The 57671-nt window shown below is 35.5% G+C and carries 53 protein-coding genes, 1 pseudogene and 1 riboswitch (2 of these 55 running past the window's edge); of the genes and pseudogenes, 12 read left to right on the forward strand and 42 right to left on the reverse strand.

From position 1 onward, the window contains the following. Both AN959_RS13280 and AN959_RS13285 read right to left on the reverse strand, forming a co-directional pair. A protein-coding gene (locus tag AN959_RS13280; RefSeq protein ID WP_056831379.1) for a nucleotidyltransferase domain-containing protein crosses the window boundary here: on the reverse strand, positions 1-642 show its 5' portion. It extends 141 nt beyond the left edge of the window; only the first 642 of its 783 coding nucleotides appear in the window; it begins with the start codon at positions 640-642; the stop codon falls past the left edge of the window. A 375-nt stretch (positions 643-1017) separates the two neighbouring features. Beyond that, positions 1018-2010, reverse strand: a complete 993-nt coding sequence (locus AN959_RS13285) for a VanW family protein (protein ID WP_056831381.1) — start codon at positions 2008-2010, stop codon at positions 1018-1020. Positions 2011-2253: 243 nt separating this feature from the next. Between AN959_RS13285 and AN959_RS13290 the strand changes: the two genes are divergently transcribed. Then, entirely contained in the window at positions 2254-2787 is a 534-nt protein-coding gene (locus AN959_RS13290; protein WP_056831383.1) for an ECF transporter S component, read from the forward strand. 147 nt (positions 2788-2934) lie between these two features. Here the strand turns inward: AN959_RS13290 and AN959_RS13295 are convergent, their stop codons facing one another. Further along, a complete protein-coding gene (locus tag AN959_RS13295) occupies positions 2935-4452 on the reverse strand; it encodes a malate:quinone oxidoreductase (protein ID WP_256363927.1) in 1518 nt (505 codons plus the stop codon). 233 nt (positions 4453-4685) lie between these two features. Between AN959_RS13295 and AN959_RS13300 the strand changes: the two genes are divergently transcribed. The 3 genes from AN959_RS13300 to AN959_RS13310 all read left to right on the forward strand — a co-directional run bounded on the left by AN959_RS13300 (position 4686) and on the right by AN959_RS13310 (position 6402). Then, positions 4686-5243 carry a PadR family transcriptional regulator gene (locus tag AN959_RS13300; protein ID WP_056831387.1) on the forward strand — a complete coding sequence of 186 codons (558 nt, stop codon included), beginning with the start codon at positions 4686-4688 and terminating at the stop codon, positions 5241-5243. Continuing rightward, positions 5240-5734 (forward strand): DUF4188 domain-containing protein, encoded by a 495-nt coding sequence (locus tag AN959_RS13305; protein WP_056831389.1) that lies wholly within the window; start codon positions 5240-5242, stop codon positions 5732-5734. The genes AN959_RS13300 and AN959_RS13305 overlap by 4 nt, the downstream gene beginning before the upstream one ends. 176 nt (positions 5735-5910) lie before the next feature. Then, entirely contained in the window at positions 5911-6402 is a 492-nt protein-coding gene (locus AN959_RS13310) for a hypothetical protein (protein ID WP_056831391.1), read from the forward strand. Positions 6403-6583: 181 nt separating this feature from the next. Here the strand turns inward: AN959_RS13310 and AN959_RS13315 are convergent, their stop codons facing one another. From AN959_RS13315 to AN959_RS13335, 5 genes are all read right to left on the reverse strand, one after another. Next, positions 6584-7888, reverse strand: coding sequence for a GHKL domain-containing protein (locus AN959_RS13315; protein WP_056831393.1), 1305 nt, complete (start codon positions 7886-7888; stop codon positions 6584-6586). Between the two features lie 667 nt (positions 7889-8555). After that, on the reverse strand, positions 8556-9044 hold the full coding sequence (locus tag AN959_RS13320) for a methylated-DNA--[protein]-cysteine S-methyltransferase (RefSeq protein ID WP_056831395.1): 489 nt from the start codon (positions 9042-9044) through the stop codon (positions 8556-8558). Positions 9045-9198: 154 nt separating this feature from the next. Next, positions 9199-9762 carry a bifunctional transcriptional activator/DNA repair enzyme AdaA gene (locus AN959_RS13325; RefSeq protein ID WP_056831396.1) on the reverse strand — a complete coding sequence of 188 codons (564 nt, stop codon included), beginning with the start codon at positions 9760-9762 and terminating at the stop codon, positions 9199-9201. A 28-nt stretch (positions 9763-9790) separates the two neighbouring features. Continuing rightward, positions 9791-10561, reverse strand: a complete 771-nt coding sequence (locus tag AN959_RS13330) for an isocitrate lyase/phosphoenolpyruvate mutase family protein (protein WP_056831398.1) — start codon at positions 10559-10561, stop codon at positions 9791-9793. 446 nt (positions 10562-11007) lie between these two features. Next, positions 11008-11505: an LURP-one-related/scramblase family protein gene (locus tag AN959_RS13335; RefSeq protein WP_056831399.1), complete on the reverse strand. Its 498-nt coding sequence runs from the start codon at positions 11503-11505 to the stop codon at positions 11008-11010. A gap of 440 nt (positions 11506-11945) precedes the next feature. On the opposite strand from AN959_RS13335, the gene AN959_RS13340 reads away from it, so the two are divergent. Next, positions 11946-13136, forward strand: coding sequence for an MFS transporter (locus AN959_RS13340; RefSeq protein ID WP_056831400.1), 1191 nt, complete (start codon positions 11946-11948; stop codon positions 13134-13136). A gap of 335 nt (positions 13137-13471) precedes the next feature. Here AN959_RS13340 and AN959_RS13345 read toward each other — a convergent pair whose 3' ends face one another. After that, the gene (locus AN959_RS13345; RefSeq protein ID WP_082461006.1) at positions 13472-18346 is read right to left on the reverse strand and encodes an OmpL47-type beta-barrel domain-containing protein; all 4875 of its coding nucleotides are present in this window, start codon (positions 18344-18346) and stop codon (positions 13472-13474) included. Positions 18347-18439: 93 nt separating this feature from the next. After that, positions 18440-18532: riboswitch (cyclic di-GMP riboswitch) on the reverse strand. 239 nt (positions 18533-18771) lie between these two features. Here AN959_RS13345 and AN959_RS21745 point away from each other — a divergent pair. Further along, positions 18772-19304, forward strand: a pseudogene (locus AN959_RS21745) (IS3 family transposase); the annotation flags it as partial. A 344-nt stretch (positions 19305-19648) separates the two neighbouring features. On the opposite strand, the gene AN959_RS13355 reads toward AN959_RS21745, so the two are convergent. Beyond that, the gene (locus AN959_RS13355; RefSeq protein ID WP_056831402.1) at positions 19649-20611 is read right to left on the reverse strand and encodes a YafY family protein; all 963 of its coding nucleotides are present in this window, start codon (positions 20609-20611) and stop codon (positions 19649-19651) included. Positions 20612-20722: 111 nt separating this feature from the next. On the opposite strand from AN959_RS13355, the gene AN959_RS13360 reads away from it, so the two are divergent. The 3 genes from AN959_RS13360 (at position 20723) to AN959_RS13370 (ending at position 22246) form a co-directional block, all read left to right on the forward strand. Further along, positions 20723-21202, forward strand: a complete 480-nt coding sequence (locus AN959_RS13360; RefSeq protein WP_056831403.1) for a GyrI-like domain-containing protein — start codon at positions 20723-20725, stop codon at positions 21200-21202. Between the two features lie 88 nt (positions 21203-21290). Beyond that, complete coding sequence (locus tag AN959_RS13365) at positions 21291-21713, forward strand: DoxX family protein (protein ID WP_056831404.1); 423 nt, start codon at positions 21291-21293, stop codon at positions 21711-21713. A gap of 68 nt (positions 21714-21781) precedes the next feature. After that, complete coding sequence (locus tag AN959_RS13370) at positions 21782-22246, forward strand: hypothetical protein (protein WP_056831405.1); 465 nt, start codon at positions 21782-21784, stop codon at positions 22244-22246. Between the two features lie 478 nt (positions 22247-22724). Here AN959_RS13370 and gltS read toward each other — a convergent pair whose 3' ends face one another. After that, a complete protein-coding gene (gene gltS / locus AN959_RS13375) occupies positions 22725-23909 on the reverse strand; it encodes a sodium/glutamate symporter (RefSeq protein ID WP_056831406.1) in 1185 nt (394 codons plus the stop codon). A gap of 1074 nt (positions 23910-24983) precedes the next feature. On the opposite strand from gltS, the gene AN959_RS21370 reads away from it, so the two are divergent. After that, positions 24984-26363 (forward strand): flagellin, encoded by a 1380-nt coding sequence (locus tag AN959_RS21370; protein WP_056831407.1) that lies wholly within the window; start codon positions 24984-24986, stop codon positions 26361-26363. A gap of 3 nt (positions 26364-26366) precedes the next feature. Here AN959_RS21370 and AN959_RS21890 read toward each other — a convergent pair whose 3' ends face one another. The 19 genes from AN959_RS21890 to rpsF form a co-directional block, all read right to left on the reverse strand. Next, positions 26367-26495, reverse strand: a complete 129-nt coding sequence (locus AN959_RS21890) for a hypothetical protein (RefSeq protein ID WP_256363926.1) — start codon at positions 26493-26495, stop codon at positions 26367-26369. A 167-nt stretch (positions 26496-26662) separates the two neighbouring features. Further along, on the reverse strand, positions 26663-26950 hold the full coding sequence (locus AN959_RS13385) for a hypothetical protein (RefSeq protein ID WP_056831408.1): 288 nt from the start codon (positions 26948-26950) through the stop codon (positions 26663-26665). Between the two features lie 427 nt (positions 26951-27377). Further along, positions 27378-27857, reverse strand: coding sequence for a 23S rRNA (pseudouridine(1915)-N(3))-methyltransferase RlmH (rlmH, locus tag AN959_RS13390; protein WP_056831409.1), 480 nt, complete (start codon positions 27855-27857; stop codon positions 27378-27380). An 87-nt stretch (positions 27858-27944) separates the two neighbouring features. Beyond that, a complete protein-coding gene (locus AN959_RS13395; RefSeq protein ID WP_156316813.1) occupies positions 27945-28112 on the reverse strand; it encodes a CxxH/CxxC protein in 168 nt (55 codons plus the stop codon). 167 nt (positions 28113-28279) lie between these two features. Beyond that, positions 28280-29509: a S1C family serine protease gene (locus tag AN959_RS13400; protein WP_082460998.1), complete on the reverse strand. Its 1230-nt coding sequence runs from the start codon at positions 29507-29509 to the stop codon at positions 28280-28282. Between the two features lie 147 nt (positions 29510-29656). Beyond that, positions 29657-30445: an MBL fold metallo-hydrolase gene (locus AN959_RS13405; protein WP_053591159.1), complete on the reverse strand. Its 789-nt coding sequence runs from the start codon at positions 30443-30445 to the stop codon at positions 29657-29659. 12 nt (positions 30446-30457) lie between these two features. Further along, a complete protein-coding gene (locus AN959_RS13410; RefSeq protein WP_056831411.1) occupies positions 30458-31258 on the reverse strand; it encodes a two-component system regulatory protein YycI in 801 nt (266 codons plus the stop codon). Then, on the reverse strand, positions 31245-32573 hold the full coding sequence (locus tag AN959_RS13415) for a YycH family regulatory protein (RefSeq protein ID WP_056831412.1): 1329 nt from the start codon (positions 32571-32573) through the stop codon (positions 31245-31247). Before AN959_RS13415 ends, AN959_RS13410 begins: the two co-directional genes overlap by 14 nt. Beyond that, positions 32564-34390 (reverse strand): cell wall metabolism sensor histidine kinase WalK, encoded by a 1827-nt coding sequence (gene walK / locus AN959_RS13420; protein ID WP_056831413.1) that lies wholly within the window; start codon positions 34388-34390, stop codon positions 32564-32566. Before walK ends, AN959_RS13415 begins: the two co-directional genes overlap by 10 nt. 5 nt (positions 34391-34395) lie before the next feature. Next, complete coding sequence (gene yycF, locus AN959_RS13425; protein WP_056831414.1) at positions 34396-35100, reverse strand: response regulator YycF; 705 nt, start codon at positions 35098-35100, stop codon at positions 34396-34398. Positions 35101-35334: 234 nt separating this feature from the next. Then, positions 35335-36816: a M23 family metallopeptidase gene (locus AN959_RS13430; protein ID WP_056831415.1), complete on the reverse strand. Its 1482-nt coding sequence runs from the start codon at positions 36814-36816 to the stop codon at positions 35335-35337. A 371-nt stretch (positions 36817-37187) separates the two neighbouring features. After that, positions 37188-38474, reverse strand: a complete 1287-nt coding sequence (locus AN959_RS13435) for an adenylosuccinate synthase (RefSeq protein ID WP_053591153.1) — start codon at positions 38472-38474, stop codon at positions 37188-37190. Positions 38475-38621: 147 nt separating this feature from the next. Beyond that, positions 38622-39977: a replicative DNA helicase gene (gene dnaB / locus AN959_RS13440; RefSeq protein WP_053591152.1), complete on the reverse strand. Its 1356-nt coding sequence runs from the start codon at positions 39975-39977 to the stop codon at positions 38622-38624. Positions 39978-39989: 12 nt separating this feature from the next. Further along, positions 39990-40439, reverse strand: a complete 450-nt coding sequence (rplI, locus tag AN959_RS13445) for a 50S ribosomal protein L9 (protein ID WP_053591151.1) — start codon at positions 40437-40439, stop codon at positions 39990-39992. Then, positions 40436-42361, reverse strand: coding sequence for a DHH family phosphoesterase (locus AN959_RS13450; protein WP_056831449.1), 1926 nt, complete (start codon positions 42359-42361; stop codon positions 40436-40438). Before AN959_RS13450 ends, rplI begins: the two co-directional genes overlap by 4 nt. Before the next feature lie 63 nt (positions 42362-42424). Beyond that, positions 42425-43366, reverse strand: coding sequence for a YybS family protein (locus AN959_RS13455; protein WP_056831416.1), 942 nt, complete (start codon positions 43364-43366; stop codon positions 42425-42427). 142 nt (positions 43367-43508) lie between these two features. Further along, positions 43509-43745: a 30S ribosomal protein S18 gene (rpsR, locus tag AN959_RS13460; RefSeq protein ID WP_053591149.1), complete on the reverse strand. Its 237-nt coding sequence runs from the start codon at positions 43743-43745 to the stop codon at positions 43509-43511. 47 nt (positions 43746-43792) lie between these two features. Next, on the reverse strand, positions 43793-44296 hold the full coding sequence (gene ssb, locus AN959_RS13465) for a single-stranded DNA-binding protein (RefSeq protein ID WP_053591148.1): 504 nt from the start codon (positions 44294-44296) through the stop codon (positions 43793-43795). A gap of 43 nt (positions 44297-44339) precedes the next feature. Continuing rightward, on the reverse strand, positions 44340-44630 hold the full coding sequence (rpsF, locus tag AN959_RS13470) for a 30S ribosomal protein S6 (protein ID WP_053591147.1): 291 nt from the start codon (positions 44628-44630) through the stop codon (positions 44340-44342). 209 nt (positions 44631-44839) lie between these two features. On the opposite strand from rpsF, the gene AN959_RS13475 reads away from it, so the two are divergent. Beyond that, positions 44840-45403, forward strand: a complete 564-nt coding sequence (locus AN959_RS13475; RefSeq protein ID WP_172794373.1) for a DUF3267 domain-containing protein — start codon at positions 44840-44842, stop codon at positions 45401-45403. 252 nt (positions 45404-45655) lie between these two features. Here the strand turns inward: AN959_RS13475 and ychF are convergent, their stop codons facing one another. The 3 genes from ychF to AN959_RS13490 form a co-directional block, all read right to left on the reverse strand. Then, positions 45656-46756: a redox-regulated ATPase YchF gene (gene ychF / locus AN959_RS13480; RefSeq protein ID WP_056831420.1), complete on the reverse strand. Its 1101-nt coding sequence runs from the start codon at positions 46754-46756 to the stop codon at positions 45656-45658. An 88-nt stretch (positions 46757-46844) separates the two neighbouring features. Beyond that, on the reverse strand, positions 46845-47045 hold the full coding sequence (locus tag AN959_RS13485) for a DUF951 domain-containing protein (RefSeq protein WP_053591144.1): 201 nt from the start codon (positions 47043-47045) through the stop codon (positions 46845-46847). 8 nt (positions 47046-47053) lie between these two features. Then, positions 47054-47914, reverse strand: a complete 861-nt coding sequence (locus tag AN959_RS13490) for a mechanosensitive ion channel family protein (protein WP_056831423.1) — start codon at positions 47912-47914, stop codon at positions 47054-47056. 78 nt (positions 47915-47992) lie between these two features. On the opposite strand from AN959_RS13490, the gene yyaC reads away from it, so the two are divergent. Then, positions 47993-48592: a spore protease YyaC gene (yyaC, locus tag AN959_RS13495; protein ID WP_056831425.1), complete on the forward strand. Its 600-nt coding sequence runs from the start codon at positions 47993-47995 to the stop codon at positions 48590-48592. Here yyaC and AN959_RS13500 read toward each other — a convergent pair. The 9 genes from AN959_RS13500 to yidC form a co-directional block, all read right to left on the reverse strand. Then, the gene (locus tag AN959_RS13500; RefSeq protein WP_056831428.1) at positions 48548-49255 is read right to left on the reverse strand and encodes a DUF554 domain-containing protein; all 708 of its coding nucleotides are present in this window, start codon (positions 49253-49255) and stop codon (positions 48548-48550) included. The genes yyaC and AN959_RS13500 overlap by 45 nt on opposite strands. A 238-nt stretch (positions 49256-49493) precedes the next feature. After that, entirely contained in the window at positions 49494-50330 is an 837-nt protein-coding gene (locus AN959_RS13505; RefSeq protein WP_056831430.1) for a ParB/RepB/Spo0J family partition protein, read from the reverse strand. Beyond that, the gene (locus tag AN959_RS13510; RefSeq protein ID WP_053591139.1) at positions 50323-51084 is read right to left on the reverse strand and encodes a ParA family protein; all 762 of its coding nucleotides are present in this window, start codon (positions 51082-51084) and stop codon (positions 50323-50325) included. The genes AN959_RS13505 and AN959_RS13510 overlap by 8 nt, the downstream gene beginning before the upstream one ends. Positions 51085-51221: 137 nt before the next feature. Next, complete coding sequence (gene noc / locus AN959_RS13515; protein WP_056831432.1) at positions 51222-52094, reverse strand: nucleoid occlusion protein; 873 nt, start codon at positions 52092-52094, stop codon at positions 51222-51224. 202 nt (positions 52095-52296) lie between these two features. Continuing rightward, positions 52297-53013 (reverse strand): 16S rRNA (guanine(527)-N(7))-methyltransferase RsmG, encoded by a 717-nt coding sequence (gene rsmG / locus AN959_RS13520; RefSeq protein WP_053591137.1) that lies wholly within the window; start codon positions 53011-53013, stop codon positions 52297-52299. A gap of 23 nt (positions 53014-53036) precedes the next feature. Continuing rightward, positions 53037-54926, reverse strand: coding sequence for a tRNA uridine-5-carboxymethylaminomethyl(34) synthesis enzyme MnmG (gene mnmG / locus AN959_RS13525; RefSeq protein ID WP_056831435.1), 1890 nt, complete (start codon positions 54924-54926; stop codon positions 53037-53039). 22 nt (positions 54927-54948) lie between these two features. Further along, on the reverse strand, positions 54949-56334 hold the full coding sequence (mnmE, locus tag AN959_RS13530) for a tRNA uridine-5-carboxymethylaminomethyl(34) synthesis GTPase MnmE (protein WP_053591135.1): 1386 nt from the start codon (positions 56332-56334) through the stop codon (positions 54949-54951). 269 nt (positions 56335-56603) lie between these two features. Further along, a complete protein-coding gene (gene jag / locus AN959_RS13535) occupies positions 56604-57344 on the reverse strand; it encodes an RNA-binding cell elongation regulator Jag/EloR (protein WP_056831436.1) in 741 nt (246 codons plus the stop codon). Continuing rightward, positions 57341-57671 carry the 3' end of a membrane protein insertase YidC gene (yidC, locus tag AN959_RS13540; RefSeq protein WP_053591133.1) on the reverse strand. 440 nt of this gene lie beyond the right edge of the window, so 331 of the gene's 771 nt are visible here — the last part of the coding sequence; its start codon lies beyond the right edge, outside the window; the stop codon is at positions 57341-57343. The genes jag and yidC overlap by 4 nt, the downstream gene beginning before the upstream one ends.

The raw sequence follows: 57671 nt of genomic DNA on the forward strand, positions 1-57671 counted from the left end.
TGGCTCTATATCTAATTCATCACCTATTATCTTTCTTTGTAAAAGATGTTCAATTTCATTTTTTAATTCACCAGCTGGAATCATACTTTGCAATAATTCATGAAAATCAATTGGGGGAACATTTTTGTATTCTTCAATCCACTTACAAGCTAATACAGGTCGAAGTACATAAAAATATTTTTTAATCTTTACTTCTGTTCCTTGTAAGTACTCTCGATAATTATTCTTTGCCATGTTTAAGTAGTGATGCAAACTAGCATTCGGATAGAACACTTCAGATTCTAACTTTCGCAACTTATCAATAAAGGAGTACTTTTGATAATAAATTATATTACTTCTCATCCATTCCAATAATGGGGGATTACTTTTTCTAAAAAGACGCAATGCTTTTGTTATTTCCCAACCACTTATATCTAGTAAATCGTTAATTGGGACCTCTATTACGTCTCTCTTAGCACCAATTCCTTGTGGATCAATAGACAAATACCACTGTGGTTGATGAATATAAATAAAACGAACATCATAATCACTATCTTTGGAAGGAAAGCCCCAAGCTCTGCTACCGGATTCGACAGCATATAGAACCTTTACTTGAAACTTCTCTTCGATTTCTCTTAATTTATTTTGAATTATTTTATCCATTTATTCTCCACTCTCATATTTAGTATTAAGGTTAATGAACCCTTGTGTTGAACCAAGTACCGTTGCTAAATGAGTGACGATTTCCCAAATGGAATTTACCGTTTCATTGCTTTTCCATGATGCATGAAGCAGAAAGTCCATTTATTAAACTGTTTAGCGATACAAACCAATTATTTTGATTATAACAGGCGCTTAATTGACTTAATATAATATTTTTAGCATCCATTTTTCCTCCTATATTCAGGATCTATTTTTCTGGTCTAATAAATACAAAATACCCTCCTAGGATTTATCAATAAACTTACAAATAAATCAGCAGACCAATAAAAGCACATCAACTAAAGTTGATGTGCTTTTATCTTTTTCTTTATAGACTTATTCTAGCATTTCTCTATATTCCTCCGAAGTTCTTACTTCTATTGTAAGGAAGTTACTTCCAAAGATTGCTTTTATTAAAAAAGGTGCTCCACTTGTATTTTGAAATCTGAAATCTAATGTTCCATATGAAACAGTTGCATCTCTTCCTTTTGGGACGTATCCCACATCTAAAGAATGATGGTTTCTTTCCACATATGTTACCGCCAATTGATCAACTACGTTAAAAAGAGTGGAGGACGTCTGGCAAACTCCTCCCCCTATTCCCATTACAAGTTTCTTATTAATAATTTCAGGTGCTGGTTGGTATCCATTTGCTTTGTCTCTCGGTCCTGTCAACTCATTAAACGAGAAATAATCTCCACTTCCAACAATCACATCATTAATGGCTCTTGCTGAAATTTCAATATTTTTGTTCCTGTTTACATCCGAGGCATCAAAATAAGTTGTATAAGAAGCAATTAATACATCCTCTAAATGAGGAATATCTTTCACATCATAACTACTTTCTGTCACATACAAGGGGATATCGACATCCTCGCCTGTACTAGATGCTTCTATAATCCTATCTACCAATTCATCTTCTTTTAAAATAATTCTTGGGCTTCCTTTAATGACCTGACCGTTTTCATCAATTTTATCAAGAACCATTCTCTTGTCATAACCAGCTTCCGTTTCTGTACCTCTTGCCAACTCATAAGCTAATTTTTCAATTTCCTTTTTATAAGTTTCAAGATCATCTTCATAACCTAAATCTTTCGGTGACACAGTTTTAATTATTCTTGAAGTATTTGGATCCATGATATTTACAACTAATGGCTTTGTTTCCTGTTCCTCTACTTCGTTATTATTGTTAGGCTCTTTTTGTTCTTCTTCCAGTTGTTGTTTCTGTTCATGGTTATTTGATTCTACTTCTTCGTTTACTGATTTATCTAGACAACCCGCCAGTCCTATTGAACATAAAATTATAAGCAACGCAATCCATCTATTCACATTATCGTACTCCTAGCTATAAGGTATTTCCCTTAGACATCTTATTCAAATAGGAACGATAATGTGTATAATCTGACCCCTATGTTTTTCACTAAATTGATACTTTTAAAAATATCAATCCTTTGCTAATGTTATCAGTAAATTAAAAACTGATTTTTATCAGTAAGGAAATAAAGGAAAAAGGAAACCTTGCGTAACTTTTTCCTGATACCTATAAAGAAAAGATAAGGAAGGTTTATTACTATGCAAAAAACAACAAGTTATTCAAACGCACGCACTTTCGATTTAATCGTAACATCCATGTTAATAGCACTCGTTTTCGTTGCAACCCTCTTGTTAAATATTAAACTACCGATCGCGGCAAATGGCGGGCTAGTGCATCTTGGAACAGCTATGCTCTTTATAGCATCTATCTTATTTGGCCCTAAAAAAGCAGCACTTGCCGGAGCTATTGGCATGGGGTTATTTGACTGGGTATCTGGTTGGACGTTGTGGGCACCATTCACGATTGTAGCACGTGGCTTGCAAGGTTATATAGTTGGAAAAATAGCGTGGTCGTTCGGTCGCGATGGAAACAGTATTGCTTTCAATCTACTAGCTACTATCGTTTCAATTCCAGTTATGCTAGGTGTTTATTACATCTGTGAAGCCGTTCTTTATGGTAGTTGGGTTATACCAGTGGCTTCAATTCCTGGAAACATCGTTCAAAATGTAGTGGGGATTATCATCGCCATTCCAGTTTGTGTTGTATTGAAAAGAATTCCACTTTTTAAATAGGTATTAAAAAGATTACAACAACTATGTAGTTTTTTTAACATCATTTTATATGCATGAAAAAGGGAGGATGCTTTGTAAAACAAGCATTCTCCCTCTTTTTTTTATTAATCTATTTTCATTCGATACCTTTTTTACTACACCCTAGAATTAACTATTGACTAGCTCCGTGTCACTTAGACGAAGCGTCTCTGCTGTTGAAGTATGAATTTCTTGAAGAAGCTCTGGGTTTTCCGCTAGTGACATACCATAAGAAGGAATCATTTCTTTTATTTTTTCTTCCCATTCTTTGATGTGTTGTGGGAAGCATTTATTAATGATTTCAAGCATTACGTGTACAGCAGTAGAAGCACCCGGAGAAGCACCTAGCAATGCAGCTACCGAGCCATCAGCAGCAGTAACAACTTCTGTACCAAATTGAAGTGTTCCTTTACCTCCAGCCTCCGTATCTTTGATCACTTGCACACGTTGACCCGCTACTACTACGTCCCAATCTTCGCTCTTTGCGTTCGGAATAAACTCTCGTAATTCTTCCATGCGCTGTTCATTTGATAACATAACTTGCTGGATTAGGTATTTCGTCAACGACATCTCTTTTGCACCTGCTGCCAACATAGTAAAGACATTATTTGGTTTTACAGAACCGATTAAATCAAAATTTGACCCTGTTTTTAAGAACTTTGGTGAGAAGCCCGCAAACGGTCCAAACAGCAATGATTTTTTGTTGTCGATATATCTTGTATCAAGATGCGGAACAGACATTGGCGGAGCACCAACTTTAGCTTTTCCGTATACTTTTGCATGATGTTGTGCCACAACTTCTGGATTGTTACATACTAAGAATAGTCCGCTTACTGGGAATCCACCAATATGTTTTGATTCTGGAATACCAGTTTTTTGTAGTAAAGGCAGGCTTCCGCCTCCACCACCGATAAAGACGAATTTCGCCGTATGATATTCAATCTTATTGCTATCTAAATCATGCACTTTTACTTCCCACAAGCCGTCACTAGTGCGTTTAATATCCTTGACTGTATGTTTGTAGTTTAACTCTACGTTATGATTTGTTAAATGGTCAAACAACATATGTGTTAGTGCGCCAAAATTAACATCCGTTCCTGAGTCGATTTTTGTTGCCGCAATCGGCTCATTTGATGTACGACCTTCCATAATAAGGGGAATCCATTCTTTCAGCTTCTCTGGGTTATCGGAAAATTCCATTCCTTGAAACAGGGGATTGTTTGTTAGCGCTTCAAAACGTTTTTTCAAAAACGATACATTTTTCTCCCCTTCTACTAAACTCATATGAGGTATTGGCATGATAAAGTCCTGCGGATTACTGATTAGTTTGCTTTTTACAAGAAAAGACCAGAACTGTCTTGAAAGCTGAAACTGTTCATTAATAGTAATAGCTTTGCTAATATCTACAGATCCGTCCGCTCTTTCGGCTGTATAGTTAAGCTCGCACAGTGCAGAATGCCCAGTTCCCGCATTATTCCATTCGTTAGAACTTTCTTCTCCAGCGTTTGCAAGTTTCTCAAACACTTTAATTTTCCATTCTGGTGCTAACTCCTTCAGTATTGATCCCAAAGTTGCACTCATGATTCCGGCACCAATTAAAATAACGTCTGTATTAGTTTGTTTGTTAGTCATTTTTACCATCCTTATACTATTAGATTTGCAGAAAGAATGTAAGCGTTCCCTACAACAAGCAAATGCGAGACTTCGGAACACACCATTTCTGTATCCATTTTAAACTTAACGTATTCTATTTAATCGTTCGACGAAAATTAAAATATTTACCACTATATAATATAAAATTAATTAAAAGCTAGTTAAACCTCTNAAAATAAAGTATTATATATCTAAAAGATACATATCATTTAGATAGGGTGAAATGAATGAAAAAATATAATCACACAACATATGCGATTCTTGGAATTTTAACAACAGAATGTAGGTCTGGATATGCAATTAAACAACTAATAGATCAAAGCTTAAATCATTTTTGGAAAATTAGTTACGGTCAGATTTATCCTACCTTAAAGTTAATTGTTGACGAAGGTTTGGCAACGGTCGATATTTCTGCTCAAGATGGGAAGCCAGACCGCAAAGAATACTCCCTCACTTCTAAAGGTATTGAAACGTTAAAAGTTTGGCTGGAACAACCAATTGAACAAATACCAATAGAGAGAAATGAAGTTTTACTTAAATTATTCTTTGGAAGAAATCAAAGTATAGAGCATTCAATATTACTTCTTAACGACTATAAGGAGAAATTAGAAATACGTTACCAAACATATGAAAACATTGAACAAGTTATTTCCACTCATAATACTGGAGAAGATTTAAAGTATTGGTTATTTACATTGGATTATGGTAAACGAATAACAAAAGCTGCAATTGAATGGTGTATCGATACTCTCAAACAATTAGAAAACAAGGGGGAATTGAAATGAAGAAACAGATTTATACAGGGCGTTATACAACCGAAAACAGTGATCCGGTTGTCGTTTTTCTAATAGGAATGAGGATTAACAAACCATTTGCTCTGAACAAATGGCTACCTGTATTTAATGCAATGCCTGGGATGATTAGAGAGCTCTATACACACAAAGAAGACTTAGGTTTTTTATCTATGGAAAGCTATTTTGGACTAAAAACGACTGTTATGATTCAATATTGGCGTTCAACAGAGGACTTATTGAAATATGCTAAAAATGAGAAGCATTTGACTGCTTGGAAAAACTTTAATAAAAAAATCGGAAATAATGATGCTGTTGGAATCTATCACGAAACCTACGAAGTAAAACCAGGAAATTATGAATCCGTTTATGGAAATATGCCTATATACGGTTTAGCAAAGGCCATGGAGCATATCCAAATTAATGGAAATAGCAACTCCGCTCGGAAACGTTTGAATAATCCCGAAATTAGGGTAACTTCTTGAATTAATTAAAAGATTACAAGAGCGAAATATAATACGCTATAGTAAAAACTCTTTTGAACAACTCAACAATTTTCCCTATTTCACTACTTCCTATCTATATTTTTTTCGAATGGCACAAAGTCTTGGGTATGCATAGCATATATAGGTATACGTATAAAAGTGATGGAGGTTTGTGTATGGTAAATTTTCAAGCTTTTCGTGGTACCGTTACCATGATTAGTGATTTTATGATAGGGCTTAATGGAGAAGGGGAAGGTTGTTATACATTAATGGCAGTAGATAACGGAAATGGGTCTTTAGTAAATTTCGTGGTGTCACCGGCTACTTATTTTGTCGACCAAGTAATGGTAGCTGTAGGAGATACCGTAACTGGATACTATGATGGAAATGCCCCTGTTCCTCTTATTTACCCACCGCAATATCGGGCCCTTATTGTAGTAAAAGATAATCCTAATCAAAATGTAAAAGTAGATTACTTTAATGGGCAATTCGAGAGTAGTGATGGGCAATTAAAATTAAATATTTCACCATATACTCAAATATTATTAACAAATGGGCAAGCTTTTACAAGAAGCCCTGCAAACCGAAATTTAATAGTTATCTATGGTCCTACCACAAGGAGTATTCCCGCACAAACTACCCCTTATAAAATAATCGTTTGGTGTTAGTTGTTATTTAAAGAACATCGTTAGTATCCTTAAACGCATAAACAAGGCAGTGCACACAAATGTTAGTGCACTGCCTTGTACATTCAAGAGCTTTATATTATGGAAGAATTCAACTAAAAATAAACATCGGAAGTAAGAAAACTTCATCAGCTAAGTTCCAAGCTTACATTTTCTTTCAAAATTATCTCAGAGGAATTTTCACAATTGCAATAGTCTCTAAATCATTTGAATCGATTGAGATTTTTCCATTATATTTTTTCACTATTTCCTTCACTATAAATAAACCTTGCCCTCTGACTTTTCCCTTCTCTCCTTTTTTTGTTGAATACCCCCGTTTAAAAATATGTTCATTTTCGGTAATTTTTGTTCCTGTATTTGTAATCATAAATACATAATGCGTCTCATCTGCTTCACCGAAAATCGTAATTTTACGTTCACTCTCAGGTAATTCTATCGTTGCCTCCATAGCATTATCTATTAAATTCGATAATATTTTGATTAAATCTGTTGTTTTAATTTTATTGAATGCATCATCCGAAATCGTAAAATCCATATCAATATTATAATTTTGTGCAGCCAGTTTCTTTGTTTGCAATAATATAGATAAACCAGGGTGATCAATATTATATTTTAGAGATTCGATAGCTTGAACTTCTTTAGAAAGTGATAATAGATATTGTTGCGCTTGGCCGTATTGACCTAATTGAAGAAGTCCGTGTAATACTTGAATATGATTGGTGAAATCGTGTTTTAAAGACGATACAGAGGTGATTAATGTTTTAATTTCTGCTTGGTATGTATCTTCTGTATCCCCTATCTCCTTCGTCACTTCTTTTTGATACCATCTTTGTAAAAATAAAAAAGATCCTACTACAATCAAAATAAATACACCATTAAAAATGAATAGAAAGAGATTATTTTCCAATACTTCTCTTTTTATGTCATTGATTGTATCGGCACTTAGATCGATACCTAAGTAGCCTATCACCTTTCCTGCTTCATCCTTTATCGGTACTCCAACAGAAAGATAAGAACCATAAATGGGGTCCTCAATTACACCGGTTACATAGGTCTTTCCTTCATAGGCTCTTTTTACCTGCTTTTCGGGTACTGTGCAAGCTTCTCCAATTATAAATCCCTCTTCTAATTCCTGAGGTACTCCAGCTATCATTGCTTTCGATACCTTTGGATTATCAATTTTCAATGTATACACATATAAAGCACCCAGTTTTTCTCTTGCATCATTTAAGTAGCTTCTCAATTCCCAATAATATTCGTTTCTTACGGGGTCCTTCAAAAATTGCTCATATGTTTCTATATCTAACGTTGACGCAATAGACTTTGCTGCTTCCAGACTTTGGCTTCCAATTGATTCTTCAACTGTCCTTTTCATCTTCACATAAGAGGTAAAGACATTTAAGCTTGTAAACAATAATAATAAGACCGTTGATAATATTAAAATTAGTTTTATTTTACTATTTTTCATGCAAACTGGTACTTCCTCATTTTTTTATTGATCTATATATAATCACGTAGATTATCATGAAATAAAATCTAGATCTATCTAACTTAGTAAATTTCAAAAATTAATCTTTTGTTATTTATTACCTTAACATAAAAAATTAATAAGAAGAGAGTTTTCCTATTAATAAATAGATTTCTTCATTTAAATTAAATTGTATTGAATGTAGTTTCTCATGTTGGACGTCTATATCATACATGAATTGATGTCCAATCCATTTCAGCACCTTATTTCCATAGAAAAGTTATAAAGCCTCGTTCCTTTTAAGAACTCGGCTTTATTAATGAAAACTTATCTATGACTATGGTGCGGTTCTACGTGACTAAAAAAATGAGATTCTTTGGTTATTCAATTCAATGAGCGTTCCTATCTAATTCCTGAATTACTTTTCGAGTTTTTTACATACTGATGAATTACCTATCGCAATTCTATCAGCTAGCCTTATTTTGTCAGAAGCAGTAACTCCGCTTCAGTGGTTAGGCACGGCTATTATTATAGTGGCTATTGGAATAAATGAACTCGGTACTAACCTTTTCCCAATAAGAAAGCATTCTTGACGATCAACCCATAGTAGATATTTATATATAAAGGTTGATCGTTAAGAAAATGGACACCGATGGTAAGATACTTTTTAAGGCTTAATACTTCTAATAGATTTTTCATGCTTAAGCAGCCATTCCTTTCTCCATAGACCACCTGCATAACCTGTTAATTTTCCTGTAGAACCGATAATTCGATGACAAGGAATGACAATGCTTAACTTGTTCTTTCCATTTGCCCTCCCTACTGCTCTGATGGCCTTTTCATTTCCAATGGAAATAGCTATATCCTTATAAGATACCGTTTTAGCGTAAGATATTTTTGTTAAATCGTTCCATACTGTTTTTTGAAAGTCAGTCCCTTCAAATTGATATGGGAATGTAAATTCTTGGCGAAGTCCCCTAAAATATTCGTCCAGTTGGTTGTAGCATTCTGTTAAAAGCGGAGGGGTTTCAGCTTGTAATGAATTCTCTTTTTTATCCTCTTCAGAAAACAGTATAGAATTGATAACTTCACGAGTACCAATTATTTCTATTATGCCAATCGGTGATTCAAAGTCTAATCTATATTTTTTCGTCATATAATGACCTCCAAAGATAAAAGGCAGCATATGCTTGCCAACCTTCCCTAGTGTCTTTAATTTTGATTAGTTTATATACAGCTCCGTCTTTTATTTGATGAAGTACTTCCTGATTAGATCTCCTTAAAAAGATAAGATTCATGATCAGTCCAATTCATTCTGGAATCACCTTTCTATATTCGCTAGGTGAACAGTTGTTCAAACTTCGGAACACTTTATAAAAATTGGAAGGGCTTTGGAAGCCGACCTCATAGCAAATCTCAAGGTTCGACATTTTTGTACTTTTAAGAAGATAGGCTGCTTTATCGATGCGTATTTTTTCCAGATAAGTACGCGGAGTTTCGGAGGTTTCTTGTTTAAATAAGCGTTCTAGATAATAAGGGCTTAAACCGATTTGATCCGCTATATCTTTTAATACTATTTTTTGCTTATAATGATTGACTAGAAGCGTAATAATATTTTTAACAATCTCAATATGTGGTGATTGTTCAATTTCTGGCTGACATCTTTTGCAAGGGCGAAAACCTGCTTCTTCAACTGCATTGATCTCATAGTAAAATTCCACGTTTACCTTTTTGGGCTTCCTAGATCTGCAAGAAGGCCGGCAGTAAATTTTCGTTGTTTTTACCGCCGTAAAAAATAGACCATCATATTTACGATCACAAGCGATAATTTTCTCCCACATCTCTTCAAATGAAAGGTTGATTTTTATCACCATTTATTCCACTATCCTTTCTGCACTTATACTAGTTCTCATACAAATGAGAAGTATCCATATACGCTAGTAGTTCATCCGCATTCTTTTCTAAATAAGCGTTTACTTTATCAGATAGGGCATTCCCAAAACTAAATCTCCTCACGCCTAATTCTTTAAGCTTATTACAATTTGTTAGTCCAGGTAAAGATAATACATTTAGTGGAGCATTTACATTCAAGGTGATTACTTTGATCTCGTCATGCTCTTTCAAGCCAGGAACAAAAATCCCACTAACGCCACTCTCAACATATGCCTTCCCTCGTTCGATTGTTTCTATTAAAGGATTTTGCATTTGAAAATAAGTATCTGTTCTGGCGTTAATATAAAAATCTCTATAACCATTCTGGTCCAATGCTATCCTTATTTTCTCCAGAAGGTGACCGTGCGCTGAAACCTCTCTTAAGCCAATTGATTTTTTCAATGAATCTTCAATATTGATACCCACTACCCCCACATCTGCCGTCCTTAAAACATTATCAATAATCATGTTAGTGTCTTCGCTATACCCAGCCTCAATATCGGCAGAAACAGGAATTTTCACATTCTCTACTATGGTTTTGAGGATTCCTAAATGTCTATCAAAATCAATCAATTCTCCATCTGAAAATCCTAGTGAGTTTGCAATACCCCAACTGGTTGTACCTATGGCTTTGAATCCTGCTTTTTCAAGTGTTAAGGCTGAAAGTAAATCCCAAGCGTTGCCTAGAAATAATATATCATTTGAAAAATGCATCTCTTTGAATTCCTGAATCTTGTTCATTTTATTTCCTCCTAATGTTCGTTGAATTCATTTTAACAAGTAATCAATCTTCATTTCGTCCTCATTCTTGCTCTTATGGTCTGTCTTTTAAAACAAAAAAAGTGAAGCTATCTGCTTCACTTTTCTAAAGTCTATGCTCTCTATAAACTCATAATTAAATAAATTTATGTAACTATCTTATTTGTACCCTGTTGGTTTAATGGAAATTTATTATTAAGAAAAACCGCACCTACTTAAGGTAGGGTTCACCACAACTATTCTAAATGCGGTTATAGGTTTTATAAAATTAATCCAGTTATCAAGTAAATATTCTCATTAAAACTCCATAAAAAAAGCAGGGAATTCGTTTATGATTTCCCTACTTATTTGATGTTATTTCAACTGTTATTTATAATTTTGAATTTCTAAAGTAAACGCGTCAGCATTTTACATTGTAAATCCTTACATTAGGTCGCCGCTGCTGAGGATGCAGCTGCTTGGTCAGCTTTGACACAATCAATTGCGACAACGAACGCAATAATGATAGCCTCCATCTCCTCATTTAGTATTTGAACCTTGTAGCTATCACCCCAAGTGAACCACTCCTTGTTCACTTTACCTATGACTACACCATGCTGTAAAACCTGAAAATCCATATCCCACCAGTTACCGTGTACCTCAATGTCTGCAGCATCAATCGTATAGCGTGCTTTTAAGAAAGAAAACTCCTTCTTAATCGTTAACACCTCTCGACCATTCACCTCAACAAAAAACTTCGGTAAAAAGCTAAACACCTTTTTCGTAATAAGCGCGACTTCATCTCTTGTTGTATTCATAATGGAGAAAGTCTTTGGAATCTGCATAAAACTGCCCTCCACGTAATAGACATCCTTCTCCTGCTGATCTTTTACCGTAAATTTGCCACTTAGACTGAATACCTTCTGCTTTATATAAAGTTGCTTCATACTACGCCTCCTTCGATATAGCATATTATTAAAGCACCGATCTCACCATAGTTATTAATAGTGATAAGAATGTTTTTTTGAATTTTGTTTAATAAAATTTGCTAAAGAGAAAAAAATATATTTATTATATGTATTCAACGTATTATATCAAAATACCTTCTTAATGAAAAAGTATGCAAAATAAATAATTTTGCATACTTTGCTTATCTATTCATCATAAAAAAAAACGCCTTTATTTACGATACGGTTCCCCGTGGATTTCCTAAGTGCGCTTTTTTAAAATGGTCTTTTGCTAACGCTGCATCCTTGTCGATTCTGGAAATCAATTATCCTCTACTTGACTAAGATAGGGTTTTTCAGGCAAACATATTCTTGGTATGATGTTAAGGTTGTGTATTTACTATGTCACATATTTACATTCATCTAAGAAAGAGGTATTTATGCACTCCACAAAATTATCCAAGCAACATTGGTTGCTTATCTTAACACTTTCTTTATTAACATTTGTTCTCGGGACAAGTGAATTTGTTATTGTCGGAATCTTAACAGATATTTCTTCAAGTCTTAATATGACTAATGTAAAAGCAGGCACACTCGTTTCTGCGTTTGCAATTACGTTTGCCATCGCTACACCACTAGTGATGTCAGCAACAAGTCATTTTCCAAAGCGAAGATGGATGTTGTTTTTGATAGGATCTTTCATCTTCCTAAATGCTTTGTGCGTAATTTCGACGAGCTATATAATGCTCCTTGCACTTCGGATTATGACAGCGATTGTAACAGGAGTTTTAATCTCTCTAGCCATGATTGTAGCAAGTGAAACCATGCCGATTAAAAAACGCGGACTTGCTATTTCATTCGTTTTCGGTGGTTTCACACTTGCAAATGTCATTGGAGTGCCAATTGGTATTGTGATCGCCGAAGAGTACGGCTGGAATGCCACTTTCATGTTAACCACTTTCCTAGGAGGATTGGCGTTTTTGGCATCCTTTTTTGTCTTACCTCATAGACTCAGCCAAGTACGCAGTTCGATACGTGATCAGTTTTCTTTATTGACCAAGCCACGTATATTGATGGCTTTTTTCATTCCTGCACTCGGATTTGGCGCAACTTATGCAGTCTTTACGTACCTTGTACCAATCTTGAAAGAAATGGGAGCACCAAATAATTCAATTAGTATAATCTTATTTTGTTATGGGTTTATTTCGATTTTCAGCAACATCCTCGCTGGTAAAATTGCTAGCCACAATGCAATCGGTCGCCTTCGGTTTGTTTTTCTCGTCCAAGCAGTTGTTCTGACATGTTTATTTTGGACTACAAATCATTTTGTTTTAGGATTAATAAATATTGGATTAATGTCGTTAATGGCTATCCTCTTAACAACATCTACTCAGCTATATTTAATTGACCTCGCAGGAATTTATCAGCCAAAAGCAACAGGCCTCGCCGCCTCACTAATGCCAGTGGCAAGCAACGTAGGTATCGCTTTTGGTTCTGCATTAGGCGGAATTGTGTACCATCAAGGAAATTTAATGAATGTAACTTGGGTCGGTGGGATAGTTGCAGTCTGTGCAAGTCTGCTAACATTCTTTAGTCATCATTTAGACCAAAAACAAAAGACATCAGAATAGAAATGAGCAATTATACAAAAGTTAAATTTATTCTACATCGATCATTGCTACCGTTTTATATATTTCGGTAGATGGAGATGAATTTTCAGAAACAGTTGCCAGTTAAAGTGCTTACTTAGTTGCAACATATACTTTAGTAGAAAAACAGGCACATTCGCATGAAGCGAATGTGCCTGTTTTAAAAACCTCACTTATTTATGGTACGGTTCTCCGTAACATGTATACTTGCGGTTTTTAATATATCCAAATTTTTTGAAAAAACCTCATTTACTTATGGTAAGGTGCTCCATATCACAAGTAAATGAGGGATTTTGGAAATTGAAAAATATAAACTTTTATTTAATTACTTTAACAGTTTTTTGTCCAACAACTAGAACTCCATTTACGTAACCTCTAAACACAAGCGTTACTTGCGATTGATTCCACGTGAAATGAGATCGTTCGAACTTAAACTGTCCAAGTTCTGCTTGATTATAATATCCATTATTGCTATTCAAGGCTTTTACACCATTAACAGTTGCAGTATTCAAGTCGAAGCCTTTTGTACTGAACCCTTCTGGCAGAATGACACGTACTGTGAATACCCCTTTATTTCCTTTAATTACTTCTGGCATTACTTCAAGCGTAGCTGAAATGTAAACGGTAAATTGTTTTGTAATAGTTACGCTATTTCCAGCAGCATCCGTTACTGTAACAGTTACGTTATACTTACCTGGCTCATCAAATTTTACAGATTCCCCATTTGCTACAACTGTTGTTTTTAAACTTGGTGAAGTAACAATCATCTCTTCCGAAACAACACCTGAAAGACTATCGTTCGCTGAATATGTTAATTGTAATGAATCACCCAGCTTGTACTCTTTGTTTACATCCATTGAAACGGCTGGTACTGTTTTATCGATTTTCACTTTAATAGTATTCGATTCCTCCACATTACCTGCTAAGTCAACAGAATAAAATTGAATTGTATGAATTCCTTCCTGTTGGACTTTGAAAGTATCTCCTTCCACATAGGCAAATCCATTAATTGAATAAAACGTTTTTTCTACGCCACTTTCAGCATCTTGTGCTTGCAATTTTACAACTACATCTTCGTTTGTCCACTCTGTCGGAGCTGTCGCAGTTGTAGTAGGTGCCGTTAAATCTGCTTTTATTTCAATTGTTTGTACTTCCTCTTTGTTTCCAGCAACATCCTCTGAATAATAACTAACTTTATAAGAAGATTTGCTTCCGTCTACTTTAATTGTTGTACCTTCCACATATGCTGCTCCATCAATTGAATAGAACGTTTTAGATACTCCACTTAATGCATCTGTTGCAAATAAGTTAATAGATGTATTTGCAGTAAACCACTCTGGAATTTCACTAGTTTTTGTAGTTGGCGCTTCTGTATCGATTTTCACAAATACAGTTTTTTCTGCTTCTTTGTTACCTACTTTATCTACAGAGTAGAAAGTAATTTTATTAATTCCTTGCTCTGACACCGTAAACGATGTTCCAGATTTAAACTCATCATCATTTACTGAATAATACGTATTTGCTACTCCTGTCTCGTCATCAGATGTAGATAATGTTACATCTACAGGACTTGCATTTGTCCAATTACTTGGTAAATCCGCTGTTGTAACAGGCGCTGTCGTATCCACAATCAATTTCGCTAACACGACGTTTGATGGTGTTGATTCACCAAATGAGTTACTGTATGCCGTTACATAATATTCATGATCTGCATACGTTAAATCTGAAAACGTGTAAGATAAATTATTAATTTTTTCGGCAATTAACACTGGTTCCCCATTCACAATTTCATATAAATTGTAACCATTTGCATACGTTACAAAGTCCCATAAAATTCGAGCACTTGTCGGACTTAGTAATTTAATACTTGCTACTGGGGGCTCCATTACTGGATATACAATGTCCACTTCCAATTGGCTAGAAGGAGCTGATTCACCGAAACGATTACTAAATGCAACAATTTCATAATAATGCGTTGCTTCTGAAAGATTAAATAGTTGTGTAGTTAAGGCTGATCCTTTGTATACTAGCTGACGATTTGATCCCGTTACTTCATATACAAGGTATTCGTTTGCCCAATTAACAGCTTTCCATGACAAAGTAACGTTGTTGCCGTTAAAAATCGTGTTAGTCATGACTGGAGCTTGTACTTCCGGCCAAATAATCTCGAAATCAATGTTAGTTCCTTCTGCCGATTCACCAAAACGCGGACTAACAGCATGAACTACAAACTCATATTGACCTTCTACCATTTTAGGAAATGATGCAGAAGTAGTTGTTACTGTATTCTTTAATACTTTTTGTCCATCAACGATTTGATACACTTTATAGCTCGTTGCATACGTTGCAGCGTTCCATTTTAAAACGATATCATTCACATTCGTAGCTGTTTTCGTTAAATTGCTAGGCGCTTGCATTTCTGGGAAAACTAAATTAATTGATACTTTGCTTCCTTCTGCTGATTCACCGTAACGAGAATTATACGAATGAATTTCAAACACATACTCGCCCTCTGGCTGATTCGCATACGTTACTGTTGTAGTATTTACTGTACTTTTTAATACTTTTTGTCCATCAATAATTTGATATACTTTATAGTTTGTCCCGAAAGGAACTGCTTCCCAAGTTAATTTAATGTCATTTCCATTTACGAAACTGTACGTAGCATTACTTGGCTTAGACATTTGTACTTCACTCATATTAACAGATACTTCTTTACCTTCTGCTGACTCTCCAAAGCGAGGGCTTACAGAATGAACAACATAGACATGTTCCCCGTATGATACATTAGACAACGTAGTTGATAAATTTGTTACTGTATTTTTCAGTACTTTTTGTCCATCAATAATTTTATACACTTTATAGCTTGTTGCATATTGAACTGCTCCCCAAGTTAAAGAAACGTCATTTCCATTAACAATTTTAAATGTTAAAGAACTTGGTGCATCCATATTCGGGAACTGTAAAGGAACTGTAATTTCTGATGCAGTTGATGACTCACCAAACAATGACGAGAAAGATGTCACAACATATTTGTGATCGCCTTCTGATTGGTTCGTATAAGTCACAGCCGTTCCTGTTAACGTGCTCTTTAAAATTCTTTGACCATCGACAATTTCGTAAATTTTATAGCTCGAAGCACCTGTAACAGCTGTCCACGTCAACTTAATGTCATTTCCATTAAGAATTGTATACGCTAAACTTGTTGGTGCAGGTAAATCTACGCCATTTAATGTTAAAGAAACTGTACTACCTTCTACTGATTCTCCAAAACGGTTACTTACAGAATGTACTTCATACGTGTATTCACCTGGTGCCATCTTTGTATAGCTAATAGTTGTTCCTGTAACAGTGTTTTTCAACACTTTTTGTCCATCAATAATTTGATACACTTTATAGCTTGTCGCGTTTTCTGCAGCATCCCAACTTAAAGTGAAATCAGTAGTATTTTTAATAACATACGTTAAGTTTGCCGGTGGACTCATTTGTGGGAACTTAATCTCGAAAGAAACTTTCGCATTTTCCGCTGATTCTCCGAAACGGCTAGAGAAAGCATGAATTTCATATTTGTAATCACCTACTGGTAAATACGTAAACGTTGCTTTTGTATTATTTACTGTACTTTTTAATACTTTTTGTCCATCAATAACTTGATACACTTTATAGCTTGTGGCATACGGTACAGCATCCCAGTTTAATGTAACATCATTAATGTTAGCTGCTGTATATGTCGGATTCGTTGGAGCTGCCATTACAACAGGCTCTACCTTTACAGAAATTAAACTTCCTTCTGCCGACTCACCAAAACGACTACTTACAGAGTAAATTTCATAAGCATAGTCTCCTGCTGAAGAGTTTGCATACGTAACAGCTGTTGTCGATACTGTGCTCTTTAATACTTTTTTTCCATCGATAATTTGATATATTTTATAGCTTGTCGCATTCGTAGCAGCGTCCCATTTTAAAACAATGTCGTTTCCATTCGCAATTGAATACGTAACATTGCTTGGCGGCATCATCGCAACTTCTCCGATGTTTACCTTTACTTGGCTTCCATCTGCCGATTCACCAAAACGGCTACTTACAGAATGCACTACATACTCATAATCTCCAGCAGGTAATTTTGTGTATGTAACACTCGTTCCTGTTACTGTACTTTTTAATACTTTTTGCCCATCAATAATTTGATAAATTTTATAGCTTGTCGCATTTGCAGCAGCGTTCCATTTTAACGTAACATCATTAAGATTTGCAATTGTGTACGTTAAGTTTGTTGGAGGAAGCATCGTTACCAATCCTACATTCACTGTTACTTGACTTCCTTCTGCCGATTCACCAAAACGACTATTTAGAGAATGAACTTCATATACGTATTCCCCACCAGGAGTATTCGTATATGTAACACTCGTTCCTGTTACAGTACTTTTTAATATTTTTTGCCCATCAACAATTTGATATACGTTATAACCTGTTGCGTGTAAAGAAGCAGTCCATTTCAGTGTTACGTCATTAACGTTTGCAATTGTATACGTCAAATTCGTTGGAGCTGCCATTTCTGGATGATGAATTGTTACGTCCACAGTATTAGAAATTGGCGACTCTCCATATTTAGAGTTAAATGAAGAAACTGCGTACGTGAAATTCCCTTCAGGAGCATTTGAAATCGTATACGTTTTACCTGTTACTGTAGTAACTAATGTTTGCTCTCCATTTGGTCCAATTTGGTACACTTTATATCCTTCTACATACTGAGAAGTCGTCCAGCTCAAGTTAATGTCGTTTGCATTTTGTAAAGTGTAAGAAAGTGTTGGAGCTGTCATCGTTGGATAAGCAACGTTCACCGTAATCGGTGCACAAGGACCAGATTCTCCGTTCGCACTTAACGTTGAAACGACATATGTATACGATCCTTCTGGTAGGTCATTAATCGTATAACTGTTCGTAGTAACTGTACCACGTGGTGTTAATTGACCTTCTGTAATTTCATATATTTTATAGCCTGTAGCATTAACTATCGCACTCCAAGTAAGCTTCACATCATCTGGTGTGATATGTTGGTACGCAAGGTTACTTGGCGGCAGAAGGTTGTTATCTGTTGCTCCCAAAACATTTTTCATTGGAAACAGGAAAACTTGCAAAACTAACACCAATGCTAGTAATGCTGAAATTTTACTTGATAAACTTTTACCCATGTTCTTTACCCTACCTTTCAGTAGTGAATAAGGAATAACGCGCATAAAAATAAGCCTCTTAACAAGGCTCATAATAAAAGGACTCTGAATCCTTGCGGTAACCGGCTGCCATCCACATAGCACTTAGCGTGGTCCAGGCCCTTGGCTTTGCGTCACACGATTTCTCGTGGTTTGCCTTTTTCACTTGATTATTTTATATGTTACAAGGCTATCATAATACCTTAGCCACATACGTGAAACTGCTTTTATACCTATCTATACTTAACTCTAGTATTAAATAGTCACACTTGCATATGTCTAAATTCCTATAAAGATGGATCTGCGTTTTTTACAATTAAGTAGCATGTATAGAACGAAAGAACCACACCTTTAATTTCACTCATAGTTCCGGAGCATAAATGAACCATTTTCCCGACGTCAAAAGCTCATACAAAGAAAACGTCGGTAAGATTGCGACAAATATTTTAAAACGTGATTTCGTTGTGCCAAAACCAAACGAAAGATCGGTAACGGATGTGACGGAATTCCATTTATTTGGTGAGAAACTTTATCTATCACCTGTACTTGATTTGTTTACCGTAGAAATTATTGCGTATAACGTTGAAAAACGCCCTATTTATCCATTTGTTTCAAAGATGTTAGAACAATCCTTCACTCACTTATCCGAAGAAGGTGCCCCAGTACTTCACTCTGATCAAGGGTGGCACTATCAGACGCTCACGCATTAAAAGAACATGGCATTACACAAAGTACGTCTCGTAAAGGAAACTGCCTCGATAGCGCAGTAATTGAAAACTTCTTCGGTCTCTTAAAATCAGAATTGCTTTACTTACAAGAGTTTGAAAACATGGAACACTTAAAGCGAGAACTTGAACAATATATTGAATACTACAGTCACAAACAAATTAAGGAAAAATTAAAAGGATTAAGTCCGGTACAATACCGAACTCAATCCTTACAAATAAAGTGTCTAACTTTTTGGGTTCATTTCACCTACACTTTTTTAGGGTTTGTCTTTATTCTAATATCTAATTAACTTGGATATGGTTCACCCCACTAGTTCGGGGCTAAAACATCCTCTATTTATGATAAGGTTCACCGCAACGCATCTAAATGAGGTTTTTACCTTTTTTGTTAAAATGATTTTACTAGAAATTCAATAAAGAACAGTACTGATAAAAATGCTATTAACCTCTCAAAGTATTTACACTAATCAGAAGTATATATCTCCCCAATGTGTGCAAAATTGAGAGGCACTGCAATTGGCCAAGCTCAAAATTATTTGGCTTTTAACCGCATGGCTTAAGTGCAGAACAAACATACTCTCTCATGTAAACCTTCTAAGACTTCTACTGGCACTTCCCTGACCTTGATATCCTCGCCTAGGAAAAGCAGCCAATTTGTTATTTCGGTCAATTCTCCTGAATTATTAACATTGATAAAAGTCTTTAGAATGGCTGTGGTTTGGTAAGGATTTGTATAGGAAATTGAAACTTTTAAAGGATGGTATTTTTTGAACTGGGCAATTGCCTTTGGACCAAGTTCAAGGACAAGGTTGATTACTTCTTCCTGCTTACTTAGTTTTTCTAAAATATTTTTCTTACTTAATCTTTTTTTCGTAGAGTATGGCTCGACATTGGTGAGATTATCGACAGGAAAAATATCCCTATTCTCTTCCTTTAAGTCAAATCCTTCAATCAGCCAAAGGCTTTTTTCACGATAAAGGTGCAAGAGATAAATTGGATAAGTCTTTACTATCTTCTCTTCTTCGATAGTAATCAATAAATAGCGATCCAAAAGAAGGATTTGGATAAGTTTTTCTAAAATAGGATGGGGGAGGTCTGACAGATCAAGTAGGTCGGGATTATTAGGGTTAGTTCCTTCAAAAAGCAAGATTTGATTTAAAAGAACGAGGTCATCTTGCTGGTTTTCTGAAATGAGGCCTAGTAATTTTTCAGCTAAAGACTGACGGCTCTTTAGATAAGGGAGTTGTTGATTTCTTGTGGCCATAAAGGCAATAAAGAGAGCTTTAATCTCATTATCGGTGAAGCGGACAGTGGGCAGGACAGAATTGTTCATGACAAAATACCCTCCATCCCTTCCAACTTCAGCAACAAGGGGCATCCCCATGGCTTCAATTTCTCTGATATCTCTAATAGCGGTTGAACGAGAGATGTTAAATTCTTGCATGATCTCAGAAATTGTAAAGTGGGATCGGTTGTTGATATACCGCATGATGATATTAATCCGTTCAACTTTTTTCATCTGGACCTCCTAAACAGTATCATTTTTTGACACTATTAAAGACTATTATAAACTCATCAAGTGAAAAGACAAATCATTTGATAAACTTTAAAAAAGAGGAAGGTTTTGAAAATGGCAAATTATACTTTAGAAGAAAAAGACAGCTTTATCGTTTTAGGTTTGGGAACTGAGCTTACGAGCGATTACACAGACTATGCTGGCATAAACAAGGAAAAGGCAGACTTTTGGCAGTCAGTCAAACAAGATGGACGGCTTGACACGTTAAAAGCCCTAGCCACAAATGAATACATTTTCGTCGTTAACGAAGCCGTGAATAACAAGATGATGCATTATGCTGGTGTCATGACAGAGGGAACATTACCAGAAGCAACTAGAGTTATCCAATTTCCTAAGGGAGAATACCTCGTTGTTAAAGGAGAAGCGAATACAGATGAAGAGTTGAGTAACAAACTTACTGGCATTGCCTTTGGAGAAGCCTTGCCAGAAGCAAATAATGTTGCCTATGTTGGTGGCCCAAATACAGCTGTTGTGATGGGGCAGCGAAACGGCTTAGTATTTGGTGAAATGTGGATTCCTGTTGTTAGGAAATAAAGGGAGGTGTCTATTTAGGAGTTTATTATTCAGAAAATTTGTAACGTTTAATAAGTTTTCACTTAAAACAATGATTAGGAGGGATCAAATGAGTAAGGTTATTGGTGCGGAAACAACCGCGAAGATAGAAACCCAGCTCAATGGAAATTTGATTGCATATTGGTCAGTCACATTACTACTCGCAGGATCAATTACGTTAAGTGGTATCGGGCAACTGATGCAATTGGGGGGAAACATTGAGTTAGTGACGAATATTGGTTACCCATTATACATCACGAATATTCTTGGGACTTGGAAAATACTTGGAGTCATCGCTATCGTCGTGCCACGCTTTCCTAGACTTAAAGAATGGGCTCACGCTGGTCTCTTCTTTTTAATGACTGGTGCGGCTTTGTCTCATGCGTTTGCTAACGATTATGGTGAATACGGGTTTCATGTTATCCTTCCTCTTTCATACGCTGCACTCAATATCGCTTCATGGGCGCTACGTCCGAAGAGCCGCAAACTATAAAGAGGGTTGGACTTTTTGGTGAAATGTGGATTCCTGTTGTTAAAAAAAGATAAATGGAGGGTTGGGAAATGTCCTATATAGTTGATTTTAAAAATGTGTCTACGGTTGATTTAGAGTCTTCACCTGTAGTAGAAGCGCTTGCTGGTTTACGTGCGAACGAGGCCCGTTACTTTATGAACAAATATAAGCATGAATTTACGGTTGTACCTGCTAGCGAAAGTCAGGAGACCCTTGATTATGTGAACCGAATTTTGAAAGAAGAACGTGAAATTGAGTTTGCTGCCAAACCTTTAGAGACTTCACGTTTTCAAGTGGAAAATATCAAATTTGCCTACGTCTTTTATGAGGATGGTCTTGCAATCAACGTCATGTATACGGTTGATGACCCTAAGAAACGGGCCGTTGGTTTTAAGCTTTCTGAGGGGATGGAAGTACCAAAGGAATTAGAAGGAAAGTTTAAGTTTGCTAGGCAGAAGTCTAAACTTGCTGGAACAATTCGAGGCTCATTTTTTGTAATTAAAGGCGAATATTAAAGTCAACAAAAGTGCATATGGAGGATTCAACCATTTTTTGTAGTTGTGTTCAATCAGGATTTTTTTCATTTTGATAAGAAAATCCTGATTGAACAAAAACAACCATTCATGTTACAAATGTTCATCTAGTCACTCAAAAATCAAAATAGCACTTCTCCCATCAAACTTTTTCTAAAAACCTCATTTACTTATGATACGGTTCGCCGTACCTAATGTAAATGCGGTTTTCCCAATAAACACTTATAATATTTAGAAGGTGTGATACGTGTGCTAACAAATAAGCTTGCCTTAATAGGTGAGCGAGAAGCGGACTTAGTGGGTATAAAAAATATTGACGTAAGGATTCTCACTTCTAGAAGATAACTTTTTGCCTCTTCATCCTTTCTTATACAAAAAAGCTTCCAGCCGATAGACAAGGGCTAGAAGCTTTTATTATTAAATCAAAGATAGTTAATCTGGAAACAGTCATTCCAATAACTCACTTGAACAAGTTAATGGTCGTGATAATGATCGGTGCGCTAAATACAACATCGATCAGGAATGCACCGACAATTGGCACGACCAGGAACGCCGTGCGAGAAGGACCATACTTGCTCACGGTCGCGGACATGTTCGCCATTGCGTTCGGTGTTGCACCCAGCCCGTGGCCTAAGAATCCGGAGATCATAACAGCCGCATCGTAATCCTTGCCAAGCATTCGGAACATCACAAAGATGGCATACAAGACGAGGAAGATAACCTGGATGAGTATAATGCCGATGAGTGGTAGTGCCAGATCTGCGACTTCCCACAGCTTGATGCTCATCAGTGCCATTGATAGAAAGATCGCAAGCGAAACGTCACCGATTAAGTTGATTTCCTTCATGTTTACCGTGCCCTTTATAAAGCGATCGGTAAGATTCCGAACAATGACCGCCACGAACATCGCCCCGATATAGGACGGCAGGACGAAGCCGGTCACATTCGTAAACAAATCACCAAGATACGTTCCCACTGCCATGGAGAACGTGAGGAGGGCGACCTGGACCATGAACGACCACTCTTGAATCGGCCTCTCATCTTTCTCTACATAGCCTTCTATTTTACCCGATGCCGGCTTTAAGTCATGTTTTTTAATCAGGTACCGCGCAACCGGACCGCCGGAAAGGCTACCGCAAATCAGGCCAAGTGTGGCGGCGGCCATGCCTATCGTCAAGGCTGAGGAAATGCCCAAGTCCTCAATCGTCTGTCCGTATGCCGCAGCGCCGCCATGTCCACCGTTCATCGAAACTGCTCCGGCCATGACACCCAACAGTGGGTCAATTCCAAACAATTGAGCAAACGAAACACCGATGACATTCTGCAAGAACACCGTGACGCCACACAAGAGCAAGTAGATGACTAAGAGCTTCCCCCCCAGTTTGATGAGCTTAAAGCTTGCCCCAAGGCCGACCGTGGTAAAGAAGGCGATCATGAACAGCGTCTGTAGCGATGTATCCAATGTAATCTCGACAATCCCCGTAGTTTTCAACACTAGCGCTAAAGTAGCGAATATCAAACCGCCGACAACAGGCGCAGGGATCAGGAACCGGTTAAGGAATCCGATCCGATTGACAAGTGCCATTCCTAACAAATAGAGAGCTACTGCAAGGAACAGAGTTGTAATTTGATTGAGTTCAATCATATATCTTCACCTTTCTAAAAAGCTTTACCGCTTCATTGATGAAGTTCCCCCCAGCCGAACCGTTCAGCCGTTTTCATCAAGATCTTGGTTAACTTCTGATATGTTAAAGCTTGTCGTTTTGTCATTTGCACATATGTGCCGCCGAGCTCATCTGCACGGTAAAAAAGCTCTGACGTGTTGCAATCGTCTCACTGCAGATTTGCCTATCCAAAGTTTGCAACTGCTTTCCTTATACAAAAGATTCACCCTAAACTAATGGCGATACACAAGGAAACCATCCTCATAATCCAACAATAAATCCTAGTACTAGCACGGTAAAAATTTGATATGCCTTAGTAAATTTTAATTTTTTCTCCATCAATAAGTTTCCCTCTCCCATTGGTAAGCGCTTTCATCCCTAGGAGAAAGCTTTACACTAATATTTTACGGAAAACTTATTGAATCCTACAAAATCCGACATTTCCAGTTATATATTTTAAAAAAAATGGTGAATTTTACTCTTTTGTTCAATTAGCCCTCGCTAAACTTTTCTTTTGCTTCAATTCCATCTACTACGGGCATTAATAGATCAATTAAAACGAAGTCAGAGTGCACGGTAAGAATCGGCAAAAGACAGTGGCCCCCACTCTCCACCTCACCGATGACAAAACCAAGATTTCCTTACGTTATCATTTGATTCAGCATTGTTCGACTTGACTTGACTATTTGCATAATATAAAAGACTAAACCACCTAAATCGTTGTCGTATCAACTTTCCAGGTGGTCTTCTCGTTAAACCGCACTTACTTATGATAATGTTTTCCGTAACTATTCTAAAGGCGATTTCAATAAAAAGAATACTTAAAATAGTTTTGGTTCTTAGAATATGCAATAAAAAGGATATAAAACTCGAACATTCATATTCTCCATAATTAATTATAGTATAGTTCTGAAATTACAAATATAAGTCTGTTTTATTACCCTCAATATACATTTCCCTACACAACAAAACATCTAATTACTCACTAACAAATGGACTATATTGGAATTTTGCGGTATTATTTTACTAACAATGATATTTAAAGGAGCTAGAAAATGCGGATTCAATATAATCAAGGTTTGTTTACACAAAATCGATATAACCACACAAATACTGAATTAAATAAAACTTTAAATAAACTTTCTTCAGGCTATAAAATCAATCAAGCTGCTGACGATGCTGCCGGTTTAAGTATTAGCGAAAAAATGCGTGCACAAATTCGCGGGTTGAATCAAGCTGGGGAGAACATTCAAGATGGATTGTCTTTAATTAACACAGCTGATAGGGGATTAGCAAATATCTTGGATCCAAACCTACAGCGACTTAGAGAACTTGCAGTACAAGCTTCAAATGATACTTTAACAGATGATGATAGACAAAAAGGACAACAAGAGGTAGACCAAATAATAAAAGGAATAAGTGATATTGCTTCTAATACGGAATTTAATGACATGTTTTTGCTTGCCGGAAAGTATGATAAAGACGGAAAAAGTATAACATCTGGTTCTATAGCTCAATATGTTCAACAAGTTACAACAAGTGGAGGAGTAACGGATAAATATACATACAATTCAATTGATTACGCTAGTGCTATGATTGATTTTAGCAATATTAACTCTGCTAGTGATGTAGCTAAGTTAGATGGAAAAGGAGTTTCCTATACTTGTTGTACTTGTAATCAAACCTATAGTATTAAATTTGTAAATGGTAATCCAGATACATCAAGATTAAATGCTCCTAATCCCGTGATGGAAGTTGATGTGAGTACAATTGCAAACGGAACTGATTTAGTCAATAAAATAATTGAAACAGCTTATGGTCAGCCAGGATTTGTGTATGATCCAACTCCAACTAATTCGAATACTCTACCAAATGGCGCAACAAGTTTTGTAAAACACTATTCACAGTTAGCGTCTGATGGTGGGAAAATATATATATACGATTATAGACCCGAGAATTATGGTATTAACTGGCCAAATAATGATAGTGGAGTGTTTGAACTTAATGTTTTTGGTGAAACAGAGGAAGAAAAAGATTTGTTCTTACATTTAGATATACAAGTAGGAAGTAATTCTGGACAAAGTGTTAGAGTATCAATACCTAATGTAACGGTGGAGAAACTAAATATCGATCCTCTACCTGTTAATTCTCAAGAGAATGCAAATTTAGCAATTACTAAAATTGACAATGCAATATTGAAAGCATCAAATGCAAGATCAACTATAGGTGCATATCAAAATAAGTTTGAACACGCCTACAACAACGTTAAAAACGCTGAGGAAAACTTAACGAAAGCTGAGTCAACTATACGTGACGCGGATATGGCGAAAGAAATGTCTAAATTGAAAAAAGATCAAGTTCTTTTGCAATCATCTCAATCGATGATGGCGCAAATTAATCAAATGAGCCAAGGGATTCTAGAAATATTAGGTTAATTACTAATTTAACACAGCACCAATCCAATAAAGGACTGGTGTTGTGTTGTTTTCTGAAAAACCACACTTATTTATAATATGGTTCACCTCACTATCTCTAAGTGCGGTTTTGTAGATTTCTATTTGATTCAATAATTATTCCCTCCAATTTTTTAAATACATACTATATAAATCAGATTCATTATTTGAATCTTCACAGATTAAGCTCATTAAAAAGCTCTGTACATCTCGAAAATGCAAAATGTTTTTATTACATAGTCAGCAAAACATTTTAGAGAAAGCCTTTCAATCTTATATTATCAATTAACTACATAGTCCTCTTTTAATTGTTCTAAACTTACTGAAATAGCCATCCATTTATCAGGACTATCTGCAACAAAAGGAAGTACAATAAAGCCCACATCATTTTGTCCAGTTTTTTCTATCATAGTTAATAGTGCTTTTAACTGTTGTTGATTTACTCCCCTAACTACAGCATGTTTATCTTCTATACAAGATAAATATTTTTTTGCCACCCTTTTTGAGTAAAATAAAGGTATTATTTTTTCTGTAGAGTCAGATGGTGCACATACATATGTACCTGTCACCTTTCCATCTCTTGTTTCTATTAGTGCCCAAAATGGTTGACCAATTACATTTTCGTGAGGTAAAAATGATTGAGATAATTGATATCCACTAAATCTAAAACGATTCCTTTTGATTTTATTTACTGCATATATCGTTCTTGCTCCGAATAAAATGCGGATGAAGGATAAACATAATAACCAAGTGACGATTTTATGGGATGGTTCTCAAGCAAGTAAGATTTAAAGTCAAGATTTGCTGTGAAGAAGAACAACAAAAGATTTCAGACTTCTTGAATACGTATGATAAGAAAATTAGCATTGAACAGTCTTTCCTCCTAGAACTTGATAAACAAAAACAAGCCTTCATGCAACAAATGTTCATCTAATGAAAACAGCACCTTCCACACATGTTGGAATGGTGCTATATCTTCTTCAGAAAAAACCGCACTTACTTATGATACGGTTCTCCCTTAATAATCCGAAAAGCTCGATAAATCTGCTCCACTAGCACTAGCTTCATCAATTGGTGTGGCAATGTCATCTTTCCGAATGACAACTTTTCATCTGATCGCTTCATTACTTCCTCATGTAGACCTAGAGATCCTCCAATAACAAAGGCAATTTTGCTTTTCCCATACGTCATGAGTGATTCCAGGTCACTTGCAAGCTGCTCCGACGATTTCATTTTGCCGTCGATTGCTAGAGCAATGACGTAAGTATCTGCTCCGATTTTCGCTAAAATACGTTCTCCTTCTTTTTTCTTCACAATTTCCATATCTGCTTCGCTTAAGTTTTCCGGCGCTTTTTCATCGGGCACTTCCACCAAATCTATTTTTGCGTAACTGCTTAGTCTTTTTGTGTATTCGTCAATTCCTAATTTCAAATACTTTTCCTTTAATTTTCCGACCGAGATAATTTGTATATTCACAGGTTATCCACCTTTACATTTCATTTACAAACAAGTTATGCACATTACTTATCCACATATCCACATTAGTTATCTACATATTGTGCTCTATTTTTCATCAGCTACAATATATACTGCTGCGACATCACAGTATGTGCATTTTGTGGATAACTTTTCTTCATCCGCTAATTGTTCTAACATAGGGAAGGTTTTTTGTTCTGCTACAAACATATCTAAAGCTTGATTTATATGCGTTTCGCAACTGAATATTCTCAATTTTTCGCTTCCTTTCATTATCTTATTTTTCTCCAGGGTTATACACAAATCGTACATTCTTATCCACAGCCTATTTTAACAAACAAAAAGCGAGTAGGAAAGACAAGCTTTTCTCATCCTACTCGCTGTGTAAATCTTTTATTTACATTTGAAAGTTATCCACATGTTTATAATGCATCTGTTTCGACTAATTTCAATGTAAGCTCCACTACTTTTCCTTGGCGATATACTTTAACTTTTAAGTCTTCTCCAATTTCTTTTTCATTGTATAAATGTTTTCGTAAATCGATCGTATCTTCTACTTTCTTTCCATCCATTTCAACAATGACATCATACGTCTCCATTCCTGCTTTTTCTGCTGGCGAATTAGGAACTACTTCATCGACTACTACCCCTGTAGTTACTTCAGCAGGTAATTTCAATGTTTCTTTTTGATGAAATGCAGGTACATTGGTTAAGTCTAAAAGAGTAATACCCATAGAAGGACGATTTACTTTTCCGTTTTGCTCTAAATCTTCAATAATTGGAATTGCAGTGTTAACAGGAATTGCAAGTCCAATCCCTTCTATAGTTGATTCAGAAATCTTCATCGAGTTTATGCCTACAAGTTGACCTGCTAAATTGATTAAAGCTCCTCCACTGTTACCAGGGTTGATAGCAGCATCTGTTTGTAAAACCTCTGCTTGCCAATCTACCACTTGGTCGCCATTCAAATCAACTGGAATTGCACGATCTTTACCAGATACAACACCTGTTGTAACCGATCCATAAAAATCTAAACCAAGAGGGTTACCAATAGCAATAACTGTTTCTCCTTGTTTAAGTGTATCTGAGTTCCCAAATTCAATCACTGCATCTACTCCAGCGTCATCCATTTCAAGAACTGCTAAATCACTCCATATATCGCTTCCTACAAGTTTTGCATCCACTTTTGTTCCGTCCACTAATGTTACTTCTAGAGATTTTGCTCCTTCTACAACGTGATGATTTGTTATAACGTAAGCTTTTCCACCAGCTTTTTTATATATAACTCCAGAACCTGTTCCAGCTTCTTGTGTAGATTGAGAGTTACTCCAAAAATCAGTAACCGACTGAATATTAGTAATACCCACTACGGCACCAGAGGCCTTTTCAACTGCCCCTGTAACGTCTGTTGTCACATCAACAGAAAGCTGTTTGGTTTCCTGTGTTGTATTGTTTGATTTGATTTCATTATTTGATGGTAGGTTCGTTACAACTGAAGGTATTAAAAACCAAACGAGCAATGCACCAACCATAACGCCTGCCAACGCACTAAAAAAATAACCAGCTAGACCTCTTTTATTTTCCTTCTTTGGCTCTTCTGGTTTTTCTGGTTTTTCTGGTTTTTCTGGTTCATATGGATTATATTCGTCCATTTTCATCTCCCTTTCTTCTAACATATATGCTTGTATTAGTAATTTACCCAACTTACATTAAAATAAGATGAAAATTTTTTTAAAGTTGAATAAAACTTAAATGAAAGAACAAAAAAAGTTCCAAAAGCATTAAATAGCTTTTGGAACTTATACTAGGACTAACTCAGTAGGCTTATTGGCATCGGTATCATGTAAATGTACATATTCGCCCGCAACAATTCCACAAGATTGAAGCGTTTGTGCCACACTCATACGAGCAAGGTCCTTCATATTATTATCTTTGCTTAAATGGGATAAATAAATATTGGTATTTTTGAAATCCACTACTTCGCTCATAGCAACAGCAGCATCTTCATTTGAAACATGTCCAACATCGCTTAAGATTCTTCGCTTAACCGACCAAGGATAGCGTCCCATCTGAAGCATGCTTACGTCATGGTTGCTTTCAAAAACGAAGGAATCTGCTCCTTTGATATGTCCCTTCATCCGATCACTTACATAACCGGTATCTGTAATTAATACAAGCTTTCGATTATTTTCATGGAAAACGTAAAACATCGGATCTGCTGCATCATGTGAGACAGCAAAAGACTGAATATCAATTGTTCCAAATGTTTTTACCGTTTCCATGTCAAATTGGAATCGTTGATCTACTGGTACATTTCCTATGAGAGAATCCATAGCAGACCATGTTTTTTCATTTGCATAAATAGGTACACCGTATTTTCTTGCAACTACACCCAATCCTTTAATATGATCACTATGCTCATGTGTAATAAAAATACCAGAGAGTTTTTTTATATCCCGATCTATTTCACTAAATAGTTGTTCCATCTTCTTCCCACTAAGTCCTACATCTACTAAAAAGGAATGCTCTTCATTTTCCACATAAATTGCATTTCCACTACTACCACTTGCCAGTACACTAAATCTCATCGTTAAAACTCCTTACTTGTCAACAGCTTGTTCTGGATCTTTTTGGATTTCAACAATACTTCCTTCGATGGCGTTTACAAAATAATCTTCCTTCGTTCCATCTGCAAGCTCAACTAAAATATGCCAAGTTGGTAAAAATACTTGTGTTTCGGTTAGTTCTAATAGTTGTGAATAACCTAGTTTAATATCCTTTACTACAGAGTCAGGTTTTAAGTGACCATGATCATATAATACTTTAATCGCTCGCATAGAACCCATTAAGATCCTGTCTTCATTATAATTCTCTAAATCATCCAATATTGTTTGTTCATATCGAACTACCTCTTGCTGATCATTCCAATAAACAACTAAAGTCGCATTTTTGTTGTAATAAACAAATCGATTATTTACTTTTTGAAAGAAGGTTGCAGATTTGTTTTCATCATCTTTTTTCCATAGATCGTACGAGTCTCCACGTAATACATTTTCACTAACTATCTTTTCAACTGTGTTTACTTCCGTAATCGGAATGGCTTTATTAAACGTACTCGTTAGTTTAGAACCATCTATTACAATCGTCTGATTTGGTAATTCTTCTAATTCTTCTAAAATGAAATTATGCGTATTTCCCGAAACGTAAGAAGCTTCTTTTATATCTACATCCATTTTTGGAACCGTAATATTATCTTGAAAAAGTCTATCCTCAATAGGTGCATCACTCGCTACTTCTAAATCCAATGCCTCATTGTATCTATTTAAATAAAGGGAAAATAAAAATACATTAAGTATGGAAAACACAATAATAAAAATAGTTTTTGTTTTATTCCAATCCATACTTGCCACCTCCCAGTAATTCTGGGGATACTCGATTCCACTGTCCATTTATCAAATAGTACCATGAAGGTTCTAGATTAAGTAATGGTTGTTCGTCGTCCCGAGTCAAATTATAACCAATCACAATATCATCCACTGAGGACATGTTTATATTAGAAATGGTAGAAATCAGATCATAAGTAGCTTGTCCAGATGATAATGGTACTTCTCTTGTTTTAATACGGGCAGATTCGTTCAATGTATAATATGGTCTATTATATCGATAAACACGGTCCTCTCCCCATAATTGTGAGATCTCTGTTGACATGTCTTTACTAAAAACAGGCATTCCATACAAGTAAAGTTGATAACTAACTTGTAATGTAGCCGGATTGATGCGACTGAATCGATAATCGTCTGTCCACCCATTATGCTCATTAACAAAATTTACAGTATATTGGATGATATCTGCCGGATTGCCAGCTTTATCACTCTCAGAAGACGGATGGACATAGCCCAATTCTTTTGACATAAACTTAACATTCATCAAGGCACTGTCATCAGAGAATTCCTGTCCACTCGTTCCTAATGGATTACTTCGAACAAGACTTGGATTGGAGAAAAGGGCATTTTTAAACCTTTCTGGTGCTATTTCTTCTAAAATATACGTAAAACCCATTACATTCTCTGGATTATTAGAAGCATAGAGCGAAAGTTGACCCGGTCTTTCTATTTCATTATACGGCGATAGGTTGATTGATTGTTTATAAATATCTGCTGAAAATGTTTCTCTATCCACTTTATCAACGTGCGTTGTATAAACTTTTGGTTTTATTGTATTTATAAAATATAAACGGACTTCATCCTCTGAAGTATTATTCCAGTCTATTACTAAACGATTGAACGAAGCATTCGGTAAATTCCGATCATCAAAAGACAATATGTTACTAAATGTCTTAATCGGCACCTCTGCAGGATAAAAGAAGGTCAATCGATTTGGTGTCCGAATGAATTCGTTAATTTGTTGAATACTAACTTTGTTCTTTAAAGGCTCTACCGTTTGTAGTTCCCACATTTTCATAGAACTAAATACTTTGTCAAGGATAAGTGGAGATGTAGATCCTGTCAAACTTTCATCATGACTATATAAAAGACGATATGGTTTAATTATTTCTTCCATTTTCTTTTTCTCCGCAATCGCAATATCTACGACAGGCGTTTCGTTCGTATCGTACGATGGGGAAAAAGTCCAAATAGTAAAGGTTAAAGTTAAACTTAATAGGATGAGTAAAAGTAAAATAACTGATTTTACTTGTTCAATATACTTCAATCCCATTCACCTTCCTCATCCATTACAAGATCAAGTGTAAAAAAGACAGTCGTTCCATGCCCTTCTTCACTTTCTGCCCAAATTTTCCCTCCGTGAGCTTCAATCATTTCCCGGGCAATTGCTAAACCTAGTCCAGTTCCACCCATCGATCGTGCTCTTGCACGGTCAACTCGGTAAAAACGATCGAAAATACGATCAACATTATCAGAAGGTATACCCATACCATCATCTGATATCATTACTTTCAGTATTTGGTCCTTCATAGCTATTCCAAAGCGAATATTGCCACCATCTGGGGAGTATTTCAATGCATTAGAAATAATATTATCAATTACTTGTGTAAGTTTGTCGGTATCAATGTCAACATAGTAAGGTGTTTCGGGTAGCATTCGATGAAATGTTACATTTTGAGATTTTGATAATTCAAACCGATCTATAATACGATTAAAAAACTGGTTGAAATTCACAATATCTCGATTTAAATCATAATCTCTACTGTCCATTTTGGACAATTGAAGTAAATCATTTACTAATCGAATCATTCGTTGTGTTTCAGTTTGAGTTACTTGTAGAAAGGATGGGGCAATCTCTTCATCTTTCCAAGCACCATCAGCCAATGCTTCCAAATAACTACTCATTGTTGTGAGTGGAGTGCGTAACTCATGTGATACATTCGCTACAAATTCTCTACGCTCCATATCGATTTTCTCTTGTTCGGTATTATCATGAAGAACTGCTATTAATCCATTCACAAAACCAGTTTCTTTTTGTATAACCGAGAAGTTTACACGTAATATAAAAGGTCGCTCATACGTGCTAAAGTCCAGAGTTATAGATTCCTTCGAATATATCAAATCTTCAAATGACTGTTCAGATGCGTCAATTCCTAAAACAGAAATAATAGGACGGTTTAAAACCATTTCTCTTGGTATTCGTAATAATCTAAGTGCTGGATCATTAATTAAAATGATTCTCCCTTTACGATCAGTTGCGATAACCCCATCTGTCATATTGGTAAGAACTGAAGCAAGCTTTCTTCTTTCGGCTTCTGTTGTTGACTGTGCTTCTTGTAATCGGTTTGTTAAATGGTTAAAGGCAATAGCAAGCTGACCAATTTCGTCATTTCCGTAAACACGTACTTTTCTTGAAAAGTTTCCTTTTGCCATTGCCTGTGCTTGTCTTCGCATATCCGAAATAGGTCGTGTAATCGTTTGTGCTATTAATATCCCAAGCACAATAGTGATTACTAGAGCAACTGCTGTTCCACCAGCTAGAATTTGGTTAATCTCATTCATTTGACCAAATACACTTTCTATATTCGATTCAATATATAAAGATCCTATTACTTCCCCTTTATCTACAATAGGAATTGCTAGTCTCCAAATTCTTTTTTTAGTTTCCGGATTAAGAGAAATTTTATCAAAATCAGTTTCAGCAGTGATAGAAAATCTGACTAAATCATCTAGAGATCGTTGTCCCACGATTGATTGATTGTTAATATCCGATGTGGCAAGAATTTGATACCTTGCATCTATCACTCGAACTTCTTTTATATCATTCGAATTTAGTCCAGACAAAATAGAACGCAGACTTTGTTCTAAAGTTGCGTCTTCTTCACTTCTTATTTTTATAATTTCTTCTCTAGCACTGAATTCTAGAAGACTTACTCGATCCGAAATAGATTTTTGAAAGTTTTCTCTTAATGTTTGCTCGAGTTCTTTTACAAAGTACAAACCTATAATTTGCATGGCTATAATGATCAATAAAACATAGATCAAGACAATTTTTACGTGAATTGATTTGAAATAACCAACCTTTTGCATGCACTCTACTCCTGTTCAGGATTTCGTAAGTAATAACCAACGCCTCTTCTAGTTACAATCCATGTCGGATGACTTGGATTATCTTCAATCTTTTCCCGTAGACGTCGAATGGTTACATCGACTGTACGTACATCACCAAAATAATCATAACCCCAAACCGTTTGAAGCAAATGTTCACGAGTCATCACTTGTCCAATATGTTTGGCCAAATAATGTAATAACTCAAATTCTCTATGTGTTAATTCAATTGTTTCCTCTCTCTTTAACACTAAGTATGCATCTGGTTGGATAGTTAGTGGACCTATGGTAATATCATTTGTTATTACTTCAGTGTCTTCTTGAAGTGTTTGATGTCTTCTCATATTTGCCTTTACTCGTGCAATAAGCTCACGCGTACTAAATGGTTTCGTGACATAGTCGTCTGCACCTAATTCTAAGCCAAGTACTTTATCAATCTCCGAATCTTTTGCAGTTAGCATAATGATCGGAAAATCATATCTTTTACGAATTTCTCTGCAAACTTCCATTCCATCTCTGTTTGGAAGCATAATATCTAATAACATTAGATCTGGTTGAAATTCTTCTACCTTTTTTAATGCTTCGTCGCCATCATATGCACAAAATACTTGATAACCTTCTTTTTTTAAATTGAATTGAAGTATATCTGCAATTGGTTTTTCATCATCAACTACTAATATTTTCTTACTCATCGGTTGAACCCCTTTTCGTAATTTGTTCTATTTAAATGTTTTTATCTTTTACATTCATTCTCTTACTCTACCATGCTTTTGAACTAATCGCATTAATTTAAGAATACCATAAATCGAATAAGTCGATGATTGTCGAAATATTTCCTGGGAAATTTAAAAAAAACATGTACCTATGTATGTTAGTTCTCAATTAAAAAAGAGATAGCCAATCTAGTGACTATCTCTTCCATACTATTATTTTAACACGGTCAATGGATTAATCGTAACTCCATTTTTTTCTACTTCAAAATGTAAGTGAGTTCCAGTTGAACGACCCGTACTTCCCATAACACCTAATTTAGAACCTTGGGGAACGACATCTCCGACACTAACACTTATAGAAGCTAGATGCGCGTATGTTGTTTTGTATCCATTTTTGTGATCAACAATTACTCTATTACCATATGTACCGTCCCATCCAGCAGCTACTACGACTCCATTGTCTGTTGCCTTAATGTCAAATCCACTTGGTCTTGCAATATCAATTCCTTCATGTTGACGACCCCAACGGTAACCCATTTTACTTGAAATATATCCACCTTCAGCTGGCCAAGCAAATTCCCCTGATCCACGAGAAGGAATTACTTTTGTTCCTTTTAAAGTAATCTGATCTTTTGGTTCCACCAGTATAGTTTCTTCAATAACAGATTGGCCTGCTTCCACTCCATTTTCTTTACGCACAAGATAGGTTGCTTCTCTCTTACCATCCGAACCCTCTTGTTTTACTTTCGTATCACCTTTGTACATTTCTTCTGATTCTTCTACTTTTTTATTGTGGTTAATAACTTCAATCGCTTTTTTCTCATATAGTACATCTACATTAATAAGTGGTTTTAAGACTGTTACATTTACCTCTTGACCTATTTGTAATAAAGAAGATTCAGTCATATCTGGATTGATCTTTATTAGCTCAGCAGTTGTTAAGTTATGCTTACTAGCAATTGTGCCTAACACATCTCCTTCTGCTACTTTATACGTCTCTTGTTCTAGTGTTCCTTCTAGTAGAAGTTTAACAGCATCATCTGGTGATACAATCTTTTCAGGATTTACATCAACTGTTACGCCAGAAACTTCTTCTTTTAAAACTATTTCTTTAATACGTGTTTCATTTTCTTTTAATTCGGGTAAAGTTTCTGTAGAACTACTTCTTGCTTCCAGTTCGTTTAACTCGGCTTCTGTCACAAAATGTAATTTTAGTTTTCGAATGACTTCTTGATATGCTTCCAAGTCTTTGACGTAGACTGCCATCTCGTCATTGATCGATAGTGCAAAAGCAGTTGCTTCTACTTCTATAAGTTCCTCTAACTTTTGAAGGGTAGCATCATCGTTTGTAGATGTAGTAAAAACTTGTTCAGGTATAACGGAAAGATTGGAACCAGCTATTAAAGAGAGGTTTTCGTACTTGGAGCTCGAACCCTTCACTTTTTCATCTAACATGGCTTGCATTTCTTTTTTATTAGATAGTGCTCCGACATATTTTCCATTAGAATATATATGGTATATTTCTTTTAATGTATTATTATTATTTTCACTTTCATTTGCAAAAGCCATATTAAAAGATACACTTGAAATAAGTAACATTGAAACTGCTGCTTTTTTCATTATATTTGATCTTCTGTTTGAAAGAACCTCAAGATAATTATCCTTCTGTTCTTCATTCTTTCTTTTCAAAAACATGATAAAGCCCCTTCCAAGTTCATAAAAAATTAATTTCCTTTTTTCAGGCTCTTTTAATTTAACATAATTGATTTAATCAAGTATCGAAATAGGACGCTTTGTAAAGAAACTGTATAATTAGAACCATTTTTTTGAATATAATTCCATTATATTCTATTTTACTATGATTCGATAAATATTTTAACAATTTATATCTAATCTTTTACCAAAAAATCAGTATTTTATACATAATCTCTCATAGTCTTCTGTTATATTTGTCATAATAGAAGATTAAAAATTGATTCGTTTGGTATATTTCGACAAAAAAACTGCCAAGAAGACAAAAAATCTTCTTGGCAGTTTCTAAAATATGGGCGTTTTAGAATTTCTTGTTAACGCCAAACACTAGAAATAATATTTGTTTGTGTACGATCTGGTCCTACTGAGAAGATAGAGATTGGTACACCTGTCAGCTGTGAAATACGCTCTAAATAATGACGAGCCGTTTCAGGTAGTTCATCAAGTGTTTTACATTTTGTAATATCTTCGCTCCAACCTGGTAGCTCTTCATATACTGGCTCACACTCTGCAAGAATGCGAAGATTAGCTGGGTATTCTGTAATTAATTCACCTTTGTATTTGTATGCAGTACAAAGTTTTACAGTTTTTAAACCAGTTAATACATCAATCGAGTTAACAGTCAAATCTGTTAATCCACTAACGCGACGAGCATGTCTAATAACTACCGTATCAAACCAACCAATACGACGTGGTCTTCCTGTAGTTGTTCCATATTCTTTACCAACTTCACGAATTTGACTACCAACTTCATCAAATAATTCTGTCGGGAACGGGCCATCTCCTACACGAGAAGTGTACGCTTTACATACTCCAACAACATGTGAAATTTTTGTTGGACCTACACCAGCACCAATAGTTACCCCACCAGCCACTGGGTTAGAGGAGGTAACAAAAGGATATGTACCTTGGTCAATATCAAGCATAACACCTTGTGCGCCTTCAAATAATACACGACGGCCTTCATCTAAAGCGTCATTTAATACTTTTGAAGTATCTGTTACGTATTTTTCAATTTCTTGTCCATAGCCATAAAACTCTTCTAGAATTTCATCCACAGTGAACCCTTTTGTTTCATAAAACTTCTCGAACATTCTATTTTTTTCTTCTAAATTACGCTCTAATTTTTCTTTAAACACTTCGTAATCAAGTAAGTCTGCAATTCGAATACCAACACGTGCAGCTTTGTCCATATAAGCTGGACCAATCCCTTTACCAGTTGTCCCGATTTTATTTGCACCTCTACGTGCTTCTTCTACTTCATCTTGTTTCAAATGGTAGGGAAGAATTACGTGTGCACGATTAGAAATACGAAGGTTTTCTGTAGTGATTCCTCGATCATGTAAACCTTTAAGCTCTTTTACAAGTGCTCTTGGATCCACTACCATCCCATTTCCGATAACTGAGATTTTATCCTTGTAAAAAATACCGGAAGGAATAAGGTGAAGTTTGTATGTTTCTCCACCAAAAATAATTGTATGGCCCGCATTATTACCGCCTTGGTAACGTGCGATTACTTCTGAATTCTCGGAAAGAAAGTCTGTTATCTTCCCTTTACCTTCGTCTCCCCATTGTGTACCTACTACTACTACTGATGGCATTGCCAACACCTCCGTCAGACATTTTATATGTCCTGATTCAAACAGTGTAATTGTACCAAGCTATGGTCTCATAGTCAACCGATATTAGGTAAAAACACGAACATATAAATGTAATAAAACATTTATCGTTCGTGTTCTTACCATTTCTTATGCTGGAGGAGCTTGATGCTGACTCCAATCAATGTTAACAAATTTGTTAAATTCCTTCACAAACGCTAGAGTAACTGTACCAGTTGGACCGTTACGTTGTTTTGCAATGATAATTTCAATCATGTTTTGATTTTCTGTTTCTTTATCGTAATAATCTTCACGATACAAGAATGAAACAATATCTGCATCTTGCTCAATCGATCCAGATTCACGTAAATCGGACATCATTGGTCTCTTGTCTTGTCGCTGCTCCACACCACGAGAGAGCTGCGATAATGCAATAACAGGTACTTGTAGCTCCCTAGCTAGTCCTTTTAATGAACGTGAAATTTCTGATACCTCTTGCTGTCTATTGGCTTGGCTGCCGCCACTACCTTGGATTAGCTGCAAGTAATCAATTAGAATCATTCCTAAACCAGATTCTTGTTTTAATCTACGGCATTTGGAGCGTATTTCATTTACACGAATACCAGGGGTATCATCAATATATATTCCTGCATTCGATAAACTACCCATTGCCATTGTTAGTTTTCGCCAATCTTCCGTCGTTAAAGAGCCTGTACGTAATACTTGGGCATCTATATTTCCCTCTGCACAAAGTATACGCATAACTAACTGTTCAGCACCCATCTCTAGGCTAAAAATAGCTACATTTTCATCGGTTTTAGTTGCCACATTTTGCGCAACATTCAATGCGAATGCAGTTTTCCCTACGGATGGACGAGCTGCTACGATAATTAAATCATTTCGTTGGAATCCAGCAGTTATTTTATCTAAATCTCGGAATCCTGTTGGAATACCTGTAACATCGCCTTTTCTCGAATGAAGTTTTTCGATGTTATCATATGTTTCCACCAAAACGTCTTTAATATGCTGAAAATCACCAGCATTTTTTCTGTTGGCAACTTCCATCATTTTTCGTTCAGCCTCAGATAATAGGGCCTCAACTTCGTCTTCTCTTGTAAATCCATCTTCTACAATCGTTGTAGCCACTCGTATTAAACGGCGTAGGATTGATTTTTCTTCTACAATTTTTGCGTAATGTCCGATGTTTGCTGCTGTAGGTACTGCATTTGCTATCTCACTTATGTAAGAAATACCACCAACATCTTCTAATTCTTTTTTGGAAGATAGTTCTTCCGTTACGGTAACAACATCAATTGCTTTCCCTTGATCGCTTAAACGAAGCATCGTTTGGAAAATTTTCTGATGGGCTACTCGGAAAAAGTCTTCCGGCATTACTATTTCCGCTGCTGTTATTAACGCTTGCGGTTCTAAAAATATTGCTCCAATGACAGACTGCTCAGCTTCTTGGTTATGTGGTGGCACACGGTCCAATAATGGATCGCTCATTGACCTCTCTCCTTACGCTTCTTCTGTTACATGTACTTTTAAAGTAGCCACTACTTCGTGATGTAGTTTAACTGGAACATTTGTATAACCTAATGCACGAATTGCATCATCAAGCTCCATTTTACGTTTATCTATTTTAATTCCATGTGATTTTTCTAATTGTGCTGCGATTTGTTTTGTTGTTACTGAACCAAACAAACGTCCATCGTTACCAGACTTTGCTTTCAATTCAACTGTTAATTGTTCTAAACGTTCTTTTAACTTTTTCGCTTCAGCTAGTTCCTCTGCTGCTTCTTTTTCTGATTTTTTCTTTTGGCCTTCTAATGCACTAATTGCTGCTGCATTTGCTTCAACAGCAAGTTTATTTTTTAATAAAAAATTATGTGCATATCCATCAGCTACTTCTTTAACTTCACCTTTTTTACCTTTACCTTTTACATCTTTTAAAAATACTACTCTCATTCCCCTGTTCCTCCTTCTAATGTCTCTTCAATTGCTGTTTTTAGCATATTAATAGCTTCATCAATTGTCGCATTTTCTAGTTGGCACGCAGCATTGGTTAAATGACCACCACCGCTTAATCTTTCCATTATTAACTGTACATTTACGTCGCCTAGAGATCTTGCACTAATTCCAATAATTGAATCACTTCTATAACCAACTACAAACGAAGCTGATATATTATTCATTGTTAATAGAATATCTGCAGTTTGTGCGAGTAATACTTGGCTATAGGAAGCATTTTCTGCGCCATACGCAATAGCAATACCTGGCTTAAAAAATTCTACTGTTTGAACAATTTTAGAACGTTCAATATACGTATCTATATCTTCTTTTAACAACCTTTGTACTAAAACAGTATCTGCACCTTGTGTTCGAAGATAAGACGCTGCTTCAAAGGTTCTAGCACCTGTACGAAGCGTGAAACTCTTAGTGTCTACAATTATTCCTGCAAGCATAGAGGTAGCTTCAAGCATTGTTATTTTTTCATTCTTCGGTTGGTATTCTATTAACTCTGTTACCAGTTCTGCCGTCGAGGATGCATATGGTTCCATATACACAAGTAAAGTATTGGAAATGAACTCCTCACCTCTTCGATGGTGATCAATGACAACTCTCTTTTCTGCTCTATTTAATAATTTTTCATCTATAACAAGACTAGGTTTATGTGTATCCACTACTACTAATAAAGTTTTATCGGTCATTCTATTAATAGCTTCTTCTGGACTAATAAAACGCTCAAAAAGCTCGGGTTTTCCTTTAATTTCATCCATTAATCGGAGAACACTTTTGTCTAATTCATTAAAATCGATTACTACATAACCTTCGACCTTATTCATTTGAGCCATTTTTCTAACCCCTACTGCTGCTCCAATGGCATCCATATCCGGTAACTTGTGGCCCATAACAAATACTTGATCACTATCCTGGATTAAATCACGAAGAGCATGTGAAATCACTCGCGCTCTTACACGCGTCCTTTTTTCTACGGGGTTTGTTTTTCCACCATAAAATTTTACTTTTCCATTTGGCTGTTTTATCGCTACTTGATCTCCTCCTCTTCCAAGTACTAGATCCAAGCTCGATTGTGATAGTTCTCCCAGTTCGACTAACGAAGTAGATCCCGCACCTACCCCTACACTTAACGTTAAGGAGAAGCCAAATTTAGAAGTTGTTTCTCGTATATCATCTAATATAGAGAATTTATTTTTTTCTAGCTCTACGAGAATTGATTCATTGAATACAGCTAAGAAGCGATCAGAGGAAATTCTTTTTACGTATATACCGTACTTAGCTCCCCAGTCATTCACACAAGAAGTCACAATACTATTTAACTGTCCTCTTGTTTGATCGTCCATACCTTGTGCGATTTCATCGTAATTATCGATGTAGAGAACAGCAATAACCGTTCTATCTCCGTAATACAACGATTCAATTTCTACTTGTTCCGTTATATCAAAGAAGTATAGTAATTTTTCTTCCGCCTTATAAAATACTTTATAATCATTGTTATCTAAGGAAATCGTAATCTCTTTCGAATCCTCTTGCTTAATAAGCTGTTGAAAGTCTTTTGATATAGACAGAAGCTCTTCACCAATAATCGTATCGAACGGAAGCTTTTGAGTCATATAGGGATTTGCCCATTCAATGATATATTGATCATTTATCAATAATATACCGATTGGCATTTCGAGCAATGCTTCTTCTCCGACTTTTTTCATGCGATAAGATAGGGTTTCGATATGTCTTTCCGTTTCTTCGTAAACCCGCTTTTCTAAAATCCATCCATATATAGATACTCCAATAACTAATAAAGCAAATAATAACCCAACGATTAAATTGTTAGACAGGAGTAAATAAGATGCAACCCCTCCGAGAAGCATAAACAAAATGAGTGGATATCGAATTGGTCGTTTTCTAAAAAAAGACGCCACCTGATCAGCTCCTTATTTTTTGTGCCTGCCTTGTAAATAACTTCTCAAATTAAATCCTAAGTCAAAAACACCTAGTATAATGGTAAACGTAAATAACGGTATGGCTAAAAATGTTCCAAGAATTGCCGTCCACCTTGGATAGCCTTGTAAATGAAAATAATAGTGAATCAATGAAACCCCTTGTAAAAACAATAGAGCTCGCAAAATAAACATAGCGTTGACCGTTGCCATATACCCAAATGATCCAATCTCATAAGAAATGATCAAGGTTAAAATGGATACGATTAAATAATACCATAACACCGCTTTAGGTAGTTTAAAATGCATAAACTTTGGAAACTTAGGTACTTTAATTTTCAGTTTCCTTAATAACGGTAAATTAATGGACAAATAGATAAACGCAGTGGCAAACATTGTTGCAATAAAATAAGATGGCATCATTGTTTGAACTAATTGTAAGCTCTGTGCCACCATTTCATCATAATTCTTTGGTAGCTGTCCAACAGAAGCCATTATATTTCCTACTTGTTCGTAGTATATTTCAATGCCTTCGAAAAATTGCTCCAGAATATTAATATTCAGAATCAAAATAGAAATTATGTATTGTACAGCTGTCATTAGTAATAAAAAAATCCCAGAAGTCATTAGAAGATACAGTTTTGACTTATGATTTCTAATAGAATCTCCGATGATCAACCCTAGTGGTGCAACAATTAATGCAAATATAAAACCGAAAATACCGCCAATAATAAAGGAGATAACTAAACCAATCAACGTTACATATACTGCATATTTTCTTTCAAATTTGGCGCTAAACCAAGCAATTGGTAAGGGCACAATAAATGAAGTGATAAATCCTAAAAACGGAATATACACGGACATTGCTAAAAGGATAGCAAATAGTGCAATCATCATTGCTCCATATGTTAAATAGCTTGTCTGATTTTTTTGCATGAGGGACCTTCCTTTATTGTAATCATCTTTTCATTGTAACAGATTTCTTCTTACAACTAAATTTCTTTTGTTTAGTCTAGAAATAATAGGTAATTAAACAATAAAAAAAAGACCGGTTTCCCGGTCCTTACTATTTTTAAACTTATCTCTCTTCAGAAGTAAATGGTAGTAATGCCATTATACGAGATACTTTGATAGCTCTTGTTAACTTACGTTGGTACTTCGCGCTAGTTCCTGTCACACGACGTGGAAGAATTTTTCCACGTTCTGACACGAATTTTTTCAACAAATCTACATCTTTATAATCAATGTGTGTAATGTTGTTAGCTGTGAAGTAACAAACTTTACGGCGTCTTTTGCCTCCGCGACGTGGTGCCATAATAGGTTGCCTCCTTTTCGATTAAAGTAAAAGTGTATGAAGTCCTTTTAAAACGGTAGATCGTCATCCGATACTTCGATTGGCCCGCTACTGTTTGCAAATGGATCTTCGTCTACACGTGTATAATTTTGCTGATTCATTGGTTGGTTTTGCTGATATGTCGGATATGGATTTTGCTGTTGTCCACCACCAAACGATTGTCCGCCTTGGCTACGGTCTCCAGAACTACTATTACGTGGTTCTAAGAACTGTACGCTGTCTGCAACAACATCAGTAGTATAAACACGTTTACCATCTTGTCCTTCATAACTGCCTGTTTGAATACGCCCTTCAACACCTGCTAAACTTCCCTTTTTCAAGAAGTTAGCTGTGTTTTCCGCTTGCTTTCTCCAAACGACACAGTTGATAAAATCAGCTTCTCTTTCACCCTGTTGGTTGGAGAATGTTCGATTTACAGCTAGTGTAAATCTTGCCATTGCAACACCACTTGGTGTATAGCGAAGTTCCGGATCTTTTGTTAGTCTTCCAACTAAAACGACACGGTTAATCATCAGTGTTCAACCTCCCTCTCTCAGCTTTTGTTAGTCGATTTTATTATTTATCGTCGATACGAACAGCAATGTGACGGATAATGTCTTCATTGATGTTAGCTAAACGAGTGTATTCATCGATTGCTTGAGAATCAGCGTTTGCTTTAACGATTTGGTAGTAACCTTCACGTAAGTCATTGATTTCATAAGCTAAGCGGCGTTTGCCCCACTCTTTTGATTCGATGATTTCTGCACCATTTGAAGTTAAGATTTCGTTGAAACGCTCAACTAAAGCTTTCTTCGCATCTTCTTCAATTGTTGGTTGAATAATGTACATTAATTCGTACTTTCTCATCTATTTACACCTCCCTATGGTCTTTGGCCGACTGCTTACAGCCGACAAGGAGCAAGTAATGTTATTACTCACATCAATGAATTGTAACACAAATTATTTTTTATATCAAGATTCATTACCAATCTTTTCACATTTCCTGTATATTTATTTTAACGTTAGTGAAAGGACGTAAAAAAGTCCATAGTGTATTTAACTCGGAGGCGTTGATCATGGAAAATAAAGAGGATATCTTAACCATTATTGATATCGATTTAAAAAAAGTTGCTTGGTTTAGTCTGATAATAACTGTACTCTTATCGATTTTAGGATTAGTTATTTATAGTTGGTTACACGATGGCTTCAACATAAATTTTTCAATTGTAGATTTACTATTATTTTTTTTAGGTTATGTGTTGTTAATTGTTTTCCATGAATGTTTTCATTTAATTGGTTTCTGGTTTTTCGGGAAAGCCCCATGGAGCAGTATGGATTACGGTGTCAATCTTAAACTGGGTATTGCCTATGCAACAACCAATTTACCTATTGTAAATAGTGCAATGAAAAAAGCATTATTACTTCCTTTTTGGATGACAGGAGTCCTTCCCATGCTTCTCGGATACTGGGTAGATTCCCCAGGATTAGTCTTATTAGGAGCATGGTTAGTTGCAGGTGCTGCCGGAGACTTTGCTATGTATAAAGAATTAATAAAATATCCAGCTCATCTGCTTATAAAAGATGATCCTGTAGAGCCGAAGTTATACGTATTAAATAATAAAAAGCAGGACAGCATTTAAGTTGTCCTTTTAGTATGTCACCACATTACCAGTTAGAGATAAAGACCATAAGAATGGTAACGGAACGGTTATTTCCGCTTCAGACGGACGCTTTTCGCGGGCGGAAAGGGAGCCGTTTCAACGATTTCCTTAATTATCGGACGACATTATTTAGTAAAGTCAAAAATTCTATCCGAGAGCGGAAATCAACAATTCTATTTATCATAGTTTAAAAAAAAAAACAGGTCAGCATGTTAGCTGACCTGTTTTATATTATACGTTAAAACGGAACAACATTACGTCTCCATCTTGTACTACATATTCTTTACCTTCTAAACGAACCTTACCTGCTTCTTTGGCTAATGCCATGGAGCCAGTTGCAACTAAATCTTCGTAAGCAACTGTTTCTGCACGGATAAACCCTTTTTCAAAATCCGAGTGGATAACTCCTGCACATTGAGGAGCCTTCATACCTTTGCGGAATGTCCAAGCACGTACTTCCTGTACACCTGCAGTAAAGTACGTAGCAAGGCCAAGAAGCGAATAGGATGCTTTGATTAATTGATCTAAGCCAGATTCCTCAATACCTAACTCTTCTAGGAACATAGATTTTTCGTCGTCCTCTAGAGCAGCCATTTCTTCTTCAATTTTTGCACAAATAACGATAACTTGTGCTCCTTCTTCTGCTGCAAATTCACGCACTTTTTGTACATATTCATTTTCATCTGCTGCCATAATATCGTCTTCTGATACATTGGCAACGTATAATATTGGTTTTATCGTTAATAGATGAAGTCCCTTTACAACTCGAAGTTCCTCTTCTGTGAAGTCAACAGATCTACCTGGTTTTCCTTCTTCAAAAGTTTCTTTTAAACGTGTTAAAATAGGTTCTTCCACCATTGCATCTTTATCTTTTTGTTTCGCCATTTTAACAACTCGTGCCAAACGCTTATCAACACTTTCTAAGTCTGCTAAAATTAATTCCAAATTAATAACTTCAATATCCGCGATAGGGTCTACTTTTCCTGAAACATGCGTAATATTATCATCTTGGAAGCAACGAACTACTTGGCAAATGGCATCTACTTCTCTAATATGGGCTAAGAACTTGTTTCCAAGACCTTCCCCTTTACTTGCACCAGCTACAATTCCAGCAATATCTGTAAATTCAAATGCCGTTGGAACAGTTTTCTTTGGTACTACTAATTCAGTTAATTTATCTAAACGAGCATCAGGAACTTCCACAATCCCTACGTTTGGATCAATTGTAGCGAATGGATAGTTTGCAGCAAGTGCTCCTGCTTTTGTTATTGCATTAAATAGTGTAGATTTTCCTACGTTCGGTAATCCTACGATTCCTGCAGTTAATGCCATGTATGGTCACAACCCTTCTATTTTCTAAACCAACAAAAATTATATATAACCTGTTCATTATATTGATTTTAACGCTAAAAGTCTATCCTTACTCCGTATCAGCTTGCACTAATAGTTTTTTCATCTTTTTCTCAAATTCTTTTCGTGGAATCATTACACTATGCTGACAACCTTCACATTTTATACGAATATCTGCCCCCATACGAATGATTTTCCACGCATTCGTGCCACAAGGATGTTGTTTTTTCATTTCGACAATATCATTTAATTGAAATTTTTTACTATCCATTTGAACACCTACTCTTTTTTACTTTGGTATAAAACCATTTTTGGATAAGGAATTTCAATCCCCTTTTCATCGAGGTAATTCTTTATATCTCTACGGATACTTCTTGCAACTCCATGTTGTTGATTAGGTAGAGTTTCTGCAACAACTCTTAATATTACTTCGGTTGCTGCCACATTCTGCACTCCAAGTAAATCTGGAACCTTTACCAGCTCCTCGTATTTACTAGGTAAATCTTGTAAAAATTCTCTAATCATATTTTCTACTGATTGAATATCCGATTCGTAAGATATGCTAATATCTATTAAAGCTAATGAATTATAAATGGAGTAATTGATAACTTCTGAAATATTCCCATTTGGAATAATATGCAATTCTCCTGTATAACTTTTTACTTTCGTTGTTCTTAGACCAATTTCTAAAACTACCCCTGTAGATTGCCCAATCATCACTTGATCACCAACAGCAAACTGATCTTCAAATACTATAAAAAAACCTGTGATAACGTCTTTTACTAAACTCTGTGCACCAAACCCTACTGCTAGACCAAGAATACCTGCCCCCGCTAATAATCCTGCTACATTAATATTAAAGGTCGATAATACTGCTAAGATTGCCGTAAAATAAACGGCATAAGCTAATATATTTTGAAGCAACTTCAATAAAGTATTTTGTCTACGTTCAGAATATGCTAATGGACTTCTTTCTCTTACGGAAAACACTCTCTTAAGGAGCCTCTTCCCAACTCTCACCACAATAGCTGAAGCAATCAATATAAAGATTACTTTCAAAGCTATTAATCCAAGATTTATCCAAGTTTCTTCATTTAATATTAATTTTTTTAAATATGTGTATGATACTTCTGTGTTCATATTATTCTTTATGTCACCTTTCTGAATAAATAGTTTCTTATTTACATATACTGTATTAAAAAGAAAGTGAGTCTCTATATGAATTTTCAAGCAGCAGAGATAAAAGAATCATCTACTATCAATTATAAAGAAACAGGCGTTGTATGGAAACTAAGCAACTTTTTCTTAGATCAAATCCCTTTTGATCATCCAAACTTAGTTTTTTGTTGCATTGGAACTGATCGTTCAACAGGAGATGCACTCGGACCAATGACAGGCTCTTTCTTAACACAGCTTTCTTCTTTTCCTTTTCAGATTGTTGGAACACTCGACAATCCATTACACGCTTTAAATATTGAGGAAATAACACAAGAATTACTTGATTCCCCATCGAAACCTTTTATTATCGCCATTGATGCTTGTCTTGGTAATTCAGGGAACATCGGTCAAATAATTGTACATCCAGGTCCCTTATATCCAGGAAAAGCAGTCAAAAAAGAATTACCACCTATCGGTGAGATTTCCATTAAAGCAGTCGTAAATATTGGAGGCTTTATGGAATATAATGTACTACAAAGTACGCGTCTAAACATAACATTTGAAATGGGTAAAGTTATTTCTCGCGCACTTTTACTCGCATGGCATAGATATAATTTAAAAATTATAAATAAAAGTAACAGCAATCGCAACTATAACTAAACTAGGCAGTAAATTTGCTACTCTAATTTTTGTTAATCCAAGTAGATTTAATCCTATAGCTATAATCATTATCCCTCCAGTTGCTGTCATTTCTTGAATAAATAATTCAAGTGCAGCTTCTGGAATTAATTTTGTTATCTGAGTAGCGAATAATGCAATTGCACCTTGATATACTGCTACTGGAATGGCTGAGAGTAAGACACCAATCCCTAGTGTTGCAGAAAGTATAATAGATGTAAAACCATCTATTATTCCCTTACTAATTAACAATTCATGGTCATTTTGAAGTCCGCTATTTAATGCTCCAAGTACTCCCATTGCTCCGATGACAAATATTAATGTACCAGTAACAAATCCTTGTGCAATACTGCCTCCCTCGGCAGTTTTAGACCCAAATTTTTGTTCTATGTATTTGCCTAATTTATTTAACCATTTGTCTATGTCAATCCATTCTCCAATTACTCCACCGAATACTAAACAAATAATAATAAGTACAAAATTAGTACTCTCCAAACCCATCTGAATCCCTAAAACGACTACTGCTATCCCGATCGCATACATTACAGTCTGCTTCATATTTTCAGGAATATTTTTTAAAAACCTACCTATTATTGCACCCACTATTATTAATAGTGCATTAACAATAGTTCCCAGTAAAACCATATCTATTTCCTCATTCCTTCTTCTCGAATTGGAAGAGCTTAATGTCTATTAATAATGACTCTGTTATTTCTAATTAATGATATGAAGAATGATGCTGTAGGCACAATGCACATAGACTCTAAAGGGCTAAGTCGCCCCTTTAGGAAATCTGTACATTACAACAGAGAAGCTTCAAAAATATAAAATGCTAATCTATTAAAAGCACAACCTATTTCTAGATACTAGAAATAGGTTGAATTTAATCTTCTAATAGTTGTAATATTCTTTCTAAATCATCCTCTGAAAAAAATTCAATCTCTATCTTACCTTTGTTTTTGTTTTTAACAATAGAGACCGGAGTTCCGAATATTTCTCTTAATTCTGATTCTTTCTCAATAGTAAAGATATCCTTTTTTACAGTAGGTTTTGTTTCACGTGGAACATTCTCATTTAAGCGTTGTACAAGTGCTTCTAATTGTCTAACATTTAAATTTTCTTTTAATGTTTTTAACATGATTAAAGGAATATTCTTTTTCTTTTTTAATCCTAATAGCGCCTTACCGTGTCCCATGGATAGTTCACCATTTGTGATTGCATTTCTTACCTCTTCAGGAAGTGATAACAATCTAATGTGATTAGCGATATGAGGACGGCTTTTACCTAATCTAAAAGCAAGCTGTTCCTGCGTTAAATTTAGGTTTTCCATTAAGTTTTGATAAGCTTCTGCCTCTTCTATAGGTGTTAAATCTTCTCTTTGAAGATTTTCTAGAATGGCTATTTCCATCATTTGCTGATCATTTAATTCACGAATGACAGCAGGTATTTCATCTTGTCCAGCTAGTTCAGATGCACGAAATCTTCTTTCACCAACGACAATTTCATATTTTGAGCCTTTTTTACGTAAGATGATTGGCTGTAATACACCATGTTCTTTTATGGATTCAGAAAGATCTTTCATTGCTTCTTGATCAAAAATTTTTCTTGGTTGATATGGGTTAGGTTTAATTTTATCTAAACTAATTTTATCTACTTTTTCAGCTTTCAAATCTTCCTCTGGAAAAAATGCATTTAGTCCTTTACCCAATGCTTTAGCCATTACGAATCACTTCCTTCGCTAAATCTAAGTATACTTCTGCTCCACGAGACTTTGGATCATAAATTATTATCGGTTCTCCGTGACTTGGTGCTTCACTCAAACGAACATTTCTAGGTATGATTGTCTTATATACTTTCTCTTGGAAGTATTTTTTAACTTCTTCAATTACTTGAATACCTAAATTTGTTCGTGCATCAAACATAGTCAATAGAACTCCATCTATTTCTAAGTTTTTATTTAAGTGTTTCTGTACTAGTCTAATCGTACTTAAAAGTTGGCTTAACCCTTCTAATGCGTAAAACTCACATTGAACAGGAATAATAATAGCATCGGAGGCAGTTAGAGAATTAATCGTTAATAACCCTAATGATGGTGGACAATCAATGATGATATATTCATATTTGTCTTTTACCTCTTGTAGGGCTCTTTTTAATCTTACTTCCCTTGAAATAGTTGAAACGAGCTCTATTTCTGCACCTGCCAAAGATATAGTAGCGGGAACAATATGTAAATTTTCCACTTTTGTTTCCTGTATTGTCTCTAAAACGCTAACGTCATCTATTAATACATCATATATACACTGATTTACATCGCCTTTGTTTACCCCAACTCCACTAGAAGCATTTCCTTGTGGATCAATATCGACAAGTAATACCTTTTTTCCTAAATAAGCAAGGCAGGCACTTAAGTTTACGGATGTAGTAGTCTTTCCTACACCACCTTTTTGATTGGCTATTGCAATAATTCTTCCCACTCTTGCACCCTCTTCTTCTCGTTTTATATTACTCTATTTACATTCTATCAAATTTCAATGAAATTTGGGTGTTATTCTTGTTACAAAAAAAAAACTCTCACATTTAGTTGAGAGAGTTTAAGTAAAATATAAATATATTATGATTTCTTTTTAGGTATTTTTACTGTAATTTGATAAAATTCTTCGGTATCTTCTTCTTCTGTTTTAATACTAATACCACTTTTAGTTACCATAGACAATGAGTGTTTAATCGTATTCAATGCTATTCGAACATCTTTACTAATAGCCTTACGTTTAGGCTTAAGAGTTTTTTTAATATCCTTACTTGGTGGATTTAATATTTGCTCCACATGCTCTTCTAGTTGCTTTACATTCCAATGATTTTCTATAGAAGTATTCATTAACTCTATTTGCATTTCTTTTTCTTTAATTTGCATTAAAGCACGAGCATGCCTTTCAGAAAGATCTTTCCTCATAATTGCTTGTTGAACTTCCTCAGGTAATTTTAACAATCTTAGTTTATTTGCAACAGTTGATTGTCCTTTCCCTAAACGCTGTGCTAATGCCTCTTGGGTTATTTCATGCAACTTTAATAGCTTTTGATAAGCAACAGCTTCTTCTATTGCCGTTAACTCTTCACGTTGTAAGTTTTCTATTAATGCAATAGAAGCTGTTTCTTTGTCATTTAAATTACGAACTATTGCTGGTACCTCTGTCCATTGAAGCTTTGACATAGCTCTAAATCTACGTTCACCAGCAATAATTTCGTATTTATCGTCATCCATCTTTCTAATAACGATTGGTTGAATAACACCATGTGTATGAATAGTTCTAGCCAGCTCTTCAATTTTATCATCATCAAAAACTGTTCTAGGCTGGTATCTATTCGGCACAATCTTATCAATCGCAATATTAACTACTTCTTCAATATGACTTTGTGGTTGTTCCACAATTTCATCTTGTCCTTGCTTTTCGGAACTTCCAAAAAAACGAGAAAAAGGACTTTTCATCTAACAAGCACCACCTTTTCGAAACTCTATACGCTAAATATTCACTATATAAAACTACAATACTATAAATGTTTCACGTGGAACGTTCCTCAATCAAATACGCCCTGACGTATTTGGCATATATTTTGTAAGCAGCTTGATCAATGTACTTACTTACAAAATATATGGCATCCGCCGGAAGTTTTAACCTTTTGAAAAAAGATTAAATAATAGGTGTTTTGTTTGGAATACCAGGTTTTCGAGGGTATCTTTTCGGTGTGCTTTTTGTTTTAGAAAAGACATACAACGTTCTTTCACTGTCTTCAATCGGTAAAAGAAAGGAATACTCTGCGATTTTCTCTGCACCTAATACTTGAAGTGCCTTTTTAGCATCATTTAATTCGTCTAATGCACTCGCTGCTTTCATAGCTATAAATCTTCCATCTACCTTTACTAACGGGATGCATAGTTCTGCGAGAACCGATAATCTTGCAACTGCTCTAGCAGTAACAATATCATAATTTTCTCTATGTTCGGTTTTTTGACCAAATTCTTCTGCTCGTGCATGGACGAAATTTACGTTTGTTAAATTAAGTTCCTTGCTGAGATGAGTTAAAAACTGGATTCTTTTATTTAGTGAATCAACAATTGTAACTTTTAAATTTGGAAAACAAATCTTTAAAGGAATACTAGGAAACCCGGCTCCTGCTCCTACATCACAGACGGAGAAAGAGCCAGTAAAATCTTCATAAAAAGATGCACTAATAGAATCAAAAAAATGTTTTAAATATACAGATGGTTCATCCGTTATAGCGGTTAAATTCATTTTTTCATTCCATTCAACAAGTATTTCAAAATATTTTCTAAATTGTTGTACTTGCTCTGTCGTAAGTTCAATTCCTTTTTCGTGAAGGGCTTGAATAAATTGTTCCTCGTTCATGAAGTTCTCCTTATCAATTTAGACTATCCAGAAATTTTTGCAATTTTCCCCTGTTCAATATAAATAAGTAAAATTGAAATATCTGCTGGATTTACTCCTGAAATTCTAGATGCTTGTGCAATAGACAAAGGTCGTACTTGATTTAATTTTTGTTTAGCTTCTGTAGCCAATCCTGAAATTTCATCATAATCTATTTGATCAGGAATTTTTTTGTCTTCCATTTTTTTGAGCTTTTCTACTTGTTGAAGAGATTTTTCAATATATCCTTCATACTTTACTTGAATCTCTACTTGCTCTTTCTCTTCCTCCATCAATTCCATTTCAGGAGGAGCTAGTTGAGCCACTAAATCATAATGCATTTCTGTACGTTTTAATAAGTCTGCAGCACGAATACCATCTTTTAATTCGCTACCTTCAACACTACGGATTAATTGTTGAGTTTGTTCATTTGGTTTAATCATTAATGAACGCAGTCTATCTAATTCATTTTCAATACGTTGTTTTTTCTCCACAAATTTATCATAGCGTTCTTGCGGAATAAGACCTATTTCGTAACCAATTTCCGTTAAACGTAAATCTGCGTTATCATGACGAAGTAATAAGCGATATTCAGCACGAGAAGTTAATAAACGATAAGGTTCATTTGTTCCTTTCGTAACTAAATCATCAATTAATACTCCAATATAGGCATCAGATCTACTTAATATTTTTTCTTCTTTTTTAAGAACTCTTAGAGCGGCGTTAATTCCGGCCATTAAACCTTGCCCTGCTGCTTCCTCGTAACCAGATGTGCCATTGATTTGTCCTGCAGTATAAAGATTTTTAATTTTTTTCGTTTCAAGTGTTGGCCAAAGCTGTGTTGGAACCATTGCATCATATTCAATTGCGTAACCTGCACGCATCATTTCTGCTTTCTCTAGGCCTGGAACAGAAGCAATCAGGCGACGTTGTACATGCTCTGGTAAACTTGTTGAAAGTCCTTGTACATATACTTCTCTAGTATTTCTTCCTTCTGGCTCTAAAAATATTTGATGGCGTGGTTTATCACTAAAACGTACAATCTTATCTTCGATGGAAGGACAGTATCTTGGTCCTGTACCTTTTATCATACCTGAATACATAGGAGAAAGGTGTAAGTTTTCATTAATAATTTCATGCGTTTCAAGTGTTGTATATGTTAACCAACATGGTAATTGATCCATTATAAACTCAGTTGTCTCAAAGCTGAATGCTCTTGGAACATCATCTCCAGGTTGGATTTCAGTTTTATTATAATCAATTGTTTTACTATTTACACGAGGTGGAGTTCCTGTTTTAAATCGAACTAAATCAAAACCTAAATTACGAATGCTATCTGCTAATTTAATGGATGGCTGTTGATTATTTGGTCCGCTTGAATACTTTAGGTCTCCAATAATTATTTCCCCTCGTAAGAATGTACCTGTTGTAATAACTACTGTTTCTGCGTGGTAAATAGCTCCAACTTGAGTAACGAGCCCAATAATTTTATCATCTTCTACTAGCAATTCTTCTACAACTGCTTGATGGATTGTTAAGTTTTCTTGTTCCTCTAAAAGTCGTTTCATTTCATTTTGATACAGTACTTTATCCGCTTGAGCGCGAAGTGCACGTACAGCAGGACCTTTTCCTGTATTAAGCATTCTCATTTGAATATGCGTTTTATCTATTACTTTTCCCATGGCACCGCCTAATGCGTCAATTTCACGCACAACAATTCCTTTTGCTGGCCCTCCGATGGATGGATTACATGGCATAAATGCAATCATATCAAGATTAATTGTTAAAACAAGTGTTTTAGCACCCATTTTTGCGGATGCAAGTGCTGCTTCTACTCCAGCATGCCCTGCTCCTACAACAATCACATCGAACTTGCCTGCTTCAAAGTTTGGCATGTTCGTTACTTCCTCTCCTATTTTATTTTCCTAAACAAAATTGTGAAAATAACTGATCAATTAAGCTTTCTTCTACCGTATCCCCGGTAATTTCACCTAAAATTTCCCAAGTTCTCGTCACATCAATTTGAATTATATCTACTGGCACATCCGCATGTGCCGCATCAATGGCATCAGTTACAGTTGCTTTTGCTAAATGTAGTAAAGAAATATGACGTGCATTTGAAACATACGTTAAATCAGACGCTTCAATTGTACCTTCGAAGAATAAAGATGCAATTGCTTCTTCTAATTCATCGACTCCTTCTTCTTGTAGTAAAGAAGTAGTAACTACACGTTTGTCCCCTGCTAATCGTTGTACTTCATTAGAATCTATCGACGTAGGTAAGTCTGTTTTATTAATAATAACAATAAAATCCATACCCTGAACTGCTTCAAATAATTTACGGTCTTCTTCTGTTAGCTGCTCCGCATTGTTTAAAACTAGTAGTATAAGATCAGCCTCATTAAGTACTTGCCTAGACTTTTCTACTCCAATTCGTTCAACTATATCTTCCGTTTCTCGAATACCCGCTGTATCTACTAATTTTAACGGAACTCCACGTACATTAACATACTCTTCTATTATATCTCGTGTAGTTCCTGCTATATCTGTCACAATTGCTTTATTTTCTTGAATTAAACTATTTAAAAGGGAAGATTTACCTACATTCGGTCTACCAATAATAGCCGTTGAAAGTCCTTCACGAAGAATTTTCCCTTGCGATGAAGTGACTAATAGTTTGTCTATTTCATCCCTTACCCATGTACATTTTTCAATCATTAGTGGCAGAGTCATTTCTTCCACATCATCGTATTCTGGATAATCTATGTTCACTTCTACTTGAGCTAATGTTTCGAGTAGTGCTTGCCTCAATGATTTAATAAGTCTAGATAATCGCCCATCCATTTGCCCTAACGCAACATTCATCGCTTTATCTGTTTTAGCTCTTATTAAATCCATGACAGCTTCGGCTTGTGACAAATCGATTCTCCCGTTTAAAAACGCTCGTTTTGTAAATTCACCAGGCTCAGCTAGTCTCGCACCATTAATCAAAACAAGCTGTAGGACACGATTCACTGATACAAGCCCACCGTGACAGTTAATTTCTACTACATCTTCTCTTGTAAATGTTTTGGGTCCCTTCATCAAAGACAACATTACTTCCTCTACTACCTCTTCTGTCTTTGGATCAACTAAATGCCCATAATGAATGGTATGGGATGCTTGAACAAGTAAATCTTTTCCGTTTGGTGAATAAAATACTTTGTTTGCTATCTGTATTGCATGGGGACCGCTAAGTCTCACTATTGCTATAGCCCCTTCTCCAAGTGGAGTAGAAATAGCAGCTATTGTATCGAATTCCACAAGTGTCCACCTCCTTTACATACTAACTTATCCACATGTGAATAAGTTAAAACGAACATGACTATCTAACATATAACAATAACACAAATCGTCAAAAATCAGAAGTATAGATGATTTTATTTAGTGATCAAAAGTTATCAAAGCGAAAGCACAATATCTTCCCAAACAAACAAATGGAGTTGCGGTAGGTTTGCTCCGAGCTTTTCGTCTAGGTAGTTAGCAATAAGAAAAACGGATTCTAGCTTTTCGTAAGCTAAAATCCGTTTATATTATTTTATTGGCTCGATTACTAAATATCGATTTGGATCTGTTCCAACTGAATAAGTTTCAATATCTACTCGAACAGATAATGCATTATGAATTATTTTTCTTTCAAAAGAAGTCATCGGTTCAAACTCTACTTTGTTACCTGTTCGAACTGCTTTATCTGCCATTCGTTCTGCAAGCTGTTCAAGTGATTCTTGTCGTTTTTCTCTGTAGTTTCCTACATCCAGCTTAATGATAATGAACGAATTAGAAAATTTATTTGCTACGAGCTGCGCCAAACTTTCAAGTGCATTTAATGTTTGTCCACGTTTACCAATAAGTAATGCAGCCTTTTTACTGTTTAATTGAAGGTAAACAAATTTTCCTTCTTTTGTTTGATTGATTTCTAAATCATCAATCTTCATTTCTTTTGCTATTTCATTAATATAGTTAATTGTTTCTTCAATTGCTAAGTGATTCGTACCTTCTAGATTGTGCACTTCAATTGAAGTACTTGGAGAAATCTCTGTTTCATCGTTTACTTCGAGTGTTTCCACTTCTGGTTCATGCACTTCTTCTACTTTTTCTTCATTTATTCGAACAGTTACTTGAACAACTGCAGGTTTTGCTCCAAATCCTAGAAAACCCTTTTTACCTTCATCTAATACTGTAATTGTTACTTCTTGTTTTGATACACCAAGTTTTTGTAATGCAACAGTTATAGCTTCTTCTTTTGTAGGTGCAGTTTGCGTAATCTGATTCATTTTTTTGCCCCTCCCGTTTTGACTGGCTCAGCCTTTGGTTTGTTCCAAGGTTTATAAATGAATAAATTTTGAATGATAGAAATAATATTACCGATTACCCAATACAATGTTAGTGCTGCTGGTAATACGATACCAAAACCAATAATCATAAATGGCATAATATACATCATTATTTTCATTTGAGGATTATCCATTGCTGGACCTGTACGTAAAACGATCAATTGCATAAGACCTGCAAGTACTGCTAAAACAATACTTGGATCTGCAAGTGCAAATCCTAAAAAACTACCTAAGTTAATTTCAGGGGTATTATTCATTCGACTAATT

This window comes from Psychrobacillus sp. FJAT-21963 (assembly GCF_001420585.1).
Taxonomy (GTDB): Bacteria; Bacillota; Bacilli; order Bacillales_A; family Planococcaceae; genus Psychrobacillus.

Bases quoted from the DNA above. Each gene is read 5' to 3' on its own strand.
- AN959_RS13400 (WP_082460998.1), bottom strand. From the start codon at position 29,509: ATGGACGAATATAATCCATATGAACCAGAAAAACCAGAAAAACCAGAA.
- AN959_RS13355 (WP_056831402.1), bottom strand. From the start codon at position 20,611: ATGAAAAAAGTTGAACGGATTAATATCATCATGCGGTATATCAACAAC.
- jag (WP_056831436.1), bottom strand. From the start codon at position 57,344: ATGAATCAGATTACGCAAACTGCACCTACAAAAGAAGAAGCTATAACT.
- AN959_RS13450 (WP_056831449.1), bottom strand. From the start codon at position 42,361: ATGCTTCTCGGAGGGGTTGCATCTTATTTACTCCTGTCTAACAATTTA.
- AN959_RS13360 (WP_056831403.1), top strand. From the start codon at position 20,723: ATGGCAAATTATACTTTAGAAGAAAAAGACAGCTTTATCGTTTTAGGT.
- walK (WP_056831413.1), bottom strand. From the start codon at position 34,390: ATGCAAAAGGTTGGTTATTTCAAATCAATTCACGTAAAAATTGTCTTG.
- AN959_RS13365 (WP_056831404.1), top strand. From the start codon at position 21,291: ATGAGTAAGGTTATTGGTGCGGAAACAACCGCGAAGATAGAAACCCAG.
- AN959_RS13430 (WP_056831415.1), bottom strand. From the start codon at position 36,816: ATGTTTTTGAAAAGAAAGAATGAAGAACAGAAGGATAATTATCTTGAG.
- gltS (WP_056831406.1), bottom strand. From the start codon at position 23,909: ATGATTGAACTCAATCAAATTACAACTCTGTTCCTTGCAGTAGCTCTC.
- AN959_RS13315 (WP_056831393.1), bottom strand. From the start codon at position 7,888: ATGAAAAATAGTAAAATAAAACTAATTTTAATATTATCAACGGTCTTA.
- AN959_RS13485 (WP_053591144.1), bottom strand. From the start codon at position 47,045: ATGGATAGTAAAAAATTTCAATTAAATGATATTGTCGAAATGAAAAAA.
- AN959_RS13325 (WP_056831396.1), bottom strand. From the start codon at position 9,762: ATGGTGATAAAAATCAACCTTTCATTTGAAGAGATGTGGGAGAAAATT.
- AN959_RS21370 (WP_056831407.1), top strand. From the start codon at position 24,984: ATGCGGATTCAATATAATCAAGGTTTGTTTACACAAAATCGATATAAC.
- rplI (WP_053591151.1), bottom strand. From the start codon at position 40,439: ATGAGAGTAGTATTTTTAAAAGATGTAAAAGGTAAAGGTAAAAAAGGT.
- AN959_RS13435 (WP_053591153.1), bottom strand. From the start codon at position 38,474: ATGCCATCAGTAGTAGTAGTAGGTACACAATGGGGAGACGAAGGTAAA.
- AN959_RS13415 (WP_056831412.1), bottom strand. From the start codon at position 32,573: ATGGGATTGAAGTATATTGAACAAGTAAAATCAGTTATTTTACTTTTA.
- AN959_RS13290 (WP_056831383.1), top strand. From the start codon at position 2,254: ATGCAAAAAACAACAAGTTATTCAAACGCACGCACTTTCGATTTAATC.
- AN959_RS13320 (WP_056831395.1), bottom strand. From the start codon at position 9,044: ATGACGAAAAAATATAGATTAGACTTTGAATCACCGATTGGCATAATA.
- AN959_RS13330 (WP_056831398.1), bottom strand. From the start codon at position 10,561: ATGAACAAGATTCAGGAATTCAAAGAGATGCATTTTTCAAATGATATA.
- ychF (WP_056831420.1), bottom strand. From the start codon at position 46,756: ATGGCATTAACTGCAGGAATCGTAGGATTACCGAACGTAGGAAAATCT.
- AN959_RS13305 (WP_056831389.1), top strand. From the start codon at position 5,240: ATGAAGAAACAGATTTATACAGGGCGTTATACAACCGAAAACAGTGAT.
- ssb (WP_053591148.1), bottom strand. From the start codon at position 44,296: ATGATTAACCGTGTCGTTTTAGTTGGAAGACTAACAAAAGATCCGGAA.
- AN959_RS13340 (WP_056831400.1), top strand. From the start codon at position 11,946: ATGCACTCCACAAAATTATCCAAGCAACATTGGTTGCTTATCTTAACA.
- AN959_RS13455 (WP_056831416.1), bottom strand. From the start codon at position 43,366: ATGCAAAAAAATCAGACAAGCTATTTAACATATGGAGCAATGATGATT.
- AN959_RS13300 (WP_056831387.1), top strand. From the start codon at position 4,686: ATGAAAAAATATAATCACACAACATATGCGATTCTTGGAATTTTAACA.
- AN959_RS13345 (WP_082461006.1), bottom strand. From the start codon at position 18,346: ATGGGTAAAAGTTTATCAAGTAAAATTTCAGCATTACTAGCATTGGTG.
- yycF (WP_056831414.1), bottom strand. From the start codon at position 35,100: ATGAGTAAGAAAATATTAGTAGTTGATGATGAAAAACCAATTGCAGAT.
- mnmG (WP_056831435.1), bottom strand. From the start codon at position 54,926: ATGCCAAACTTTGAAGCAGGCAAGTTCGATGTGATTGTTGTAGGAGCA.
- AN959_RS13405 (WP_053591159.1), bottom strand. From the start codon at position 30,445: ATGAGATTTAGTGTACTGGCAAGTGGTAGTAGTGGAAATGCAATTTAT.
- rsmG (WP_053591137.1), bottom strand. From the start codon at position 53,013: ATGAACGAGGAACAATTTATTCAAGCCCTTCACGAAAAAGGAATTGAA.
- AN959_RS13335 (WP_056831399.1), bottom strand. From the start codon at position 11,505: ATGAAGCAACTTTATATAAAGCAGAAGGTATTCAGTCTAAGTGGCAAA.
- AN959_RS13505 (WP_056831430.1), bottom strand. From the start codon at position 50,330: ATGGCTAAAGCATTGGGTAAAGGACTAAATGCATTTTTTCCAGAGGAA.
- AN959_RS13410 (WP_056831411.1), bottom strand. From the start codon at position 31,258: ATGGATTGGAATAAAACAAAAACTATTTTTATTATTGTGTTTTCCATA.
- noc (WP_056831432.1), bottom strand. From the start codon at position 52,094: ATGAAAAGTCCTTTTTCTCGTTTTTTTGGAAGTTCCGAAAAGCAAGGA.
- AN959_RS13500 (WP_056831428.1), bottom strand. From the start codon at position 49,255: ATGGTTTTACTGGGAACTATTGTTAATGCACTATTAATAATAGTGGGT.
- AN959_RS13490 (WP_056831423.1), bottom strand. From the start codon at position 47,914: ATGAACACAGAAGTATCATACACATATTTAAAAAAATTAATATTAAAT.
- AN959_RS13475 (WP_172794373.1), top strand. From the start codon at position 44,840: ATGGAAAATAAAGAGGATATCTTAACCATTATTGATATCGATTTAAAA.
- AN959_RS13310 (WP_056831391.1), top strand. From the start codon at position 5,911: ATGGTAAATTTTCAAGCTTTTCGTGGTACCGTTACCATGATTAGTGAT.
- dnaB (WP_053591152.1), bottom strand. From the start codon at position 39,977: ATGAGCGATCCATTATTGGACCGTGTGCCACCACATAACCAAGAAGCT.
- rpsF (WP_053591147.1), bottom strand. From the start codon at position 44,630: ATGAGAAAGTACGAATTAATGTACATTATTCAACCAACAATTGAAGAA.
- rpsR (WP_053591149.1), bottom strand. From the start codon at position 43,745: ATGGCACCACGTCGCGGAGGCAAAAGACGCCGTAAAGTTTGTTACTTC.
- yyaC (WP_056831425.1), top strand. From the start codon at position 47,993: ATGAATTTTCAAGCAGCAGAGATAAAAGAATCATCTACTATCAATTAT.
- AN959_RS13370 (WP_056831405.1), top strand. From the start codon at position 21,782: ATGTCCTATATAGTTGATTTTAAAAATGTGTCTACGGTTGATTTAGAG.